Annotated in this window: 47 protein-coding genes (1 of these 47 running past the window's edge); 32 read left to right on the top strand and 15 right to left on the bottom strand. The window is 67.8% G+C overall.

The genetic code is table 11. From position 1 onward, the window contains the following. The 5 genes from MQH10_RS20465 to MQH10_RS20445 form a co-directional block, all read left to right on the top strand. Positions 1-1,052 carry the 3' portion of a methyl-accepting chemotaxis protein gene (locus tag MQH10_RS20465; protein ID WP_242565833.1) on the top strand. 853 nt of this gene lie to the left of the window's left edge, so 1,052 of the gene's 1,905 nt are visible here — the last part of the coding sequence; its start codon lies beyond the left edge, outside the window; it ends in the stop codon at positions 1,050-1,052. 298 nt (positions 1,053-1,350) lie between these two features. After that, positions 1,351-3,069, top strand: coding sequence for an MASE1 domain-containing protein (locus MQH10_RS20460; protein WP_242565832.1), 1,719 nt, complete (start codon positions 1,351-1,353; stop codon positions 3,067-3,069). Continuing rightward, a complete protein-coding gene (locus MQH10_RS20455) occupies positions 3,066-5,423 on the top strand; it encodes a PAS domain S-box protein (RefSeq protein WP_242565831.1) in 2,358 nt (785 codons plus the stop codon). The genes MQH10_RS20460 and MQH10_RS20455 overlap by 4 nt, the downstream gene beginning before the upstream one ends. After that, a complete protein-coding gene (locus MQH10_RS20450) occupies positions 5,407-5,844 on the top strand; it encodes a response regulator transcription factor (RefSeq protein ID WP_242565830.1) in 438 nt (145 codons plus the stop codon). The genes MQH10_RS20455 and MQH10_RS20450 overlap by 17 nt, the downstream gene beginning before the upstream one ends. Positions 5,845-6,021: 177 nt before the next feature. Next, positions 6,022-8,010: a methyl-accepting chemotaxis protein gene (locus MQH10_RS20445; protein WP_242565829.1), complete on the top strand. Its 1,989-nt coding sequence runs from the start codon at positions 6,022-6,024 to the stop codon at positions 8,008-8,010. Between the two features lie 289 nt (positions 8,011-8,299). On the opposite strand, the gene MQH10_RS20440 is transcribed toward MQH10_RS20445, so the two are convergent. Next, on the bottom strand, positions 8,300-8,707 hold the full coding sequence (locus MQH10_RS20440; RefSeq protein WP_242565828.1) for a type II toxin-antitoxin system HicB family antitoxin: 408 nt from the start codon (positions 8,705-8,707) through the stop codon (positions 8,300-8,302). Positions 8,708-8,773: 66 nt separating this feature from the next. After that, positions 8,774-8,962, bottom strand: coding sequence for a type II toxin-antitoxin system HicA family toxin (locus tag MQH10_RS27155; protein ID WP_419720797.1), 189 nt, complete (start codon positions 8,960-8,962; stop codon positions 8,774-8,776). A 310-nt stretch (positions 8,963-9,272) separates the two neighbouring features. Between MQH10_RS27155 and MQH10_RS26555 the strand changes: the two genes are divergently transcribed. Continuing rightward, entirely contained in the window at positions 9,273-9,767 is a 495-nt protein-coding gene (locus MQH10_RS26555) for an AbiEi antitoxin N-terminal domain-containing protein (protein WP_336605140.1), read from the top strand. Positions 9,768-10,185: 418 nt separating this feature from the next. On the opposite strand, the gene MQH10_RS20430 is transcribed toward MQH10_RS26555, so the two are convergent. Further along, positions 10,186-11,397, bottom strand: coding sequence for a type II toxin-antitoxin system HipA family toxin (locus MQH10_RS20430; RefSeq protein WP_242565826.1), 1,212 nt, complete (start codon positions 11,395-11,397; stop codon positions 10,186-10,188). Positions 11,398-11,435: 38 nt separating this feature from the next. Further along, on the bottom strand, positions 11,436-11,765 hold the full coding sequence (locus MQH10_RS20425) for a helix-turn-helix domain-containing protein (RefSeq protein ID WP_242565825.1): 330 nt from the start codon (positions 11,763-11,765) through the stop codon (positions 11,436-11,438). 727 nt (positions 11,766-12,492) lie between these two features. On the opposite strand from MQH10_RS20425, the gene MQH10_RS20420 reads away from it, so the two are divergent. Then, positions 12,493-13,671 carry an outer membrane beta-barrel protein gene (locus MQH10_RS20420; RefSeq protein ID WP_242565824.1) on the top strand — a complete coding sequence of 393 codons (1,179 nt, stop codon included), beginning with the start codon at positions 12,493-12,495 and terminating at the stop codon, positions 13,669-13,671. 691 nt (positions 13,672-14,362) lie between these two features. Then, on the top strand, positions 14,363-14,638 hold the full coding sequence (locus tag MQH10_RS20415; RefSeq protein WP_242565823.1) for a hypothetical protein: 276 nt from the start codon (positions 14,363-14,365) through the stop codon (positions 14,636-14,638). Here MQH10_RS20415 and MQH10_RS20410 read toward each other — a convergent pair. Beyond that, positions 14,628-14,855 carry a hypothetical protein gene (locus MQH10_RS20410; protein WP_242565822.1) on the bottom strand — a complete coding sequence of 76 codons (228 nt, stop codon included), beginning with the start codon at positions 14,853-14,855 and terminating at the stop codon, positions 14,628-14,630. The two genes, MQH10_RS20415 and MQH10_RS20410, sit on opposite strands and share 11 nt — an antisense overlap. 170 nt (positions 14,856-15,025) lie before the next feature. Between MQH10_RS20410 and MQH10_RS20405 the strand changes: the two genes are divergently transcribed. Together MQH10_RS20405 and MQH10_RS26935 are read left to right on the top strand one after the other, a co-directional pair. Continuing rightward, the gene (locus tag MQH10_RS20405) at positions 15,026-16,699 is read left to right on the top strand and encodes a TonB-dependent receptor (protein WP_336605139.1); all 1,674 of its coding nucleotides are present in this window, start codon (positions 15,026-15,028) and stop codon (positions 16,697-16,699) included. Next, positions 16,669-17,016 carry a hypothetical protein gene (locus MQH10_RS26935; RefSeq protein WP_336605138.1) on the top strand — a complete coding sequence of 116 codons (348 nt, stop codon included), beginning with the start codon at positions 16,669-16,671 and terminating at the stop codon, positions 17,014-17,016. The genes MQH10_RS20405 and MQH10_RS26935 overlap by 31 nt, the downstream gene beginning before the upstream one ends. Before the next feature lie 47 nt (positions 17,017-17,063). On the opposite strand, the gene MQH10_RS20400 is transcribed toward MQH10_RS26935, so the two are convergent. Together MQH10_RS20400 and MQH10_RS20395 are read right to left on the bottom strand one after the other, a co-directional pair. After that, the gene (locus MQH10_RS20400) at positions 17,064-18,278 is read right to left on the bottom strand and encodes an LLM class flavin-dependent oxidoreductase (protein ID WP_242565821.1); all 1,215 of its coding nucleotides are present in this window, start codon (positions 18,276-18,278) and stop codon (positions 17,064-17,066) included. Between the two features lie 72 nt (positions 18,279-18,350). Next, positions 18,351-19,388: a DNA topoisomerase IB gene (locus tag MQH10_RS20395; RefSeq protein WP_242565820.1), complete on the bottom strand. Its 1,038-nt coding sequence runs from the start codon at positions 19,386-19,388 to the stop codon at positions 18,351-18,353. A gap of 140 nt (positions 19,389-19,528) precedes the next feature. Between MQH10_RS20395 and rlmJ the strand changes: the two genes are divergently transcribed. The 3 genes from rlmJ to MQH10_RS20380 all read left to right on the top strand — a co-directional run bounded on the left by rlmJ (position 19,529) and on the right by MQH10_RS20380 (position 21,580). After that, positions 19,529-20,353, top strand: a complete 825-nt coding sequence (gene rlmJ, locus MQH10_RS20390) for a 23S rRNA (adenine(2030)-N(6))-methyltransferase RlmJ (protein WP_242565819.1) — start codon at positions 19,529-19,531, stop codon at positions 20,351-20,353. A 76-nt stretch (positions 20,354-20,429) separates the two neighbouring features. Beyond that, a complete protein-coding gene (locus MQH10_RS20385; protein WP_242565818.1) occupies positions 20,430-20,957 on the top strand; it encodes a hypothetical protein in 528 nt (175 codons plus the stop codon). Between the two features lie 59 nt (positions 20,958-21,016). Next, a complete protein-coding gene (locus MQH10_RS20380) occupies positions 21,017-21,580 on the top strand; it encodes a sugar transferase (RefSeq protein WP_473828315.1) in 564 nt (187 codons plus the stop codon). Positions 21,581-21,624: 44 nt separating this feature from the next. Here the strand turns inward: MQH10_RS20380 and MQH10_RS20375 are convergent, their stop codons facing one another. Continuing rightward, positions 21,625-22,431: a metallophosphoesterase family protein gene (locus MQH10_RS20375; protein WP_242565817.1), complete on the bottom strand. Its 807-nt coding sequence runs from the start codon at positions 22,429-22,431 to the stop codon at positions 21,625-21,627. Positions 22,432-22,762: 331 nt separating this feature from the next. Here MQH10_RS20375 and MQH10_RS20370 point away from each other — a divergent pair, with 331 nt between their 5' ends. The 4 genes from MQH10_RS20370 (at position 22,763) to MQH10_RS20355 (ending at position 26,895) form a co-directional block, all read left to right on the top strand. After that, complete coding sequence (locus MQH10_RS20370; RefSeq protein ID WP_242565816.1) at positions 22,763-24,766, top strand: AsmA family protein; 2,004 nt, start codon at positions 22,763-22,765, stop codon at positions 24,764-24,766. Positions 24,767-24,856: 90 nt separating this feature from the next. Beyond that, on the top strand, positions 24,857-25,342 hold the full coding sequence (locus MQH10_RS20365) for a c-type cytochrome (RefSeq protein ID WP_242565815.1): 486 nt from the start codon (positions 24,857-24,859) through the stop codon (positions 25,340-25,342). Positions 25,343-25,361: 19 nt separating this feature from the next. Next, complete coding sequence (locus tag MQH10_RS20360; protein WP_242565814.1) at positions 25,362-26,042, top strand: cytochrome b/b6 domain-containing protein; 681 nt, start codon at positions 25,362-25,364, stop codon at positions 26,040-26,042. Between the two features lie 73 nt (positions 26,043-26,115). Continuing rightward, positions 26,116-26,895: a glycosyltransferase family 2 protein gene (locus tag MQH10_RS20355; protein ID WP_242565813.1), complete on the top strand. Its 780-nt coding sequence runs from the start codon at positions 26,116-26,118 to the stop codon at positions 26,893-26,895. 34 nt (positions 26,896-26,929) lie between these two features. On the opposite strand, the gene MQH10_RS20350 is transcribed toward MQH10_RS20355, so the two are convergent. Then, on the bottom strand, positions 26,930-27,256 hold the full coding sequence (locus MQH10_RS20350; protein WP_242565812.1) for a hypothetical protein: 327 nt from the start codon (positions 27,254-27,256) through the stop codon (positions 26,930-26,932). 82 nt (positions 27,257-27,338) lie between these two features. After that, positions 27,339-28,076, bottom strand: a complete 738-nt coding sequence (locus MQH10_RS20345; protein ID WP_242565811.1) for an endonuclease III domain-containing protein — start codon at positions 28,074-28,076, stop codon at positions 27,339-27,341. Between the two features lie 81 nt (positions 28,077-28,157). Between MQH10_RS20345 and MQH10_RS20340 the strand changes: the two genes are divergently transcribed. The 3 genes from MQH10_RS20340 to MQH10_RS20330 all read left to right on the top strand — a co-directional run bounded on the left by MQH10_RS20340 (position 28,158) and on the right by MQH10_RS20330 (position 35,589). Beyond that, entirely contained in the window at positions 28,158-29,303 is a 1,146-nt protein-coding gene (locus tag MQH10_RS20340) for an L-lactate dehydrogenase (RefSeq protein ID WP_242565810.1), read from the top strand. A 163-nt stretch (positions 29,304-29,466) separates the two neighbouring features. Continuing rightward, a complete protein-coding gene (gene gltB / locus MQH10_RS20335) occupies positions 29,467-34,113 on the top strand; it encodes a glutamate synthase large subunit (RefSeq protein ID WP_272887052.1) in 4,647 nt (1,548 codons plus the stop codon). Between the two features lie 24 nt (positions 34,114-34,137). Beyond that, entirely contained in the window at positions 34,138-35,589 is a 1,452-nt protein-coding gene (locus MQH10_RS20330; RefSeq protein ID WP_242565808.1) for a glutamate synthase subunit beta, read from the top strand. Here the strand turns inward: MQH10_RS20330 and MQH10_RS20325 are convergent. Next, positions 35,556-37,241, bottom strand: a complete 1,686-nt coding sequence (locus MQH10_RS20325; RefSeq protein WP_242565807.1) for an ArnT family glycosyltransferase — start codon at positions 37,239-37,241, stop codon at positions 35,556-35,558. The genes MQH10_RS20330 and MQH10_RS20325 overlap by 34 nt on opposite strands. A gap of 128 nt (positions 37,242-37,369) precedes the next feature. Between MQH10_RS20325 and MQH10_RS20320 the strand changes: the two genes are divergently transcribed. Genes MQH10_RS20320 through MQH10_RS20310 form a run of 3 tightly spaced genes read left to right on the top strand, consistent with a single transcriptional unit; the run spans position 37,370 to position 40,063 of the window. Continuing rightward, complete coding sequence (locus MQH10_RS20320; RefSeq protein WP_242565806.1) at positions 37,370-37,744, top strand: HAD-IIIC family phosphatase; 375 nt, start codon at positions 37,370-37,372, stop codon at positions 37,742-37,744. A 4-nt stretch (positions 37,745-37,748) separates the two neighbouring features. Then, positions 37,749-39,347, top strand: coding sequence for a glycosyltransferase family protein (locus MQH10_RS20315; RefSeq protein WP_242565805.1), 1,599 nt, complete (start codon positions 37,749-37,751; stop codon positions 39,345-39,347). After that, entirely contained in the window at positions 39,344-40,063 is a 720-nt protein-coding gene (locus tag MQH10_RS20310) for a glycosyltransferase family protein (RefSeq protein ID WP_242565804.1), read from the top strand. Before MQH10_RS20315 ends, MQH10_RS20310 begins: the two co-directional genes overlap by 4 nt. 1 nt (position 40,064) lies before the next feature. Here MQH10_RS20310 and MQH10_RS26930 read toward each other — a convergent pair whose 3' ends face one another. Then, positions 40,065-41,237 (bottom strand): glycosyltransferase family protein, encoded by a 1,173-nt coding sequence (locus tag MQH10_RS26930; protein WP_242565803.1) that lies wholly within the window; start codon positions 41,235-41,237, stop codon positions 40,065-40,067. Between the two features lie 111 nt (positions 41,238-41,348). Between MQH10_RS26930 and MQH10_RS20300 the strand changes: the two genes are divergently transcribed. Together MQH10_RS20300 and MQH10_RS20295 are read left to right on the top strand one after the other, a co-directional pair. Then, positions 41,349-42,716, top strand: a complete 1,368-nt coding sequence (locus MQH10_RS20300; RefSeq protein WP_242565802.1) for an amidohydrolase family protein — start codon at positions 41,349-41,351, stop codon at positions 42,714-42,716. Next, positions 42,716-43,846, top strand: coding sequence for a dipeptidase (locus MQH10_RS20295; RefSeq protein WP_242565801.1), 1,131 nt, complete (start codon positions 42,716-42,718; stop codon positions 43,844-43,846). The genes MQH10_RS20300 and MQH10_RS20295 overlap by 1 nt, the downstream gene beginning before the upstream one ends. Here MQH10_RS20295 and MQH10_RS20290 read toward each other — a convergent pair. After that, positions 43,843-44,442, bottom strand: a complete 600-nt coding sequence (locus MQH10_RS20290) for a TetR/AcrR family transcriptional regulator (RefSeq protein WP_242565800.1) — start codon at positions 44,440-44,442, stop codon at positions 43,843-43,845. The genes MQH10_RS20295 and MQH10_RS20290 overlap by 4 nt on opposite strands. A gap of 194 nt (positions 44,443-44,636) precedes the next feature. Here MQH10_RS20290 and MQH10_RS20285 point away from each other — a divergent pair, with 194 nt between their 5' ends. Then, positions 44,637-46,292 (top strand): amidohydrolase, encoded by a 1,656-nt coding sequence (locus MQH10_RS20285; protein ID WP_242565799.1) that lies wholly within the window; start codon positions 44,637-44,639, stop codon positions 46,290-46,292. Here MQH10_RS20285 and MQH10_RS20280 read toward each other — a convergent pair. Further along, the gene (locus MQH10_RS20280; RefSeq protein ID WP_242565798.1) at positions 46,271-46,861 is read right to left on the bottom strand and encodes a TetR/AcrR family transcriptional regulator; all 591 of its coding nucleotides are present in this window, start codon (positions 46,859-46,861) and stop codon (positions 46,271-46,273) included. The two genes, MQH10_RS20285 and MQH10_RS20280, sit on opposite strands and share 22 nt — an antisense overlap. A gap of 82 nt (positions 46,862-46,943) precedes the next feature. Between MQH10_RS20280 and MQH10_RS20275 the strand changes: the two genes are divergently transcribed. Beyond that, entirely contained in the window at positions 46,944-48,197 is a 1,254-nt protein-coding gene (locus MQH10_RS20275; protein WP_242565797.1) for an MFS transporter, read from the top strand. Here the strand turns inward: MQH10_RS20275 and MQH10_RS20270 are convergent. Continuing rightward, on the bottom strand, positions 48,194-48,919 hold the full coding sequence (locus MQH10_RS20270; RefSeq protein ID WP_242565796.1) for a glutathione S-transferase N-terminal domain-containing protein: 726 nt from the start codon (positions 48,917-48,919) through the stop codon (positions 48,194-48,196). The genes MQH10_RS20275 and MQH10_RS20270 overlap by 4 nt on opposite strands. A gap of 112 nt (positions 48,920-49,031) precedes the next feature. On the opposite strand from MQH10_RS20270, the gene MQH10_RS20265 reads away from it, so the two are divergent. From MQH10_RS20265 to MQH10_RS20245, 5 genes are all read left to right on the top strand, one after another. Then, on the top strand, positions 49,032-49,640 hold the full coding sequence (locus MQH10_RS20265; RefSeq protein WP_242565795.1) for a glutathione S-transferase N-terminal domain-containing protein: 609 nt from the start codon (positions 49,032-49,034) through the stop codon (positions 49,638-49,640). A gap of 2 nt (positions 49,641-49,642) precedes the next feature. Continuing rightward, positions 49,643-50,422 carry a dienelactone hydrolase family protein gene (locus MQH10_RS20260; RefSeq protein ID WP_242565794.1) on the top strand — a complete coding sequence of 260 codons (780 nt, stop codon included), beginning with the start codon at positions 49,643-49,645 and terminating at the stop codon, positions 50,420-50,422. Between the two features lie 77 nt (positions 50,423-50,499). Further along, positions 50,500-51,945 carry a coniferyl aldehyde dehydrogenase gene (locus tag MQH10_RS20255; RefSeq protein ID WP_242565793.1) on the top strand — a complete coding sequence of 482 codons (1,446 nt, stop codon included), beginning with the start codon at positions 50,500-50,502 and terminating at the stop codon, positions 51,943-51,945. Between the two features lie 110 nt (positions 51,946-52,055). Then, positions 52,056-53,342, top strand: a complete 1,287-nt coding sequence (locus MQH10_RS20250; protein ID WP_419720796.1) for an MFS transporter — start codon at positions 52,056-52,058, stop codon at positions 53,340-53,342. 600 nt (positions 53,343-53,942) lie between these two features. Next, a partial coding sequence (locus MQH10_RS20245) for a beta strand repeat-containing protein (RefSeq protein WP_419720795.1) occupies positions 53,943-57,671 on the top strand: 3,729 nt, incomplete at its 3' end.

The following is a 57,671-nucleotide window of genomic DNA, read 5'->3' as shown; positions in this document are numbered from 1 at the left end:
AGCGCGCCGCCCTGGACGAACAGCGCGCCCAGGTGGTCGCCGCCCTGGCCGACGGTCTGTCGAACGTCGCCAAGGGCGAGCTGACCTGCCGGCTCCATTACGCCTTTCCGGCCGAGTACGAGGGGCTGCGCCACGACTTCAACGCTGCGGTGGCGGCGCTGGACGAGGTGCTGGCCCATATCGGCGGCGCCACCTCCGGCGTGCGCACCGGCTCGACCGAGATCGCCCACGCGGCCGACGACCTGTCGCGCCGCACCGAGCAGCAGGCCGCCAGCCTGGAGCAGACCGCCGCGGCGCTCGAGGAGCTGACCGCCACGGTCAAGGGCACCGCCGCCGGCGCCAAGGAGGCCCGCCAGTTCGTGGCCGAGGCCCGGGCCGGCGCCGAGCGCTCCGGCGACGTCGTCGAGCAGGCGGTGGCGGCCATGTCGCGGATCGCCGAATCCTCCGGCCAGATCGGCCAGATCATCGGGGTGATCGATGAGATCGCCTTCCAGACCAACCTGCTGGCGCTGAACGCGGGGGTCGAGGCGGCCCGGGCCGGCGAAGCCGGTCGCGGATTCGCGGTGGTGGCCGCCGAGGTGCGGGCGCTCGCCCAGCGTTCGGCGGAAGCCGCCAAGGAGATCAAGGGCCTGGTCGCGGCCTCCGGAAGCCACGTGCAGTCCGGCGTCGATCTGGTCAGCCAGACCGGCCAGGCGCTGGGCGCCATCGTCGCCCAGGTGGCGCGGATCGACGAGCTGATGGGCTCGATCTCGTCCTCGTCCCAGGAACAGTCCACCGGCCTGGCCGAGGTCAATATCGCGGTCAACCAGATGGACCAGATGACCCAGCAGAACGCCGCCATGGTTGAAGAGACCACGGCCGCGGCCCACGCCATGAGCGCCAGCGCCGTCGAGCTGGCCGAGCAGATCTCGCGGTTCAACACGAGCGGGGCGGCCGCAGTCGTGCGGCCTGCGTCGCACACGACCTCGCCACCCGTTCGTGTCGTCTCACTCAGGCATGCCGCGGTGGCTTTGGCGGTTCAGCCAAGTTCGGAAGGCTGGGAGGCGTTCTGACGCCGCGGACGCCCATTGCGTCGGCGTCGCCTAGGCCCCCCCGCAGTGGGGCGCCGCCGTTGAGGCTCACCGGAACTCAGCGCTGGGCGACTCTGGGGCCTGGGCCTCTCGGATGCTGGCCGCGGAGCCTGCGCTCCGCTCGATCAATGACCGTATTGGCCGCTAAGGCTCCCGAACGCGCCATCGTCCCCCCGTTGCGCGAACCTAGAACGTGGCACTGTAGGGGACCAAAGGCTGCGGCATCTTGCCCCCCATTTGGATTAACCAACGGGAGCGATTCTCGACATAGAACGCTGTTATGCTGAAATACGCTCCTGTCTCCGGTGGTCGCCCTGGGCAAGCCTCGGCACTTACATTGGCTGGAGTCAGCCTTTCGGTCTTTGTGCTCGCCTGGACGAGCATCAGCTTCACACGCGATATCGGACGGATCGCGGATGTCTGGCCGGTTAACGCCATCCTCGTCGCCCTGTTGCTGCAGACGTCGACCCGTACATGGCCTTGGTCCCTAACCCTGGCGCTGGCCAGCTTGTCTGCCGCGGGGCTCGCCATAGGCGACTCGCCTGTCGTTAGCGTGGGGCTGGCGGTGTGCAACGGCGTCGAAGTCCTAATCTGCGCCGCCGTGATGGGCCGGTTCGCCGGGTCAATGCTGAATCTCGGCCGGCAACGTCATTTGCTTCTGTTTCTGCTGGCGGGAGGCTGTCTTGCTCCGGCGACATCCTCGCTTTTGGCGGCGCTAGTCACCGAGGCGCTTGGCGGCGGTGTCATCCCCGAGAGCCTTGGCCGACGGTTCGCCGCCCATGCTCTTGGCTTGCTGACCGTAACGCCGGCCCTGCTGGCTCTAACGCCAGAGACCCTATCGGCTCTTCATAGAAAGCTGCGGAGCGGGCGCGGCGCAGCCTCGCTTTTCGTTCTGGCCGCGAGCCTGGCGATGGTGTTCGGCCAGAACAAATATCCGCTCTTCTTTCTGGTCCCGCCGGCCCTCATTTACGTCGCGTTCGAGTGGGAGCTGGCCGGCGCAGCTTTGGGGCTCCTGGCGACCGCCTTGGTGGCCCTAGTGATGACGCTCACAGGCCACGGGCCCACTGCGTTGATGCAAGGCCCGCTTCCAGACCGGTTGGCCATGCTGCAGATCTTCCTGGCGACGATGACCGTGTCTGTTCTTCCGGTCGCGGCGGCGCTGGCCAGGCGTGGTCGTCTGGAGATTGAGCTGCGGGCCTCGCTCTCCGAGGTCGAAGCGACCCGCTCCGCCGTGGTGGAAGCCCAACGCCAATCCAATCTCGCGGCGCAGATCGCTGGCATCGGCCATTGGAGGCGGGAGCGCGCCAGCGGCCAAAGCGTCTGGTCTGACCAAATGTTCGCAATCCATGGCGTGACCCGCGAGGCGTTTGGCGGGCGACTAGCCGATGCGATCGACATGTATGCGGTCGAGGATCGAGGCCTAGTCCAGGCCGAGGTTCAACGGGCCTTCGAGACTGGCGCACCGTTCGATCTGAAAGTCAGGCTGTTCCGCGCCGACGACGGTGCGGAGCGGGTCGTGGTGTTCAAGGGTGAGGGCGAGCGCACCTCCGGCGGCGAGGTCATCGCCATATTCGGTGTCATGCGCGATATCACTGAAGAGGAGACCGCCCGGGCGCGGATCGCCGAGAGTGAGGCGCGTTACCGCCTGTTGGCCGACTCCTCCACCGATCTTGTGGTGAAGGTTGGACGCGATCAGATCATCCAGTACGCCTCGCCATCGTTCAGTCGTTATGGTCATGCGCCCGAGGACCTGGTGGGATCGTCGATCCAGACGCTGCTTCATCCGGACGATCTGCCGAAGATGGCCGACATAGCCGCCGAGCTATTGGCCGGCGGCGAGATCGACCCCACCCGGGACCGCACCTATCGCATCCGAACCGCAGACGGCGCCTTCATCTGGATGGAAGGCTCTCCGGCCATCATTCGTGACGAAGATGGGGCCGCCGCGGCGTTCATCTCTCAATTGCGGGACATCTCGGAGCGGCGCGCGCGAATGTGAAGCTGGCCGAGAGCGAAGCGAGCTATCGACTTCTCGCCGACACCTGCACCGACATCGTGCTCACTGTCGGGCGGGATAACGTCATCCAGTACGTTTCTCCCTCGGTCCGCCGCTATGGCTATGAACCCGAGCAGCTAATTGGAATGACCAACGTCAGCCTGCTGCACCCGGATGACCTGCCAAAGCTGCAGGAGATCATGACCGAGCTGTTCACCCACGACACGGTCGACCCGGCGCGGGATAGGACCTATCGAGTCCGGACCGCTGACGGCTCTTATGTTTGGATGGAAGGCAATCCGAACACGGTGCGCGACGAGCATGGCGATATCGTCGCGGTGATTTCCCAGTTGCGGGACATTTCCGATCGTCAGGTCGCCTATGCGGCGCTCAGCGACAGCGAAGCACGCTATCGCCTGCTGACCGCCAATGCGACCGACGTCATCGCCTGCTATGGCCTCGACGCCAAGTTCACCTTCCTGTCGCCATCCCTGGTCACTGTCATGGGCTACGCGCCGGAGGAGCTGATGGGCAAACCCACCGTCAGCTTCATGCATCCGGATGACATCCGTCCAACCTTGCGCAAGTTCGCGGACTATGTCGCTGCGGGTCCCGGGTCTGAGCCCATCCGTTTTGAGTACCGCGCCTTTCGCAAGGACGGCGAGATGATCTGGCTCGAAGCCCAGGCCAAAGCGATCTTCGACCCTGAGACCGGGGCGATTATCGAATTCCAGGACGTCGTGCGAAACATCACCGAACGCAAAGTGATCGAGGCGGCCCTGGCTGAGAGCGAGACCCGCTATCGGCGTCTGGCCGAGGCCGCACCGGACATGATCAGCGAATGCGACGCCGAAGGTCGCATCACCTATGTCTCCCCCGCCAGTCGGCGGATCTTCGGCCTGGAGCCGGAGGCCCTCATTGGTCTGAATGCCTTCGCTCTGATGAACCGAGGTGACGACGCCAAGGCCCGCGAGATGTGTCAGGCGCTGATCGACACCCGCGGCCAGCAGGAATCCCCTCCACTGCAGTATCGCGGTCGCCACCGCGACGGCCAGACGATCTGGATCGAGTCAAAGCCTTCTCCGATGATCGAGCCGCTGAGCGGTGAGGTCACTGGCTTCATCGACGTGATCCGCGACATCACTGCGCATAAGGCGTTGGAAGAAGACCTTCAGCGGGCTCGGCATGACGCCGAGGTGGCCGCTGAGGTGAAGGGCGAATTCCTGGCCAATATGAGCCACGAGATACGTACGCCGCTGACGGCCATTCTGGGCTTCACCAGTCTGTTGGCCGGGCGCGACGATCTCGATCCGGAGGCTCAGAAATATGTCCAGCGCGTCACTGGCGCCGGCCAGGGTCTGCTCTCCATCGTCAACGACATTCTCGACTTCTCCAAGCTGGAAGCCGGGTTGGTGGAGATCATGCCCCGCCCAGTTAAGCCGACCGACATGCTGCGCGACACCTTGCTGATGTTCGAGCCCCTGGCGCAGGCCAAGGGGTTGGCTCTGGAGTTTGAGCCCGACAACGTGTTGCCGTCGGGCCTGCTGATCGATCCCGACAGGGTGCGCCAAGTGCTGCTCAATTTGATCGGCAATGCCATAAAGTTTACTGAGACTGGCGCCGTCCGGCTGGCGGTCGCCTATCACCCGAAGCGCCAAGCGCTAGAGGTCCGGGTTGAGGATACGGGCGTGGGCCTGAGCAAGGCGCAGCAGCAGAAGCTGTTCCAGCGCTTCTCCCAGGTCGACGCCTCGTCCACACGCCGCCATGGCGGCACCGGCCTGGGGCTGGCGATTTGCAAGGGACTTATCGAGGCGATGGGCGGGCAGATCGGCGTTCGCAGCCGAGCCGGTCATGGGTCGGTGTTCCACTTTACGATTGCCGCACCGGTGGCGGAGCTTCAAGTCGCAGAGACCTCGCCATCGACCGGGCTCGCCGCCCTGGAAGGCGCGCGCTTGCTTGTGGTCGATGACAACCCCGTCAATCGGGAACTGGTTCGCGCGATCCTGTCTCCGCTGGGCGTTGAAGTTACGGACGCCGTGGACGGCCTGGCGGGCGTGGAAACTGCTCTGGGGTGGCCCTTCGACCTTATCTTGATGGACATCCGGATGCCTGGGCTCACCGGCCCTCAAGCTTCGGAGCGCATCCGCAGCCAGCCCGGCCCCAATCAGACGATACCGATCCTGGCCTTCTCAGCAGACGCCGAGATGTCGATGTTCGAAGGAGAGGATTCGGACTTCAATGGAGTGGTTCGCAAACCGCTCGTCCCCGCTGAACTGCTGATGACCGTCGTGCAGTGCCTGGAATGGGAGGGCACGGAGTCCCAACCTCTGGACGCAGAGCATGTCGGCGACCGCTAGTTCCACACGCCGCCGGATCTTGGTCGTCGATGACGAGCCAATGGTGCTAGAGCTAATCACCACGCGGCTGGAGCTGGCGGGTTACGAAGCCTACTACGCCCGAAATGGGCGCGAGGGATTGGCGCGGCTAGCCGAACTGCGGCCCGCCGCCCTGATCCTCGACATCAATATGCCGGAGCTGGACGGGTTCGGAGTGATGCTGGAGATGGCGCAAAGCGGCATGATCCTATCCACCCCCACCATGGTGCTCACCGCCCGCAATCAGACTTCGGACATCCGGCACGCCATGACATTGGGCGCCCGAGACTTTCTTGCCAAGCCCTTCAGGGACGACCAACTGCTAGCCCGTGTCGCCCGGCTAATGCGGAGCCACCGCCCCCGACCGCCGCTACTCGGTACAGGCGCGGGGGGCAAGGTTTGAAGTCAAGGCTGCGGTCCGCAAAAATGCGGGCTGCGACCAAGTTGCCCCGTCAAATTTGATTAATCGTCCATTATCCCAAACGCGAATTGAAATAACGCGGGCATGCCATCTCAGGGTGGGCAGATCCAAGTGCGCCGACCCCAATTCCACTCTCACCTAGGACGAGATGAGAGCCCCATGATCGATTCCGCAGGAAAATCCTCCGCGCGCATCCAGCGCATTGCGACTTTTGCCCTTGGGGGCGTGATCGCCCTCTCAATGGGCGGCGCAGCACTCAACGCCGTCTTGAATTTGGAGATGATCAAATCAAGAGATCTTGAGAACGCCAGAGATGTCGAAATTGGCGGCGCCATGGAGACCCTCCACACCGCAAGGTCAGACATTAAGCTTGAGATCGTGCAGGTACAGCAATACCTAAGCGACGTCTCGGCAACTCAGGGGCGGGACGGACTTGGCGATGGATTTGCAAAGGCTGAAGAGCAGGTTGTCGCGCTTAATGCCAGCATTCAGGCTGCCAAGGCCGCCCTTGAGATCGTAAAGGCGCCGGAGATCGCGACGCGGTTCGACGCCGTCCTCGCGGCATTCGGGCCCTATCATTCTCAAGGCGTAGAGATGGCCCGAGCCTATGTTTCGGGTGGCCCGACAGCTGGCAATCCCATGATGCCAGCGTTCGACGCTTCAGCCGAAGCGCTCGAGGCCGAAATGACCAAAACTGAAGAGGCGTTGAAGCACCTCGACCAGGTGATGGAGGCGGTCGATCACGCACATGAAGCCCAATTCACCGCGACTCAGAAACTTGCGACGACGATCAGTCTTGCCAGCGGCCTGCTTGGTGGGGCCTCCCTTGTCGGGCTGATGCTGCTTCTGCGTGGCAAGCTGTTTGCGCCACTAGCCGCCGCTATTGCAGCTCTTCGAGCGCTAGCCGCTGGCGACTCTGATCGCACATTGGCTGGTGTGGACCGTAAAGATGAGATGGGCGACCTTGCGAGAGCTTTCGAGCAATTCCGCAAGACCGCTATCGCCAAGAGCGCGGCTGAAGATGAGGCTGAGCGCGAACGGGCCGCGAGTGACGCAACACGGCGAGACGTGGAGCATGAGCGCCAGCGTGTTGCGGCAGAACAAGGTCAGGTCGTTGCAGCCTTGGGCCAGGCCCTGGCGGCGCTGTCCTCGGGCGATCTGCAACAGCGGCTGGCGGCGGCGTTTCCCGGCGACTACGACGCGCTGCGCCAGGACTTCAACGCCGCGGTCGAGCGGCTGGAACAAACCCTGAGCGAGGTTCTCGGCGCGATCAACGGGATCGGATCCGGCGCCGACGAGATCGCTCAGGCCTCCGATGACCTTTCCCGCCGCACAGAAATGCAGGCGGCCAGTCTGGAAGAAACCGCGGCGGCCCTGACAGAAATCACCAGCAAGGTCAGGCTCACGGCGACGGGCGCGGCAGATGCCCGCAAGGCGGTCGCCTCGACGCGCCTGCAGGCGGAAGCCTCTGGCCAGGTGGTCTCCAGCGCCATCATGGCGATGAGCGAGATCGCCGAGTCGTCCGGTCAGATCAGCCAGATCATCGGGGTGATCGATGAGATCGCCTTCCAGACCAATCTGCTCGCCCTGAACGCCGGGGTCGAGGCCGCCCGGGCCGGGGACGCCGGCAAGGGGTTTGCGGTCGTCGCCTCCGAAGTCCGTGGGCTCGCCCAGCGGTCGGCCGAGGCGGCCAAGGAGATTAAGTCGCTCATCTCCAAGTCGGGGGATCAGGTGAGCCAGGGCGTGTCGATGGTCGGACAGACGGGCGAGGCCTTGCAGACCATCATCGCCGGCGTGGCGTCCATCGATCAGCTGGTCGCAGAGATCGCGTCCAGCGCGCGCGACCAGTCCGCCGGACTTGAAGAGGTGAACACCGCGGTCAATCAGATGGATCAAAGCGTCCAGCAGAACGCGGCCATGGTCGAGCAGGCGACCGCGGCCTCCCATGCTTTGAAGGTCGACGCCGGGGGATTGCGTGAGTTAGTCAGCCAGTTCCGGATTTCATCCCAGGGCGGCGCGATGAGGCGCCCGGCCGCCAAAGGCGCGCAGGCCCATCCGATTGCGTCCCCGGCAAGGACTTTACGCCGGCAGGTCGCGGGCAGAATTGGCTTGAAGCCGGCCGAGAATGGAGACTGGACGGAGTTCTAGGCGTGCTCCGACGCACGGTGGGAATTCATTGAGCGGCAACCCTCGTCGTCCATATGGCCTCACCCCTGCCTCCATCCCTGCGGAGCAAGCTCCAAGCTGAGTTCTCAAACCTTCGACAGTTCCGGCACGACAGCGACCCTCACTATGCGACGTCAGAAGGCTTCATTGACGACAGCTCAGCAACGGCCATCAGCCTTCCACTTTTGCTGCCGATTTCGCGCCGCGACGGACACGAGGTGCGGTAGGAACCGGTGGCCTGGCCCCCGGATTTCTCCGGGGGGTAGGGGCTTCAAGCGTATTCGGACAGTCGGTCCTTCGCCAATTTCTCCACCATCGCCGAGCGGGTGATCCCAAGTCGGTGGGCAGTGGAATCGATCGCTGCCAGGACCCCACTATCGAGTGAGAGGTTGGCCTTCACGGGGCGTCCGACGTCCTCAACAACAAGGATGCGGGCGAGTGTAGATCCCTCTGCAAGCGCCTCCCTCACTTCAGGATCGGCAAGAAGAGCTCCAAGCTCGCGTTGAGTAGGAACGTCAAACCCGCCAGCTTGGCGAGCTTCGATCCACTCGCGCAAACTCTCCTGAGCGTTTCTCAATGCCTCATCGCCGGTCGCGCCCATAGCGACGCATCCGTCAAGGTCGGGGACTGAAACGCCCCAGGCGCCATCGGCGCCTTCGAGTAGGGCAACTACATACATTTCATAAGCCCTTTCCTAAGTTACCCGGGAAGATGCTTGGCCTTAAGAACCGAAGCCTCGGGGTGGTTAAAGCCACCCCGCCGCCTTTCCAATCGACCGAGCCACGCCCGGAGTAAGTTCCCGGTGTCTTGGCACTATCGTCACACCCTTGGCCGGATGACGGTATAGGTCGTGCTTTGATCCACCTTCATTGGTCCACCCCTCGGCTTTAAGCCGGTCTGTGATGGATTTTCGGTTCGTTTCCGGCGTTGGCATGTTCCCTCGCTGTTTCTGATGCGCATATAAATGCGCCTATTCGGCGAAGAAGTCAAGGTTTTGCGCATAAAAGTGCGCCTGGATGGTGTGGCGGTTCCTCCGTCGGGAGGTAGCTCCGTGTCTGCTCTTGGCGCAGGCGTGGTCCAGGACGTGTGATGGGGGGTAACCTATTTGGCTCCGAGGGGACCTTGTTGCAGCCAGGGTAAGGGGGCGCCAATTTTGCCCGCGGGGAATTATATGTAGGCTGCTCATATGTTTGCGTAGAAGCCCAAACGGGCGTTTGGTTTGGATTTCTGCGATTTTATTTAGTGTGGCTATACGTTCTGACAGTAAATTAAACCGACCATTTCGCGAACTCTCTGTGGGACTAGCGGTCGACGCGGCTTGGCTTGAGCGCAATGGCTACTCTGGCGCTCTGCGCAAACAATACGTCGCCGCAGGATGGCTGGAACAGCCAGCGCGACGGGTCTACCGCCGCCCAAAAGGCGCACTGACCTGGCAAGGTGTGGTCGTCTCGCTGCAGAACCTACTGGGTCTTCCCCTGAGGGTTGGGGGCATGACCGCGTTACAAGTCCAGGGACTGCCCCCCTATCTCAGCGCCAATATCCGTATCGTCCACCTCCACGGCCCCGTCAGCCTCCCGACTTGGCTTCCTGACCTGCCGCTACAGGTCGCATTCAAACATCGCAATGTTGCAGCCCTCTTCTCAGAGGCGGCGGCGGGGCAAGGGCTTGCCAGGCTGGCCTGGGATCTTGAGCGCGATCGGGGCAGCAGCATCAACTCAATCTACGGGCGCCATGCCTGAGCGCCATCGGGAATTCCTGCTGTCGTTCCAGCAGGGCGAGCCTCAATGGGAGAGGCTCCCTCTTCCTGGTGTCTCCGAACTCCCGGCTGTCCTGTGGCGTCAGATGAACCTCGCCAAAACGCTGAACCTTGATGAGCAAAACACACGCCTTCGGCAGGTGTTGTTTCCGTAAGGGTCGGCATGGCCGATTTTTGAAACCTGAGTTCCGACAGCCGTTAAATCAATGAGGTCAGTTTTTTCCGAGGTTTTTCAGCTGCGACCTATGCGAATTCGAACGGCGCTTTTATGCGGCAGAGACGCTCCGAACGGATTGGCGATTAACTAGGAGCGTTTTCATGAAGCGGACATAAGAGCGCCTCCACGCGGCCCTCAGCCGGGCGCAAAGCAGATGATCGCGCACGTCTGTGAGGCAGGGGGCTCAGGTCGCGAAGTGGACGGCGACGGCTAGATGGGCGCTCTTGATCTCGGCGCGCGAGGCCTGCGTCACGCCCGCGTCATCGGCGAACCGCGGCCAATCCGCCACGGCGGCGCGAACCTCGTCGATGATGATGGCGATCAAGCGGGGGGACAGGCTGTGGCGACGACCCAGGGCATGAACTTGTTCGCGGGTGGGATTTCGGCCTTCGCCCTCGACGTCGAGATAGTGCTCGCCGCCGGGGCCTGCCGAATAGGTGAGGTCATAGGCGGGTGCGAGCCGCCATTGGCCTTGCGCATCCATCAGGTAGCTGTGCTGCCGGGTATGGTCGTCCCGGTTGCTGGCCAGCACGTTGAAGACCATGCGCCGGAACGCGGCCTGCAGATCCTCGGCATGCCGGGTGATGGCGACGGTGGCGCGTAGGAAGAGGTCATAGCTTGCGGGTGTTCGCCAGGGCGCTTCGACGGCGCCGCTCAGCGAGACCATGTGCAGTCGCTGGCCGGGACACGGCCGGTCGAACCGGCGGGTCGCGAAATAGCCGGGGCCGGTTTTGGACGGGAGCAGCCGGTAGGGCGCCATGTCGAGGCCGGCGGTCAGGGCCATGGCGGCATAGGCGGCCTCGATCGGCCCGATGTCGGGCGGATCGCCGGGGGCGGCGAACTTGACGATCCAGGCCTCGTGGCCCGCGGCGATCTCGCCTTCCGAGATCGAAATCCGACCCTCGGCGTCGAAGCCGACGTGGACCTTGGGCCGCGCGCCGCCCGAGCCGCCGGCCAGCGCCGCCAAGGTGTCGGAAAGCTCGCCGTCGTGACCGGTCAGGATCGCGGTGGAGGCTGCAGCCAGGGCGTCGAGGTCGAGGCTGGCCACCTCGGGCGGCGGCGCGGTCGCCGGCCGATAGGTCAGGGCGCCGCGACCCTGGTCGCCGACCAGCGCGAGGCGGTCGAGCGGGCTCAAGGTCTCGATGCTGACGCCGAGCTTGCTCAGGCGTCGCCGCATGACGAGGAAGCCCCAGCCTTCCGGCAAGCTGTCGGCGAGAAAGCCGTGCAAGCCCTCGAAGTCGCGTCCGCGTGCAGGGTGCAGGCCGGGTTCTGGCGGGTAGAGCAGCGGCGATACCGGCACAGGCGAGGCTATGAGTTCCGGGGACCATTCCAGTTGCGCCAAGCCGCCGGCCATGGCCAGGCGGCCGACGGGCAGGGGGGGCTGGTCGTCGTCCAAGACCAGACTGGCGGCTAGCGGAGTTCCCGGCGCAAGTCTCATGGGCTCGGCGGCCTGGCCGAGCGTGAGCGGGGCGCCCGCACCCGCGGCGTCGGGACGCGCGCGACCTGCTGCGCCAGGAGGGCGTCGAGGCTGCTGGCCGCGGGCAGGGGAAATAGAGCGCCCAGCGCCGCCTCGCAGCGCAGGGCGACAGCGGCCTTCACCATGTCCTCCAGCGAAGCCTGTCCCTCGGTCTCCAGCCGCCGCCAGGTCCGGTAGGCGACGCCGGCGCGTTTGGCGGCTTCGAGCTGAGGCCAGCCTAAGGCGACGCGGCGCGCCTTGATGCGGCCGGCGAGCTCCTGCAGAATCTCGGACGGAGTTTGTAACATTGTCCATATATGGCCAATTGGTCGAGTGAATTCAAGATAATTGGCCAAATATGGCTGGTATATGAGGGGTGGATCACCCGCCCGGTAGCGCCGTGCCCAACCTGGCACCTCCCTGAGCCCTTATGAGCCCTTATGAGCTCAAACCCGTCGTTCCCTTCCACCCCGCCAAACCGAACCTGCGCCAAGTCGACGAAATGATGCGTAGAACGCATCGGCGGCGAATGAATTCCTCGAGCTCCAATAGCGCCGGTCTTACTTAGGGTGCGCCAAGGAACAACGCTGGTGCGCGCCCGCACAGCACTGAGGCCGCCGACGCGCCTCGCCAGCGTTGAGAACGGCTGCCTTAGGGAAGCATGGAGGCGCAAGTCTCAACCGGTTGATCCAGTCGCTCAGCGTTCTGGCTCCAGCGCTCTGACGCCGCGCCGGCGGTGACCCAGCTGGGGACAATGGTGAGTAATACCCTCGGGAGCCGGCTGGCGTTGGAGGCCACCAAGCCCTCGGCCAAAAGCCGCAAGGGGCTTATGGCCGTTCGCGCCAAGCCTCGCAGCGTCCCGCCGGTCCCATCGCCCTGGTTCAACTCTTCCCTCGGAGCGACAGGGCCTTGCCCCATCCTGGGCTCCGCACCCCGGACCGGGGAGTCCCATGCTTTATCAATGGTGAAGCTTAGCTCACTGCTGCGCCCCACGAGGCGCCGAAGCGCGCCCTGACACCTAGGGGGGATCCCACAATGCGCGCCCATCTGTTCGCCGCCGCCATCAGCGTCGCGGCTACGCTTCCGCTGGCGGCCCACGCGGCCGGCCAGGACTGGACCGTCGGCATCTCGGCCACGGCCTCCGCCCAGACCAATGACAACATCTTCGCCGTCCACACCAAGCAGACGAGCGACACCGTGCTGGGCTTCGCGCCGCGGATCGATCTCACCCACGAGGCGGGCGCAGGCAAGTTCGCCGCCTTCGTCGATGGCAATCTGACGCGCTACTCCTCCAATTCCGGCGAGGACTCAGACGACTACGGCCTCGGCGCCTCCTATCGCGGCAAGGCCAATGGCATGTCCTTCGACCTGGCCGCCAGCCATGCGCTCAACACCGAGAGCCGTCGCGACAAGAACGCCCGCCGGGACTCGACCGAACGCACCCACGACAATGTCGACAACTATTCGGCCGGGCTGGGCGCGGATGTCGCCGGCGGCACGCTGTCGGGCGGGGTGAGCTACACCAAGCTCGACTATCAGAACGTCCGCTCCGCGAAGACCGGGGCCGTGATCCTGCAGGACGATCGCGATCACAACGTCACCGGCGAGCGCCTGGCCTATAGCTGGGGTTCGGGGACGAGCTATTCGTTGAGCGCCGATTTCACCCAGGTGAACTATGACCTGACCGCGCCGGTCGCGAAGAATAACCGCGATTCCAAGGGCTACACCCTGAGCGCTGGCGTTTCGCAGACCTTCTCCAAGACGGTGACCGGCTCGGCCAATATCGGCTACACGACCCGCAGCTTCAAAGACGTCAAGTTCTCGGACGTCAGCGACGTGGCGCTGTCGGCCAATCTGAACTGGACGCCGGACAGCTCGACCCAGGTCGCCCTGAGCGCCTCGCGCTCTCTGCAGGAAACCGTTGTTCCCAATTCTCCCGTCTACATCTCGTCGACCGTCGGGGCGAACCTGTCGCGCCAGGTCACGGAAAAGGTCGGGGTCACGGCCTATGTCAATTATGAGTGGGACGACCATCAGGGCGTCGATCGTTCCGACACCGTGACCGGCTTGGGTCTGGCCACCTCCGTGGCGGTGGCGAAGCATGTCTCGCTGTCGCTGGCCTACGACTTCTCTCGCGAGGATTCGTCCGGCGCGCTGCAGTCGGCCGGCTACGACAACAGTGTGTTCTCCGCCAGCATCTCGGCGAAGTTCTGATACGAAAACGCTTCCCGGCCGGTGGGCCGGGAAGCGCTGTTCGTCGCCGGTAGGGCGATGGACTCTTAGCGTTGCGCCAGGCGCATCGTCTCCAGCTCGGCCACCTGCGGATCGCCAGCTGGGCGACGGCGGCCTTCACGGTGCCGGCCATGCAGCGCGAATAGGCGTCGAGCATCAGGCTCTCGGTCGCGGTCGCCTTGTGGCAGACATTGCGGGCCGCCGACACGATGTCGGAATGGATCTGGGCGGGCGACTTGCCGGCCAGGGAGACCCGGACTTCTTGCGCGTTGGCGCTCGAGGCCAGGGCGAGGGCGGCGAGGGCCGCGAAGGTCACAGTACGCATCATAACTTCTACTCCCGGAAAGGGGTTGGGGTTCAACCACCTCCCGGCGTTCCTCCGGCGGCGGTGCGCATCGCCGTGCGTCCGCTTCGCCTGTCCTCGTTCTGGGGCATGAACCCGACGGGCTCAAGGCTGATGTTGCGGTGCGGGAGGAATGCGCCGCAATGCAACATTCGCGGGCGTCGAGGCGCTGCGGCGCCCATCAAGTGATCAGCGTTAAGTTAGCGCCGCGGCAGGCGGTCGCAGGCGGCATGGCGATTGCGGAGCCCTCTGTGAGGACGGCCGAAATGAAACACTTGCCTTCGGCCGATCTTTACCTTTGATTAACCTTCGTAAACGCTCCGAGGGCTCATGTCGCTTCTGGTTCTTGCACTCACCACCGCCTTTTCCGCCCCGAGCGCGCCCGCGCAGACGGCTCCGGCGGAGGTGGTTCCGGCCAGCGCCTTCGTCCTCGATTGCCAGATCTCCGGCCAGAACCTGACCGATTGCCGGGTGATGGACGCCGATCCGGGCACCGACGCCCGCGCCGCCAAGGCCCTGCGCCTGGCCGCCGATATTCAGGTGCCTCAGGCCCTGGCCGCGTCCAATCCCGGGCGCATCAAGATCAAGCTGAACGTCAATCCTTGAAGCTCTGAGGCTCGCCCGGAAGGTTCCGGGCGGCGTCGACCAGGGCCGCGTGCGCCAGCCTGAGGGCGCGCGCCGCCACTTCGCTGGCCGGCAGCTCGTGCAGGCCGCGGGGCCGGGGCAGGCTGACCTGCACCGTGACGCCGTGATCGGTCAGGACGGAGACCGCCAGGCTGGTCGGGCCGACGGTGACCGATGGCGGGAGCGAAAGATCCTGCATGGTGTCCTCTCTTAGGCCGTTCCCCCTGGGCCGATGTGCGTCCGGGGTCGCGCCGCGTCCAGCCACGGTTTTATGACGGGCTGGGCGGGAACCCCCTTCGACGTGACGATCGCCGAAGCTGGCGGCGAATAGGGTCGCCTCGCGGCCCGTTTCGCGGCAAATCTGCGGTCATGCCGATCCAAGCTCCGCCGCCGCCAGAAATCGAAGCCGTCATCGTTCACCCGCCGCGGCTGCCGCCGCTGGGCGGGGAGGCGGTCTTCGCCGTCCAGCAACTGGACGCCGAGACCCTGAAGACAGCGCCGCGCCTGGACGCCGCCCTGAAGCGGGCGCCCGGGGTGTCCCTGTTCCGGCGCACCGGCAGCGACGCCGCCAATCCGACCATCCAGGGCCTGTCGCTGCGTGGGATCGCGCCCTCCGGCGCCGGCCGCGCCCTGGTGACCCTCGACGGCGCGCCAGTCAATGATCCCTTCGGGGGCTGGGTGATCTGGTCGGCCCTGCCGCCGGAAGGCCTGGCGAGCGCCACCATCGTCCGCGGCGCCGGGGCCGGTCCCTATGGCGCAGGCGCCCTGACGGGCGTCGTTGCGCTTGAGGAGCGCCCGACCCGCGAGGGCCTGCAGGCGCTCGATGTCGCCCTGGGACAAAGGGGGGAAGGCCGGGCCGCCGCAGCGTTCGGGACCGAAGGTCTGCTGATCACCGCGGCCGCAGAGACGAGCGACGGCTTCACCCCGGTGCGCGGCGCCGCCCGCGGCGCGGCCGATCAGCCGGCGGATCTGGAGAGCGTATCGGCCGCGGCGCGGCTGCAGGGGACCTTCGCCGGCGCCGAGGCGGCCCTGCGGCTTGGCGGGTTCCAGGAACGACGCGGCGCGGGCCTGGCCGGCGCGCGATCGACCGCCAGCGGCGGCTCGGCCACCCTGTCGCTCGCCAAGATCCTCGACGGCGGCGGCTGGCGGGCCCAGGCTTGGCTGCGCTCCAGCGACCTGGCCAATTCCTCCGTGGCGGTGGCGGCGGGGCGTGCGGCCACCACACCGGCCAGCCAGCAATATGCGACGCCCGCCGTCGGCTGGGGGCTCAACGCCGCCTGGCAGGGCCGGGGCGACCTGTGGTCCTGGGAGCTGGGCGCCGACGCCCGGTTCGCGCAGGGCAAGGCGCAGGAACGCTTCCGCTACCAGGGGGGCGTCTTCACCCGCGGCCGGGAGTCCGGCGGCCGAACCTCGGTGGCCGGGCTCTATGCCGAGGTGGTGCGCGACAGCGGCGACCTGTTGCTCACCGGCGGCGCGCGCGTCGATTCCTGGGGGCAGACCGACGCCATCCGGCGGGAGCGGGATCTTGCGACCGGGGCCCGCACCTTGAACTCAGCCGCCCCGGACCGATCCGGCGTGCTGCCCACCGCCCGCTTCGGCGCCCGCTGGCGGTTCAGCGACGCGGTTTGGCTGCGGGGCGCGGCCTATGCCGGGTTCCGGGCGCCGACCCTCAATGAACTTCACCGGCCGTTCCGGGTGGGCAATGACGTGACCGAGGCCAATCCCGGCCTCAAGCCCGAGACCCTCTATGGCGTCGAGACCGGGGTCGGCGGCGAGGCCGGCGTGCGCTGGACCGCGACCCTGTTCTTCAACCGGTTGGTCGATCCGATCACCAATGTCACCGTGGGGGTCGGACCGGGAACCTTCCCGGTGGCCGGCTTCGTCCCGGCGGGCGGCACGCTTCGCCAACGGCGCAACGCCGGCCAGATCGACGCCTGGGGGCTGGAGGCCGATGTCTCCCGTGACTTCGACCAGGTCTCCCTCCATGCGGCCGCTCGGCCACCCATGCGCGTGTGGACGGCGGAACGGCGGCGGCCCAGCTGACGGGCAAGCGCCCAGCCCAGACTCCTGAGCTGGCGGTGACTGCGGGCGGGGACTGGCGGGTTGGCGAGCGGCTGACTCTGTCGGCCGAGGCCCGATATGAGAGCGCCCGGTTCGAGGACGACCTGAACAGCCGCAGGCTGAAGCCGGGGGCGAGCCTCGATGCGCGGGCGGCCTGGCGGGTGGGCGAGGGGGCGGAGATCTATCTGGCCGCCGAGAACCTGACCAACGCCAGGATCGTCACGGGCCAGACGGGAGACGGCGTCGACAGCCTTGCCGCGCCCCAGACCTTCCGGCTGGGCTTCTCCCTGCGGCGCTAGGGGGCGGCCGCCCATCCCGTTGGGAGATGGGCGGCGGCGCCTGATCCTTAGTCCTTGGCCGGCGGGGCCTGGCCGGTGATCATCTGGACGAGTTCGGGGCGGATGTTCTCCGAGCCCTTCTCGACCATGTGCTGGACGATGCGGGCGCCGACGGCGGCCTGCATCTGGCCGGTGAACTCGGCCTTGTTGGTGCGCACCCAATCCATGGACGCGACCCGGTTCTCGTTCAGGCCCTGGAAGCGGGGCGCCACATAGCGGGCGAACAGCTCGTAGGACTTCTTGGTGGTCGCGAAGTCCGCCCAGTTATGGGCCATGAACAGGAAGGCGCCGAAGCCGCCGCTCTCGTCGAGCAGCTGCTGGATCCGGGCCGCGGCGTCGTCGGGCGTGCCGATGACGGCCATGCCGGAATCGATCATCCGGTCGATGGGATCGCCGTCGCCCACCGGGATCACCGGCAGGTTGGCGATTTCGCTGAAATAATAGGCCCACTTCTCAAGACCGAAGCGCACGTCGGCGCGGGCCTGTTCGCGGGTCTCGGCGATGTGCATGGGGCCGACAAGGCGCCAGCCGCTGCGGTCCATGGTCTTGCCGTACTGCGCGGCCTGTTCCTCGGCGATCGCCCAGTTGGAGGCCAGAGCATTGAAGCCGGCGGTCGAGGTGGCGCCCAGCGAGAGCAGGCTCGCCCCGTGCTTGCCCGCCGCCCGCGCGCCGGTCGGCGAGACCTGGCTGGCCACCGCGATCTCGACGCTCGGCCGCGAGAAGGGCGTCATCTGCAGGCGGGCGTTGGAGAGCTCGTACCACTCGGTCTTCTCGGTCACGACCTCGCCATTCAGCAGCTTGACCAGGGCGTCGAGCGCCTCGTCCATGCGGTCGCGCTGCTTGGCGGCAGGAATGCCCATCATGAAGGCGTCGGAGACCAGCGCGCCGGGGCCCACCCCGAACATCACCCGGCCGCGGGTCATGTGATCCAGCTGGTTGATACGGTCGGCCAGCATCAGCGGGTGGTGATAAGGCAGGGAGGAGACCCCGGTGCCCAGGCGGATGTGCTTGGTGCGCTCGGCCGCCGCGGCGATGAACAGCTCTGGGCTGGCGATCAGCTCATAGGCGCCGGAATGGTGCTCGCCGATCCAGGCCTCTTCATAGCCGAGCTTGTCCATCCACTCGACCAGCTCCATGTCGCGATGGAGCGCGAGGGTCGGGTTTTCGTCGATGGGATGGAAGGGCGCGATGAAGGCGCCAAACCGCAATTTCGTTCCGGGCACGCTGGCCTCCCCTGATCTTGTTGCGCTCAACTTAGCGCTGATCACCCCAGATTGGCTAGCCCTGCGTACCCATTATTCTAAAACTGACGGGGCGGAAACCCTTGCCCGTTCAAGGAATCTGAGCACTGAGAGCTCGAATGCGCGCGCAGTCCCTTTGGGACGCAACGGAAGGTCGCCCCGCACATAGGCCTCGAGCACCAGGGGGTGGATATAGGATCCGCGGCAGACGGCGGCCGTATTGCCGAGCAGGGCGGCGACGGCCTTGACGCAGGCGTTGACCTGCCGCCGCGCATCGGCCGGGTCGCGGGGCGAGGTCTGGCGGACCAGCCCCTCGGCGGCGGCCAGGGTGGCGGCCCAGGTCCGGAAGTCCTTGGCGGAGAACTCGCCGCCCGTCCGGTCGCGGATATAGCGGTTCACGTCCGAGGACTCGACCTGACGCCGCTCGCCGTCGGCGTCCAGGTACTGGAACAGCCTCTGGCCGGGCAGGTCCTGGCACGCCTTGATGATCCGGGCGAGGCGGCGGTCGCGAAAGCCGGTCCTGTGGGTCTTGCCGCTCTTGCCGCGGAATTCGAAGACCGCCTCCGCCCCACCGATCCGCGCGTGACGGTTGCGCAGGGTGGTCAGGCCGAAGGTGCGGTTCAGCCGGGCGTATTCCTCATTGCCGACCCGGATCATGGTCAGCTCCATCACCCGCACGACGGCGGCGAGCACCTTGTCGCGGGGCAGGCCGCGGCGCGCAAGGTCGGCCTCCACCGCACGCCTCAAGCGGGGCAGGGCGCGACCAAAGGCGAGCATGCGCTCGAACTTGGCGGCGTCGCGGCTGCGCCGAAATCCTTCGTGGTAGCGGTACTGCTTGCGACCGCGGCGATCTCGGCCGATCGCCTGGATATGGCCGCGCGGTGAGGGGCTGATCCAGACCTCGGTCCAGGCGGGGGGAATGGCCAGGGCCCGGATGCGCTCCAGCATCGCCGGGGCGACGACCGGCGCGCCCTGGGCATCGGCATAGGCGAAGCCCTCGCCCTGCTTCAGCCGGGTCAGGCCTGGGTCGTCGTCATTGACATAGATGAGGCCGGCGGCCCGCAGCTCATCGTCCCCAGCGTCCCAAGCCATATGCGTCAGCCTTTGGAAATCGGACGTTCCATGCCAGGAACATGCTTCGCCCGACGCTGAACGGACGGCTCCTGCGCGAAGTTCCTCGGGGCGCGGGCCGCCCTCGCGCCGAGCCCGACCGGCAGCAGGAAGACCCGCCCTTGAACTACCGACACGCCTTTCACGCCGGGAATTTCGCCGACCTCGTCAAGCATGCGGCGCTTCTCGACCTGCTGGCGCGGATGAGCGCCCTGGGCGGGCCGCTGACCGTCATCGACACCCATGCAGGCCGCGGGCTCTATGACCTGGGCGGCGAAGAGGCTCAGCGCTCGGGCGAGGCGGCGGCCGGGATCGGGCGGCTGGTGCAGGCCAAGGACCTTCCGACCGAATTCGCCCCCCTGCGCGCGGCGGTCGAGCGGCTGAACGGTGGAAAGGCCGCCAGGCGCTATCCGGGTTCGCCCTGGCTGATCGCCGAGGCTCTGCGTCCGGGCGACAGTTACCTCGCCTGTGAACTGCGCGACGAGGAGCATCGCGCCCTCCAGGCCGCGCTCAAGGGCAGGGCGGGCGTGCGCGCCCTCTGCGCCGACGGCTACGCGACGGCCGCCGAACAGGTTCCAGCCCGCGGGCAAACCCTGGTCCTGATCGATCCGCCCTTCGAGCGGGCGGACGACTATGACCGTATCGTTGAGACCCTCGCGGCGGTCGCCCGGCGCAATCGCGACGCCGTGGTGCTGGTCTGGCTGCCGCTCAAGGATCTGGAGACCTTCGATCGCTTCCTGTTGGAGGCCGAGGACGCCGGAGCCGGTCTCCTGGTGGTGGCCGAGACGCGGATGCGCCCCCTGACCGACCCGCTGAAGATGAACGGTTGCGCCCTTGTCCTGGCCCGGGCGCCCATCGGCGCCGCCGAGGCCCTGGCGGCGATCTGCGACTGGACGACCGCCACCTTGGGTGAAAACGGTCAGGCGAGGGTCTGGACGGCGGGGTAACGTCTTTTTGCAGTTGCGAAGGTCTGGCTTGTGCTATGTTGCATCGCACAAATTCCCCTGACCGGAGGCGTCTGAGATGACCAGTCCGTTTGCCAAGTCCCTCGAACCCGCCGACGCCGCCAAGGCCCTGCGGGTGCCGATCGGCGCAGCGTCCCCCCTGTGGCTGATGTTCGCCGGCGCGGCCTCGGCCGGCGTCGCCTATTGGTGGTTCAGCCGCTGGCGGACCGCCACCAATCTGGAGGCCGTCCTGGAGGCGCCCTCCGCGCCCGAGCCCGCGGCCCTGGCGGCCCCAGAACCTGTCGTGGAGAAGGCGGTGGAGCCCGTCGTCGAGGCCGCAGCGGAGCCGGTCGTCGAGACCGTGACCGAGGCGGTCGTGGACGCGGCGCCCGAAGCCCAGCCCGAGCCCGCAACCGAGGTGGCCGCCGTTGCCGAAGTGACGCCGGTCGTCCAGCCGATCGCCGCGCCCCTGGCTGTGGAGGCGCCCGTCGCGCCGGCGCCCAAGGCCAAGCCGAAGGCCGCCACCGCCAAGGCTGCGCCCGCGCCCCGCACGGCGGCCCCCGCCAAGTCTGGCCAGGCCAAGTCCTCGAAGCCCGCCAAGGCATAGCCTCCGACGCGCAGGTGCTTTAGGCCTCGTATGGTGGCGGCCTGCGCCGGGAGAGGTCTGTGCTGAAGCGTTGGGTGGACATTGTGGGCGCCGGGCTCGGGCTGGTGGTGCTGTCACCGGTGCTGCTGGGCCTGGCGCTCGCCGTCCGCCTGGAGTCGCCTGGACCGGCCCTGCATTGGTCGCAGCGGGTGGGGCGGGACAATGTGCTCTTCCGCATGCCCAAGTTCCGCAGCATGCGGGTCGGCGCGCCCAATGTGGCGACCCACCTCCTGTCCGACGCCGAGGCCTGGATTACGCCCCTGGGCCGGTTTCTGCGCCGCTCCAGCCTGGATGAGCTGCCGCAGCTCTGGAGCGTGCTGGTCGGCGACATGAGCCTGGTCGGCCCAAGGCCCGCCCTGTTCAATCAGGATGATCTGGTAAGTCTGCGGACCGAGGCCGGGGTTCACCGGTTGCGGCCGGGTCTGACGGGGTGGGCCCAGGTCAATGGTCGTGACGAGCTGCCGATCCCGGACAAGGTGCGGCTGGACGCCGACTATATGCGCAGGCAGTCCCTGCTCATGGATCTGGGCGTCATGCTGAAGACCGTGTCGATCGCCCTGAACGGCCGCGGGGTCAGCCACTAGGCGGCTGGGATCTGGAAGGCCGCGCGCAGACGGCGAGCGCGCGCCTAGGCGGCTTTGGTCGAGGCGGCGACCTGGCGAGCCGCGAAGCCGACCTTGCCTTGAAGGAAGCTCGCGCCCTTGTCGTCGAGCCGCACCGCCGTGAGAATCCCAGTCGCATAAACGCCCGTATCGACGCCAATGCGCGACTTGGTCATTTGAGGGGCCTCCATCGGCGTATGCCCATGCACGATGATCTTTTCGAACCGGCCCGGCGCAGACAGGAATTCCTGCCGGATCCACATCAGATCATGGGCCGACTGGTTGGCCAACGAGACGCCGGGACGAACGCCGGCGTGCACGAAGGCATAGCCGCCAACCTCCACCATCAGCTCCAGCTCGCCGTAGAAGTCCAAATGCTCGCGCGGCATCGCCTTGGCCAAGGCCTGGGACGCAGCCACCCAAGCTTCGGTATCCGTGCGGCCCACCGGCGGGGTCACGCCGTAGGACGCCAGGGTGGCGATGCCCCCATAGTCAGCCCAGGTGGCGCCGAATTCGGGCTCGTCCAGAAACTGGAGCAGAGCCTCCTCATGATTGCCCTTCAGCACCCGCACCTCGAACGCGGGATCCTGGCGCAAGGCGATGATCAGGCTCACCACGTCCTTTGAGGCCGGGCCGCGGTCAACGTAATCGCCGAGGAAGATCAACAGGGGACGGGACTTCGGCGCGGTGTCGCGAATGTCCTGCGCGATGACCTTCAAAAGCGCCTCAAGCGCGTCCAGTCGCCCATGCACATCGCCGATCGCATAGACGAGCCGCCCCTCGGTCGTGGGCACTGCCGACTTCGCCTTCGAGCGCTTAAACAGCGAGAACAAGGTCCACCTCAAGTGTGCAATGCAGCATAGCTGCGCGCATTCCAATCAACAATGGCGGAACATCCCTTATAGCTCGTTTTATAGGCGATCGGAATTTGGTGTCTGCGGAACGCCCTGACCCTGCTCTGCGTTGCATCACCTAGGTCGTCCCAATCCGAGAAGCGACGGGGCGCGTTGCAAGCGCTTGGCCAGCTGAGCAGGGCGACAAGGGCCTTGCAGCGGCTCTGACGGTCGACCCGCGCCATCCCGCCCATCCGCGTCATCCCCCGGAGTCCGCCGCTTGCCGTCAGACCCTCAAACGCCCCGTGTCCCCGCGAGACTGGGCGCCGCCTTGCGCCAAACCGCGAGCGGGGTCGCCCAGGGATGGCGAGGACTGTCTGGACCCGAACGCGCCCTGGCCTGGACGGCCGGCGGGCTCGCCTGTCTCATCGCCCTCGTGGTCCTTGTTCTGTCCTTGCTCGACTGGAACATGGCGCGGGGCCCGATCGGCCGCATGGCGTCGGCGCGCCTTCACCGCCCGGTGACCCTGGAGGGGCCGCTCAAGGTCCGCCTCTGGTCGCTCAAGCCCTCGGCGACCATCGACCAACTCAGGGTGGGCGATCCGGCCTGGGCCGGGCCCGGCGCCATGGCGACGATCCGGCGCCTTACCGTCCAGATCAAGCTGCTGCCGCTGCTGCGGGGCCAGGTCGTGCTGCTCAAGCTCGAGGCCGATCGACCGGATGTCCGCCTGCTGCGCGACGCCAAGGGGCGCGCGACGTGGGACCTTACGGACGGCGCCCGACCCGCAACCCCGTTCCACATGCCGCCGGTAGCCCACTTCCAGATCACCGAAGGGCGGCTGTCGATCACCGATGCGGTTCGCAAGCTGGCCTTCAGCGGCGCCGTTTCGGCCAACGAGCGGCTAGACGACGCCAACCGGGGCTTTCAGCTGACGGGCGACGGGCGGCTGAACAACAATCCCTTCCAACTCAGGATCACCGGCGGGCCGCTGTTGAACGTGCGGGCAGACCGACCCTATCCCTTCCATGCGGATGTGCGCGCCGGGCCGACCCGCCTCGCCGCCGACGGCGAGGTCGCCAAGCCATTCGATTTCGCGCGGTTCAGCATGGCGCTGAAGGCTCGCGGCGCCGATCTGTCCGATCTCTATGACCTGACGGGCGTCGCCCTGCCCAATACGCCGCCCTACGCCCTGAGCGGGCGCCTGGAACGCCAGGGCAAGCTGATCTCCATCACCGGCTTGAACGGAAGGGTGGGGGACAGCGATCTGGCCGGCGCCCTGTCCGTGCAGGTCGGCGGCGCCCGCCCCATGCTGAAAGCCGACCTGTCCTCGCGCAGCCTCGATTTCGACGATCTGGCGACCCTGTTCGGCGGCGCGCCGGCGCGCGGCCGCGGCGAGACGGTGTCGGCCGCCCAGCAGGCGATCGGGCGCAAGATGGCGGCCGAACGCCGTCTGCTGCCGGACACAACCCTGAATGTCGGCAAGATCCGCTCCATCGACGCCGATGTCAGCTTCCGCGCGGCCTCGATCCACGCCCCCAAGCTGCCGCTGCAAAGCGGGGCGGTTCGTGTCCGGCTGGATCGCGGACGGCTGACCGCCGACCCCCTGACCCTGCAGATGACCCAGGGCAAGGTCTCCGGCAGCGCCACCCTGGATGCGCGTGGCGCGACGCCGATCACCACGGTCGACCTGCGGCTCACCGGCGCCCGGCTCGAGCAATTGATCCCCATTCCCGGCGGCGGCCAGCCCCTGACCGGCGCCCTGGTCAGCCGGATCCGCCTGCGCGGGGCAGGGGACTCCGTCCACCGGGCGGCCGCGCACGCCGACGGCGAGGTCGTGGTGGTCAGTCCGGGCGGCGAGATCCGGGAATCCTTCGCCGAGTTGCTGGGTGTGGACGTGACCAAGGGGCTCGGCCTTCTGTGGTCCAAGGACAAGGGCGTAGTGCCGGTCCGCTGCGCCGTGGCCGACTTCAAGGCGGTGAACGGCCGGCTGACGGCCAATGCGATCGTGTTCGACACCGGGCCGGTGCTGGCCACGGGCAAGGGCTGGATCGACCTGGACCGCGAGCGAATGAGTTTCCGCGTCGAGGGCCGGCCGAAGGAATTCCGCCTGGTCCGGGCGCTCATCCCGATCACGGTCGAAGGCCCGATCCTGGGGCCGAAGGTGAAGCTCGACACCGGCCACGCCGTGGCCCAGGGCGGCGTCGGCCTGCTGCTGGCCTCGGTCGTCTCGCCCCTGGCGGCCATTCTGCCCTTCGTCGATCCGGGCCTCGCCAAGGACGCGGCCTGCGGCGCCTTGATCAGCGACGCCCGCGGACAAGGCGCGCCGCGCCGATAGGTGTTTCTCGCATCGGCGATGATTGACGCCCGGGCGAGGCCCGCGCCAATGTCGCCGCGCGACCTCGCCAGATTCCCATGGAGCCCGATCATGACCCTATCCGCCCGCAAGCGTCCCATCGGCCTCGTGGTCGGGGTGGTCCTGGCTGTCGCGGCCAGCAGCGGCGCGGCCCTGGCCGCCGTGGACGCGGGCAAGGTCATCGCCAGCCGCATCGACGGCTTCAAGAAGATGGGCTCGGCCTTCAAGGGCATGAATGACGGCCTGAAATCCGACGCGCCGGACGCCAAGGCCCTGGCCGACCAGGCAAGGACCGTGAACCAGGTCGCCCATCAGGTCGGCAAGTGGTTCCCGGCCGGCTCCGGTCCGGAAAGCGGCCAGAAGACCCGGGCCAAGGCCGAGATCTGGTCCGACAGCGCCGGCTTCGCCACCGCGGTGAAGAACCTGGAAATCGAGTCCGCCAAGCTCGAGACCGTCGCCAAGGGCGGCGACATCGAGGCCCTGAAGGCCCAGGTCAAGGCGACGGGTGGCGCCTGCGGCGGCTGCCACACCAAGTACCGCGCGCCTGAACAACACTGATCCGGCAGAGACCCCGGCCATGAGCGCGACCGATCAGCCGGCGCCTACCCGCCTCTGGGACGGGCCGACCCGGCTCGTTCACTGGTCGATGGCGATCCTGATCGTCGTCTCCTGGCTGACCGCCGGCAAGCAGATGGATGTCCACCGGCTGTCCGGCTACGCGGTCATCGGACTTCTGGTGTTCCGGCTCTGGTGGGGCGTGGCCGGCGGGTCGACCGCGCGGTTCGCGAGCTTCATCAAGGGGCCTGGGGCCACGCTCGCCTATGCGAAGACCTTGGGCTCGCGGGAGGCCGGCGAGACGCCCGGCCATAATCCGCTGGGCGCCTGGAGCGTCGTGGCCATGCTGCTGGTGCTCATCGTTCAGGTCAGCCTGGGCCTGTTCGCCGTGGACATCGACGGCATCGAGTCCGGGCCCCTGTCCGACAAGGTCGATTTCGACACCGGCCGCGCCTTCGCCGAGGGACATGAACTGAGCTTCCGGGTGTTGCAGGGCCTGATCGGCCTGCATCTCGTGGCGATCGCCTATTATCGGTTCTGGAAGCGCGAGAACCTGGTGGCGGCCATGGTCACCGGCCGGCGGGTGTTCGCCCACGCGGTGACGCCGCTCAAGACGGCGCCGGTCTGGCGTCTGGCGCTGGGCGTGATCGTCGCGGCGGCCTTCGCCTATGCGGTGGCCAAGGGATTCCGCATCAAGTTCTAGGGGCCGCCCGCCGCAGCGGGAACCGTGGCCGGGGCATGGGTGTTGGCGACCTGTACCAACTCCATGGCCGCCCATGCCCACCATTTCCTGCGTGATCTGCGCCTATAACGAAGCCGACCGGCTCGGCGATCTCCTGCGGGTCGTCGCCGTCCATCCCGCCCTGGACCAGGTGATCGTGGTGGACGACGGCTCGACCGACGCCACGGCCCAGATCCTGGCCCGGTTCCCGTCCGTCGAGGCCGTGTCTCTGCCCCAGAACCGCGGCAAGACCTTCGCCATGGGGATCGGCGCGGCCCGCAGCTTCGGTGACCATGTGTTGTTTCTGGACGCCGACCTGGCGGGATTGTCGGCGGGCGACATCCACCGGCTGGTGGCGCCGGTGCTCTCCGGCGCCTGTGCGGTCACTCTGGGCATGCGGGGCAACAGCCTGGGGCTCTATCGCGCCCTGGGCCTCGACTTCATCACCGGCGAGCGCGTCGTGCCGGGCTGGCTGGCGCGCGGCCAGCCGGAGATCTGGGAGCGCCTGCCGCGCTGGGGCGCCGAGGTGTTCCTGAACAGCCTGGTGGTGTCGGCCGAATTGCCGGTGGCGGTGGTCGACTGTCCGAACGTGCGCAATGTCCGCAAGGCCGAAAAGGTCGGGGCGCTCGCGGGGCTGTGGGCCGAACTGAAGATGATCCGCGACATCGCCGAGGTTCTGACCCCGGCCGGCTTGGTGATGCAGGTCGCGCGCCTGCGGACCCTGTCGCGGGGGCGCCGCCCCGGATGGGACCTGGCCTGGCCGTCATGGAATTTCGGCGGCGACCGCCCAGGTCGCCCCGTGCCGCTCCTGGCCGGAAACCGGCGCAGGTCCTAGGTCGATTGGGGTGTTCGGCCCTTGAGGCCGGGCGTCAGCCCGCCGCGCCGCGCAGGCAGTTGAGCCAGGCGTCCTCGCGGGCCTTTTCCGCATCGCGCAGGGCGGCTTCGGCGTCGCGCACGGCGGCGTCATGCTTGCGCCATTCCAGCACGGCGCCTTCACGGGCGGCGCGGGCGGCCTCCAGGGTCTCAAAGCGGGCGAGGATGGCGCGCACCGAATAGTTCACGGGCGGGCCGACGGTCTCGCGGTCGGGATAGACGCCGGTGATGGAGTCCGCAGATTCCTTCTCGATCAGGAAAACGTCAGCCCAGCCAGCGTGGTGGCGCATCAGGGCCCAGGGGCGTGCAATCCCGTCGGTCATAGAAAGCTCCTCGAATCCGCATCAGCGGCAGCGACGCGAACCTAGCGCGGGACGCGTCAGGCTCCAACGGTCGCCGCGCGATTCAGCGCGCCGATCTGACCGGGGCGAAGGGGGTGACGCTGCGTTCCTGGTCCGCCGCGACGCCCACGCGGGGGCAGGCGTCGCGCAGGGCGCACAGGTCGCAGGCCGGATCGAAGTGGGTGCAGATCGACTGGCCGTGCGGCTTCATCAGCCAGTGCAGCTCGAACAGGTCCTCATGGGTCCAGTCGTCGGGAACCATGGCGCTCAGGCTGACATAGGCGTCGCGGGCGTCGCCATGGCGGGCGGTCAGGCCCAGACGGCGCGCCACCCGATGGGTGTGGGTGTCGACCACCAGGGCCCGTCCCGCCAGGGTGGAGAAGTTCAGCACCGCCGCCGCCACCTTGACGCCCACGCCCGGCAGGCGGGTCAGCCAGGCCATGGCTTCGTCCGCCGGCATCTCGGCCAGGAAGTCGAGGTTCATCTCGCCGGCCTGGATCAGGATCACCCGCACCAGCGTGGGAAGCTGGCGCGCCTTCTGCTCGGAGAAAGTGACCGGATCGATCATCGGCTCAATCTGCCAGGGCTCGGCGCAGGCCAGGGCCTTCCAGTCCGGATAGGCCGCCCGCAGCCTCACGAACGCCGCCCAGGTCACCTCGTCATAGGTGCGCACCGAGAGCATGGCCTTGATCAGTTCCGACACCGGATCCAGGCGCTGCCCCGGTTTCTGGGGGCCGAACACCTCGCGCAGGCGCTCGCGCAGCGGAGGCAGGTCAGAGGGGAAGGCCAATCGAGTCTGCATGCGGCTACGCTAGAACAAAGATAGAACATTTGTAAATCCCCCCGGCCTGCCTTACCCAGGGCGAAGCAGGGGAGGGATGTCATGCCGCCGGTGTCGGTTTCGGACTATCGAGAGCTGGCGCGTCGGCGACTGCCGCCCATGTTCTTCGAGTACATCGATGGCGGCTCCTATGCCGAGGTGACGCTCAAGCGGAACGTCGAGGACCTCGAGGCCATCGCCCTGCGCCAGCGGGTCATGCGCGACATGACCACCATCAACACCTCCGTTCAGGCGGTGGGCCAGACGCTCGCCATGCCGCTCGGCCTGTCGCCGGTGGGCATGGCCGGCATGTACGGCCGCCGCGGTGAGACCCAGGCGGCGCGGGCCGCAGCCCAGGCGGGGGTCCCGTTCTGCTTGTCGACCGTCGGCGTCTGCTCGGTGGAGGAGGTGGCGGCGACCGGAACCGCGCCCTGGTTCCAGCTCTATATGCTGAAGGACCGCGGTTATATGCGGTCCCTGCTCGAGCGGGCGAAGGCGGCCGGCTGTCCGGTCCTGGTCTTCACGGTGGACCTGCCCCTGCCGGGATCACGTTATCGCGATGTCCGCTCGGGCTTCACCGGCGCGACCGGCCTGTCGGGCCTGCTGAACACCGGCTGGCAAGGGGCGACCCACCTGGAGTGGTTCTGGGACGTCTATGTGAACGGCAAGCCGCATACGCTCGGCAATGTGCAGGACGCGGTTGAAGGCGGGCGGCGGGTCAATGACTTCCTGAGCTGGATCGCCCGCAACTTCGATCGGTCGGTCACCTGGGCCGATCTCGATTTCGTCCGCGAGATCTGGGACGGGCCGATCATCATCAAGGGCGTGCTCGATCCGGACGACGCCCGCGACGCTGTCAAGGCCGGGGCCCAAGGGCTGATCGTCTCGAACCACGGCGGCCGCCAGCTCGACGGGGTGAAGTCCTCGATCGCGGCCCTGCCCAGGATCGCCGATGCGGTGGGCGACGATCTGGAAGTGTTCCTGGACGGCGGGGTGCGTTCGGGCCTGGACGTGTTGAAAGCCCTGGCGCTCGGCGCGCGCGCCTGCTTCGTCGGTCGGCCTTGGGCCTACGCCCTGGGCGCCGGGGGCGAGAAAATGATCTCCAAGATGCTGGGCACACTTAAGAGTGAGCTGGTCACGGCCATGATCCTGACCGGCTGCGACGACGTGCGGCGGGCCGACAAATCCCTTCTGGACGTCGGGTCTTAGAAAAACTTTTCAATTCCGCAGTTTCGAACCCATCGACAAGGGTCGATCTTGCCGCTAATGGCGCGCTCCGACGGGCTTATGACGGCCGGGTTTTCGGCCGCCTTTCGGCGTGCCTGATTTCCGCGCCGGGGCCATAGTGAACGAGACGAAGCGAGGGACGTGGATGGGTGCTCCGGAACGGCAAGGTCTGTACGACCCGCGCAACGAGCATGACGCGTGCGGTGTGGGGTTTGTGGCCAATATCAAGGGCCGCAAATCGCATGAGGTCGTGGCCTGTGGTCTGGAGATTCTGATCAATCTCGACCACCGCGGCGCGGTCGGCGCGGACCCCCTGGTGGGCGACGGGGCCGGGATTCTGATTCAGATTCCGGACGCCCTGCTGCGCGACTGGGCCGGCAAGACCGGCGTCGATCTGCCCGAGCCCGGCCACTACGCTGTGGCCATGTGCTTCCTGCCGCAGGACGAGGCCACCCGCGCCGTCGCCATCCAGCAGTTCGAGCATTTCCTGAAGGTCGAGGGCCAGCGCTTCATCGCCTGGCGCGACGTGCCGGTGAACACCCAAGGGCTCGGCGCCGCCGTGCTCGCCGAGATGCCCGTGATCCGCCAGGCCATCGTCGGCCGCGGCCCGGGGATCAAGGATCAGGACCATTTCGAGCGCAAGCTGCTGACGATCCGCAAGCAGCTGCAGAACCCGCTGGCCGAGCTGGCGGTGAAGAAGAACCTGCCGGGCCTGACCCAGCTCTATCTGCCGTCCTTCTCGACCCGGACGGTGGTCTATAAGGGCCTGCTGCTCGCCGACCAGGTGGGGACCTTCTACGAGGACCTGCTGAACCCGATCACGGAATCGGCCCTGGCGCTGGTCCACCAGCGGTTCTCGACCAACACCTTCCCGTCCTGGAAGCTGGCCCACCCCTACCGGTTCATCGCCCACAACGGCGAGATCAACACCGTCCGCGGCAATGTGAACTGGATGAACGCTCGCCGGCGCACCCTGGAGAGCGATCTCCTGGGGCCGGACCTCAACAAGATGTGGCCGCTGATCCCGCACGGTCAGTCGGACACCGCCTGCCTGGACAACGCGCTCGAGCTGCTGCTCGCCGGCGGCTATCCGCTGGCCCATGCGGTGATGATGCTGATCCCGGAGGCCTGGGCCGGCAATCCGCTGATGGATCCCAAGCGCAAGGCTTTCTACGAATATCACGCCGCCCTGATGGAGCCGTGGGACGGCCCCGCCGCCGTGGCCTTCACCGACGGTCGCCAGATCGGCGCGACCCTGGACCGCAACGGCCTGCGTCCGGCCCGCTTCATCGTCACCGACCAGGACCATGTGATCATGGCCTCGGAAGTGGGCGTCCTGACCGTTCCGGAGGAGCGGGTGGTGCGCAAGTGGCGCCTGCAGCCCGGCAAGATGCTGCTCATCGACATGGAAGAGGGCCGCATCATCGAGGACGAGGAGATCAAGCGCTCCTTGTCCGAGGCCGAGCCCTATGAGGAGTGGCTGGCCAACACCCAGTTCAAGCTGGAGGACCTGGCCAATGTGACCGGCGATGTCCCGCCGGCCTCCAATGATCCGGCGGTCCTGCTCGATCGCCAGCAGGCCTTTGGCTACACCCAGGAGGATCTGCAGTTCTTCCTGGAGCCCATGGGCCAGCAGGGCGAGGACCCGATCGGCTCGATGGGCGGCGACGTGCCGATCGCCGTGCTCTCCAAGCGGCCCAAGCTGCTCTACGACTATTTCAAGCAGAACTTCGCCCAGGTCACCAACCCGCCGATCGACCCGATCCGCGAGGAGCTGGTCATGAGCCTGGTCTCGATGATCGGCCCGCGGCCGAACCTGCTGGGCCGTCAGGCCGGCGCCCACAAGCGTCTGGAAGTCTCCCAGCCGATCCTCACCAACGAGGACCTGGCCAAGATCCGCTCGATCAACGAGCTCCTGGACGGCGCCTTCCGCACCGCCACCCTCGACGCCACCTGGGCCGCGGCCGAAGGGCCGGGCGGCCTGGAATGGGCGCTGGACCACCTCTGCCGCCAGGCCACCGACGCCGTCCTGGCCGACATGAACATCCTGATCCTGTCGGACCGGGAAGCCTCGCCGGACCGCATTCCGATCCCGGCGGCGCTGGCCACCGCGGCCGTGCACCATCACCTCATCCGCCAGGGCTTGCGCATGCAGACCGGCCTGGTGATCGAGACCGGCGAAGCGCGCGAAGTGCACCACTTCTGCGTCCTGGCCGGCTATGGCGCGGAAGCCGTGAACCCCTATCTGGCCTTCGAAACCCTGGAGCAGCTGCGCACGAACAACGGCTGGACCCAGTCGGCCTATGACGTGCGCAAGAACTACATCAAGGCGATCGGCAAGGGCGTGCTGAAGGTCATGTCCAAGATGGGCATCTCGACCTACCAGTCCTATTGCGGCGCCCAGATCTTCGACGGCGTCGGCCTGTCGTCGGAATTCATCGAGCAGTACTTCACCGGCACCGCGACCACGATCGAGGGCATCGGCCTGCATCAGGTGGCCGAGGAGTGCGTGCGCCGCCACCGCGACGCCTATGGCGACAATCCGATCTACGCCAATATGCTGGACGTCGGCGGCTCCTACGCCTTCCGCCTGCGCGGCGAGGCCCACGCCTGGACCCCGGAGACGGTGGGCCGCCTGCAGCACGCCGTGCGCGGCAATCTGCCGGACGAGTACAAGGCCTTCGCCGACGGCATCAACGAACAGTCGGAACGGCTGCTGACCATCCGCGGTCTGATGCGCTTCAAGCCGGCCGAGACGCCGGTCCCGCTGAGCGAGGTCGAGCCGGCCAGCGAGATCGTCAAACGCTTCGCCACTGGCGCCATGAGCTTCGGCTCGATCAGCCGCGAGGCCCATACGAACCTGGCCATCGCCATGAACCGGATCGGCGGCAAGTCGAACACCGGGGAGGGCGGGGAAGAGTCCGACCGCTTCAAGCCCATGGCCAACGGCGACTCCATGCGCTCGGCCATCAAGCAGGTGGCCTCGGGCCGCTTCGGGGTGACGGCTGAGTACCTGGTCAACGCCGACGACATCCAGATCAAGATGGCCCAGGGCGCCAAGCCCGGCGAGGGCGGCCAGCTGCCCGGCCACAAGGTCGACGCCAATATCGCCCGCGTCCGTCACTCGACGCCGGGCGTGGGCCTGATCAGCCCGCCGCCGCACCACGACATCTATTCGATCGAGGATCTGGCCCAGCTGATCCACGACCTTAAGAACGTCAATTCCCGCGCCCGCATCTCCGTGAAGCTGGTGTCGGAGGTGGGCGTGGGCACGGTCGCCGCCGGCGTCGCCAAGGCGCGCGCCGACCATGTGACCATCTCGGGCTTCGAGGGCGGCACCGGCGCCTCGCCTCTGACCTCGCTGACCCATGCGGGCTCGCCCTGGGAAATCGGCCTGGCCGAGACCCAGCAGACCCTGCTGCTCAACGGCCTGCGCACCCGCATCGCGGTCCAGGCCGACGGCGGCCTGCGCACCGGTCGTGACGTCGCCGTCGCCGCGCTCTTGGGCGCCGACGAGTTCGGCTTCGCCACCGCGCCGCTGATCGCCTCGGGCTGCATCATGATGCGCAAGTGTCACCTGAACACCTGTCCGGTGGGCGTGGCGACCCAGGATCCGGTGCTGCGCGCGCGCTTCACCGGCCAGCCCGAGCATGTGATCAACTACTTCTTCTTCGTCGCCGAAGAGCTGCGCGAGATCATGGCCCAGCTCGGCTTCCGCACCGTGTCGGAAATGACCGGCCGGGTGGACCGTCTCGACATGCAGCCGGCCATCGACCACTGGAAGGCGGGCGGCGTCGATCTGTCCAAGATCCTCTACGCCGTGCCGGTCAATGATCCGGACGCCCTGCGCAACCACGAGACCCAGAACCACGGGCTCGACAAGGCGCTCGACAACCAGCTGATCGCCGACGCCAAGGACGCCATCGCCGGCAAGGGTCCGGTGCGGCGCGAATACGCGATCAAGAACGTCAACCGCACGGTCGGCGCCATGCTGTCGGGTGAAGTGGCCCGCGCCCATGGGCACGCCGGTCTGCCGGAAGACACCATCTCGCTCACCTTCAAGGGCCAGGCGGGCCAGAGCTTCGGCGCCTTCGCCGCGCGCGGGGTCTCGCTCGAACTGATCGGCGACGGCAACGACTATGTGGGCAAGGGCCTGTCCGGCGGCCGCGTCGTCGTGCGCCAGCCGTCCGAGGCCAACCGCGATCCGACCGAGAACATCATCGTCGGCAATACGGTCCTCTACGGCGCCATAGCCGGCGAGGCCTATTTCGAGGGCGTGGCCGGCGAGCGCTTCGCCGTCCGCAACTCCGGCGCCGTCACGGTGGTCGAGGGCACGGGCGACCACGGCTGCGAATATATGACCGGCGGCGTGGTGGTGGTGCTGGGCGACACGGGCCGCAACTTCGCGGCCGGCATGTCCGGCGGCGTGGCCTATGTCTATGACCCCAAAGGCAAATTCGCCCAGCTCTGCAACACCGCCATGGTCGACCTGGAGAAGATCCAGCCGGCCGAGGCGGCCAATGCGGAGGACGACGGCGCGCGGCCGCTTCAGCGCTCGCCTTCGGTGGACAACGCCGGCATGGGCGATCCCCTGCGGTTCGACGCCGAGCGGCTGAAGATCTTGGTGGAGCGCCACCTGCTGCATACCGGCAGCGCGCGGGCCAAGATGATCTTGGATGCGTGGGACGCCTCGCTCGGCCAGTTCGTGAAGGTGATGCCGAAGGACTATCGGCGCGCCCTCATGGACATGGCCGCCGCCCGCAAGGCGGCCGCCGCCGTCGCCGCCGAATAGACCTTTCAGGAACGGAGTATCGTCATGGGCAAGCCCACCGGCTTCCTGGAAATCGAACGTCAGGATCGCGGCTACGACAAGCCTGCGGAACGGCTGAAGACGTGGAAGGAATTCGTCCATCCGCTGCCGGCCGACGCCATCAACAAGCAGGCGTCGCGCTGCATGGATTGCGGGATTCCGTTCTGCCACAACGGCTGTCCGGTCAATAACCAGATCCCCGACTTCAACAATCTGGTCTATCGCGAGCAGTGGAAGACGGCGCTGGACAATCTCCAGTCGACCAACAACTTCCCGGAGTTCACGGGCCGCATCTGCCCCGCGCCCTGCGAGGCGTCCTGCACCCTGAACATCATCGACACCCCGGTGACCATCAAGACGATCGAATGCCAGATCGTCGACAAGGGCTGGGAAGAGGGCTGGATCACGCCCCAGATGTCGCCGCGCGGCACCGGCAAGCGGATCGCGGTGGTGGGCTCGGGCCCCGCCGGCCTCGCCTGCGCCCAGCAGTTGGCCCGCGCCGGTCACGCCCCCTCCGTGTTCGAGAAGAACGACCGGATCGGCGGGCTGATGCGCTACGGCATTCCGGACTTCAAGATGGAGAAGCATCTGATCGACCGCCGCGTCGCCCAGATGGAGGCCGAAGGCGTGATCTTCCGCACCAATATGGAGATCGGCGTCACGGTCTCGGTGCAGCGCCTTCTTGACGACTATGACGTGCTGGTGATGGCCGGCGGCGCCGAAAATCCCCGCGACCTGGAGATCCCCGGCCGCGAGCTGGACGGCATCCATTTCGCCATGGATTTCCTGACCCAGCAGAACAAGCGCAACGCCGGCGACGACGAGGCCAAGGCCGCGCCCCAGGGCACGCTGTCGGCCAAGGGCAAGCACGTGGTGGTCATCGGCGGCGGCGACACGGGCTCCGACTGCATCGGCACCTCCAACCGCCACGGCGCCCTGTCGGTGACCCAGCTGGAGATTATGCCCCAGCCCCCGGCCATCGAGAACAAGTCGATGACCTGGCCGGACTGGCCGCTGCGCCTGCGCACCTCGTCCAGCCACGAAGAAGGCTGCGAGCGCGATTTCGCCGTCGCCACCAAGCGGGCAATCGGCAAGGACGGCAAGATCGAGGCGCTGGAATGCGTGCGCCTGGAATGGGTCAAGGGCCCCGACGGCCGTCAGACCATGCAGGAGATCGCCGGCAGCGAGTTCATCCTCAAGGCCGACATGGTCCTGCTGGCCATGGGCTTCGTCGGCCCGCGCCACAACGCCTTCACCGAGCAGGCCGGGGTCGAGTTCGATCCCCGCGGCGCGGTCAAGGCGCCGGTCACCGACTACAGGACCTCGACGCCAAACATCTTCGCCTGTGGCGACATGCGGCGCGGCCAGTCCCTGGTGGTCTGGGCGATCCGCGAGGGCCGCCAGTGCGCCCAGGCGGTGGACGCCTATCTGATGGGCGTGTCCAAGCTGCCGCGCTGATAGACGGTCAGCTGTTTCCCGGCCTGGACGATGCGCCAGGTCGGGGCCGGCGCGCCGACACCCTTTTCGACCACCAGGGTCTGATAGGGCTTGAGGTTGGTGGAGGACGGGCTCGCGCCCGGCGCCATCATCACGATATGGGTTCGCCCCCTCAGCCTGAGGAACACGTTGGACGCCGCATTGGGGTCGTCCACGAAGGTGGCGGTTTCGCCGCCTGAGCCCGTCATCGCGCGGCCCACCATCTTGAGATCCGCCTGCAGAATGTCGCGCTCAGGGGAGATCTGGCTCCACCAGGCCTGGTCCAGGCCGAAGGACAGACAGGCCAGAACCGCGAAATAGCCCTGCCAGACCTGGAGAGCCGGCGCCTTGCGCAGGGTGAGGATGATCACGCCCAGGGTCGCGGCGCAGGCCAGGGCGAAGCCGGGAAAGGTCGTGAACAGCGGCCAGCGCGGGTCGCCTGGAATGTAGAAGGCCGACAGGGCCGTCGCGTCCCAGGGCAGCAGGGATACGCCCGATTTCAGCGCGACGACCAGGCCGATCAGCCCGGCCAGCACGACCCCGGCCGCCAGGATTTGGCGGTCCGGCCGATGCTCTGACGCCCGCACATAGGGCCACGCGGTCAGCCAGATCAGCGGCACGAAGAACTCGAAATAGCGTCCCCACAGCCGGTAGGACTCCATGGGCGCGATATCGGCGACCTTTGCGGCGAAGATGGCGACCATGGCCACCGTCGCCCCGTACCCCATCAGGGTCAGGAGGAAGGCGAGGTCCGCCGCCTCGAGGCGGAACCGGCCCCGCTCTGCGCGCCAGCGGGCGGCCAGGTCGTCGAGGCCCAGGGCGACGGGCGCCCCTGCCAGCAACAGGCTCCCCGTCGCCATGCCGAACAGTGCGACCACGCCGATATGGATGGCGTGCGCGCTCGGCGTGACCTTCAGGATCGCCCCATAGAAGCCCGACCCGACGAACCAGAGGCCCGTGGGCGGGCCGTGGCCGTCGATCATCTGCACCGCGTGACCCGCGAGCAGGAAGGTCGTGGCGAACAGGGCCAGGCGTCCCGCGCTGGCCAGCAGCTTGCGATGCGCGTCCAGGGCCGTGTCGATCACCACGAGCGCGACAAATCCCGCCGCCAGGGCGACGCCGTGCGGCTTGATCAGCACCAGGCAGGCGGTGAGGGCGCCCAGGCCGGCCGCGTGCGCCCAGGGGCGCGTCCGGTAGAAGCGGGCGGTCAGATAGATGATCAGGCCCAGCAGGCCCACGTACCAGCCCTCCGGCAGGGCGGTGAAGACGAACCTGTAATAGGGGAAGGCCAGGCCCAGCAGCAGCACGCCTGCGGCGTCGCGGCCGGCGAGCTGGGGCCGCACGCCGCGCCAGACGAGGACCAGACCCCCGACATAGGCCGCCCCGCCGAGCAGCCTGAGAGCGTCGAGCGGGTCGCCGGGCAGGGCGTCGACCAGCCGCACGATCCAGAAGAACGCCGTGTTGTCGACGTCGGGCAGGGCGGGATAGAGGCCGGGATCGGTCTTAAGCAGGCCGCCGAACAGGGCATGGATCAGATAGGCGCCCTCGTCGCCCGCATAGAGCGGCAGGGTCAGGAAGGCCCGCGGCAGGTGCAGGCCAATGATGATCGCGACCAGCAGCAGGCCTGCCGCCACGCCCGGCTCCCGCCAAGGCGACGCGCCCTGATTCTCCGAATTCCGCGACATGCGCCATTCTGGGCTCTGCGACCTGGAGTGACCAGAGCCGGGGCGGGCCGTGCGCGGAATCGTTTTAGCATCGCCCCATGAAGCGGCTGGTCTTCGACCTCGACGGCACGATCGCGCTCGACGACCCCGACCGGTCCTATGCCGAGCGGGCGCCGAACCTCGCCCTGATCGACCAGTTGCGGGCCTATCGCGACCAGGGCTTCGAGATCGTCATCTGTTCAGCCCGCAACATGCGCACCTATGGCGGCCAGATCGGCAAGATCAACGCCAACACCCTGCCGGTCATCCTCGACTGGCTGGCGCGCCATGACGTACCCTATGACGAAATCCATGTGGGCAAGCCTTGGTGCGGGACCGAGGGCTTCTATGTCGACGACAAGGCGATCCGGCCGAGCGAATTCGTCGCCCTGAGCCTGGACGAGATCCGCGCCCTGCTCGCCCGGGAGGCCTGAGCCCATGGGCGCGGTGCGGCTGATCATGTCCGGCGCGGTGGTGGGCCAGGAACTGGCCGCCGAGTTCGGCCCCCTGCCGCCCAGCCTTCTGCCGGTCGGCGTGCAGCGGCTCTATGAACTGCAGCTTCAGGCCTTGGCGGGAGCGGGCCCGGTGCATCTGGTCCTGCCGGAGACCTATGAGCTCTCCGACCATGATCTGGCCCGCCTTGCCGAACTGAACGTCGAGATCGTGCCCGCGCCCGAGGGGCTGAAGCTCGGGGAGGCGGTGGTCTACGCCCTCAACTCCATCGGGGCCGGCGACGGACCCGTCCACATCCTGCACGGCGACACCCTGATCGCCGCGCCGCCCCTGGACCGAGCGGACCTGATCGCCGGCGGCGCGCGCTCCAACGAATACGCCTGGGCCGAGATGGAGATGACTCCCGATGGTCGGGTCCGCCGCCTGGTCAACACCCCGGCCGGCGAAGACGGGCATGAGGGCTGGCCGGTCGCGGCCGGCTACTTCGCCTTCGCCTCCTCGCTCGATCTGCTCCGCTCGCTCACCCGCATGCGGGGCGACTTCATCGAGGGCGTGAACCACTATCTGGAGGGCCACGAGGTCGGCCTTGTCCCGGCCAAGGGCTGGCTCGACTTTGGCCACCTGCAAACCTTCTTCCAGTCCCGCCTGGCGGTGACCACGGCGCGCGCCTTCAACACCGTGCGCATCGACGGACTGACCGCACGCAAGTCCAGCGCCGACAGCGCCAAGATCTGGGCCGAGACCCACTGGCTGCAGGAAGCGCCGCCGGAGGTGCAGGTCTATTGCGGCCGGCTGCTCGGCTTCGGCGGGGAGGGCGGCCAAGTCTACTACGAGACCGAGTACGAGTTCCTGCCGGTGCTGTCGGAGCTGTTTGTGCACGGCGCGGTCGGCCGAAAGCCCTGGCTGCGCATCCTGGCCTCCTGCGAGGACTTCCTCAGGACCTGCGCCGCCGTGCGCGGAACGGCCGGAGGTGATGCGGCGCTCAAGGCCCTGGCCGCGGACAAGACCCTGGCGCGCCTGGAGCGCTTCGCCCGCGAGACCGGCTTTCCGATCGACGAGCCGCTCAGCCTGGACGGCGCGGCCCAGCCTTCGCTCGCGCAGATCGCCGAGCGCCTGGTCCCGGCCTACGACCTCGCCACGGGCCGTCCCGACAGCGTCATGCACGGCGACTTCTGCTTCTCCAACATCCTCTATGATTCACGGGTCCGGCGGATCAAGGCGATCGATCCGCGCGGACTGGTGGGCGAGAAGCCGACCATCTATGGCGACCTGCGCTACGACCTCGCCAAGCTCGCCCATTCGGCGGTGGGCCGTTACGACCAGATCATCGCCGGCCGCTACGACTGCCGCGTCGAGGGCCGCGACTATCGTCTCGAATTCGAACCCATCGCCTGCCAGCCCTGGCTGGAGGCGGCGCTGGGCGACCTGACCGTCGATGGCGTGGGCGGCCTGTCCGCGCCGGTGCGGGCGCTCATGATCGGCCTTTTCCTCTCCATGCTGCCCCTGCACGCCGATCGCCCGGACCGGCAGCAGGCCTTCATCGCCAATGCGCTCAGACTCTGGGCGGAGCTGGACCGCGCATGATCGTCATCCCCATGGCCGGCCGCTCCCAGCGGTTCTACGACGCCGGCTTCACCGTGCCGAAGTTCATGCTGCCGCTTGGCGGCGAGAGCGTGTTCGCCCACGCGGTGGGGAGTTTCGCGTCCGAGTTCAGCCGCCAGCCCTTCCTGTTCATCGTCGCCCCCGGCGCCGCCAATGTCGCCTTCGTCGAGGCTGAGTGCGCCCGGCTCGGCGTGGCGAAGGCCCAGGTGGTCGAGCTCGACGCCATCACGGCGGGACAGGCCGAGACCGTGGCGATCGGGCTGCATCAGGCCGGTGTCAGCGACGACGAACCGATCACCATTTTCAACATCGACACCTTCCGACCCGGCTTTGAATTCCCGGGCGATTGGTTCGCCGGGCTCGACGGCTGGCTGGAGGTGTTCGAGGGCGAGGGGGCCAACTGGTCCTATGTGAAGCCAGCGGAGGGCGACCTGCCGCTCGCCAGCGAGACCGCCGAAAAGCGCCCGATTTCAAACCTCTGCTGCACCGGGCTCTATCACTTCGCTCGCGCTGGCGACTTCCGTGCGGCGCTGGCCGCCGAACGGGCCGCCCCCCAGGCCGCTGAGCTCTATGTGGCGCCGCTCTACAACCACCTGATCGGCAGCGGCGGGAAGGTCGGCTACAGCCTGATCGATCCCGCCGACGTGATCTTCTGCGGAACCCCCCAGGAATATCAGGCGCTTCTCACGCCGGCCTGAGTCAGGCCTGCTTGAGGGTCTTGACCAGCTTGGCGGCCCGCGCGGTCCAGGTGTGTTCGGCCTGGGCGCGTTTGGCGCCGGCCCGCGCCATGGCGGCCAACCCGGCCGGATCGGCCAGCAGGTCGGCGATCTGGCCCGGAACCGCCTCGACCCGGTTCCAGCTATAGGTCGCCATCTCGCGGCCCGGCTTGAAGGCCTCGGCGTAGTACTTGCTCTCGTCGGAGATCACGGCCGCCCCGCCGCACAGGGCGGTGAACACCCGCTCGTGGCCGCCGGCGACGAAGCCGTTGTTGATGTTCAGCACCAGCTGCGCCCGGCGCAGCAGGTGCAGGGTCTCCTCAAAGCTGCCCAGGCCGCCATGGCTGAAGCTGGGATAGAGGCCCAGCAGGGGCTCCCAGCCCGCGCCATAGATGGTCAGCGGCGCGCCGCCCCGGCCAAGTTCGTGCAGCAGCCGGTCGCGGTGATAGGCCTCGGCGAAGGCCTGAGGGGCCTGCAGCAAGGGCATGAAATCCTTGAACAGCTCCGCCGTCAGCTCGGCCTGGAACTCATCGGCCAGGGCCTGCTTGAGGGCGTCGAGCAGGGGCAGGCGCGCGTCGGCGGCCATCCGATGGGCCACCGCCTCGATCGCCGTGCGGGCGGGAGAGTCCGGATCCTGGCGCCAGGGCATGGCCGGCGCGCCGCGATAGGTGCCGGTGAACAGCACCGGGATGTCGCGCCGCGCGAAGGCCTCGTCGGACAGGTCGAGCGGTTCATCCAGTTCATTGGCGCCCGGCGGCAGGAAGCCCAGCTGGCTGAAGCCGCGGCCCTTGGTCCAGGCGGTCATGAACTGGACGTGGCTGCGGTCGAGGAACAGGGCGGCGTTGCGCCGGATCGGCGTCGAAAGCCTGGGGATGTGGTGGATCGGGTGGTCCACATAGAGCGAGGCGTAGACCACGCCGAGCGCGTCATAGACGCTGGTGTCGCCGGACTTCAGGTCCGATCCTACCCCGCCGATACCGAAATAGGCGTCGGGCTTGTCCTGGAAACTGGCGTTCAGCTGGGCGATGGCGTCGGGCGAGGTCAGGTCGATGATCGCCGCCACGTGGCCCAGCCCCGTCAAGGCGGCGGCGAGCTGGTCGATGTGCAGCCGCAGCGAGCCGTACTGTGACTGTCCCTTGAACAGAATGATCCGCACGCCTGACCCCTTCCTGAGCCCCACGCCCTTGTCGGCCGATTCCCGCCGCGCGGGCGCGTCCAGCGGTTGCGTGCGACTATCGGCACGTGCGCGGCCGCGCTAAGCCAGGGCATGACGAAATGGATTCCCGCGGTCCTGGCCGCCTGTATCGCCCTGGCCGCGCCTCCGACCGTCCAGGCCGCTGTGGCGGCGGAGGACGCCTATGTCCTCTACAAGGACGCCATTCTGATCGACGGAACGGGGGCGAGGCCCCAAGGCCCCGCGACCCTGCTGGTCAAGGGCGAGCGCATCGAGAAGGTCTGGATGGGGAACGCCATCGCCTTCAAGCTGCCGCCGGGATCGCAGGTGATCGACGCCTCCGGCCTTTATGTCCTGCCCGGCCTGATCAACAGCCACGAGCATCTGGCGACGCCGCCCAACCGGCCTTTCGCCGAGGCCCAGATGAGGCGCGACCTCTATGGCGGGGTCACCACCGTGCGCGACATGGCTGACGACCTGCGCCAGCTGGCCGATCTGGCCCGCGCCGCGCGGGTGGGTGAGCTGGCGGGGCCGGACATCCGCTACGCCGCCCTGATGGCGGGGCCGGAATTCTTCGAGGATCCGCGCACCCATGCGGTCTCCGCCGGCGCCGTCGCCGGCCATACGCCCTGGATGCAGGCGATCGACGCCAAGACCGACTTCAAGCTGGCCGTGGCCCTGGCCCGGGGGACGGGCGCCTCGGCGATCAAGATCTATGCGGACCTGCCGGCCGAGCGGGTGAAGGCCATCACCGCCGAGGCTCATCGCCAGGGAATTCCGGTCTGGGCCCATGCCGCCGTCTTTCCGGCCCGCCCCTCCGACGTCATCGCCGCCAAGGCCGACGCGGTCAGCCACGTCTGCATGCTGGCCTACGAGGTCTCCGATCCCATCCCCAAGGCCTATCACCACCGTGCGGCCGTCGACGCCGCGCGGCTGGGGCAGGGGGACAATCCCGTCGTCGGCAAGCTGCTCGCCCGCATGAAGGCCCAGGGGACCGTGCTCGACGCCACCCTGTTCGTCTATGCCGGCCTGGACGCCAGCCACGCCGCCAATCCCAAGGGGCCAACCCCCTATTGCACCACCGAGATCGCCGCCCGCCTGACCGACCAGGCCCGCCGGGCGGGGGTGACGATCAGCGCCGGCACCGACGGCTTCAGCGACGCGGCCGACCCCTATCCGGCGATCTATCAGGAGCTTGAGCTGCTGGTCGCCAAGGCCGGCTTCACGCCGCTGGAGGCGATCCGGGCGGGCACGGAGGCCGGCGCGCTTGCAATCGAGGCCCATCCGGACTTCGGGATCATCGCGCCCGGCAAGCTCGCCAATCTGATGTTCACCGCCAGGGACCCCTCGACCGATATCGGAGCCCTGCGCAGCGTGGTCATGACCGTGAAGCGCGGGGTGATCTATCGCCGCGCCGACTACAATCCGCAGACCGACGCCGCCCAGCGAAAGGACGACTGATGATTTCCCGCCGCCAGACCCTCGCACTCGGGGCCGCCAGCCTCGCCGCCGGCGCCGCCCCCGCTTTCGCCGCGGCCAAGAAGCCGATCATCGTCAACGCCCTGGGCGGGATCATGAATCCCAATATCCGCCTCGGCCAGAAGACCCAGCTGCTGACCGGCGGCGCCGACCTGGACATCGACACCCGCGCCATCGCCGACGCCCGCGCCTCCGGCGTCACGGCCGTCAATTGCACCTTGGGCTATGTGTCCGGCCCCGACGATCCCCACCAGGTCTCGATCGACGACCTCGATCAGTGGGACGCCCTGGTGAACGCCAATCCCGCCGACCTCATGGTGGTCCGCAAGGCCAGCGACCTCCTGAAGGCGCGCGACGAGAACAAGATCGGCCTGATCTACGGCTTCCAGAACGCCCTGCAGGTCGGCGAGCACCTGGAGCGGGTGGACGAATACGCCGCCCGCGGCGTGCGGGTGATCCAGATCACCTACAATCCGGCCAACACCCTGGGTGACGGCTCCATGGCCCCGGCGAACCGCGGCCTGACCCCGCTCGGTCATAAGGTGGTGGAAAAGCTCAACGCCGCCAGGCTGATGGTCGATCTGTCTCACAGCGGCGAGCAGACCTGTCTGGACGCCATCGCCGCGTCGAAGGCGCCCATCTCGATCAATCATACCGGCTGTCGCGCGCTGACCGACCTGCCCCGCAACAAGACCGACGCCGAGCTGCGCGGCGTAGCGGAGAAGGGCGGCTTCGTCGGGATCTATTTCATGCCCTTCCTGACCCTCGACGGCCACCCGCACGCCACCGACGTCGTCGCTCACATCGAGCACGCGCTGCAGGTCTGCGGCGAGGATCATGTGGGGATCGGCACCGACGGCTCGATCACCGCGATCGACGACCTGAAGGTCTATCAGGGGGCGCTGGAGAAGGAGATCGCCGACCGGGTGGCCGCCGGCATCGGCGCCAAGGGCGAGCGGCCCGACACCTATCCCTTTGTGGTGGATCTGCGCGGGGTCGATCAGTTCCGCACCCTGGCCGGCATGCTGTCGGCCAAGGGCCATCCGGCGCGGGTCATCGACAAGATTCTCGGGCTGAACTTCCTGTCCTACGCCCGCGAGATCTGGGGCTAGGCCTTGCGGTCCTTCGGGATCGCGTCCCGACCATAGCGCGCCGAGACCGCCGCCCAGCCGGCGGTGGAGAAGGTGGTCCAGAATTCGGCCGCCTGCTCGCTGGTGAGCCCCATCCGATGGACCGCATCACCCGTGCCGGTCATGGCGTTCAGCATTAGAAAGGCGCCCAGAGCGGCCAGCTCCGGCGGCAGGCCATAGGTCTGGGCGGCGTGGGCGGCGTAGGCGCGGTGCACCTGCTGGGGGTCCGGCAGGCTATTGGCGCCTAGAAGTCGGGCGACGCCGGGATCACTGAGCAGCATGCGGACGATTGTGCGGTTTTCGTCGCAATGCGCGAACAGACGCTCGGCGCCGAGGCGGACCCGCTCGGCGAATCCGGCGGCGTCGTCCGCGGCGAGGTCTTGCCGCGGCGGGTGATACTCCCGGCTCAGCAAGGCGCGCAGCAGGTCTTCGACGGCCGAGAAGTGTCTGTAGATCAAAGCCTTGGATATGCCGGCTTCGATGGCCACGGCCTCAAGCGTGCAGCGGGACAGGCCGTCCTTGAGGATCAAGGCCTTGGCGCTGTCGAGAATCTGCTCCCGCCGACCTTCACGCGACAACCGCGACGCCCGCGTCCTGTCCATCGACTCACCCTACACCACGTCTCAACTCAGAGTAGGAGGCTTACCCACGTCCGGTAAACAAACGCTACTCAAGATGGGGAGTAAACCGTTTGATCCCGCGGTTTCAATCCGGGCGCGTCTGGGCGATGGTCGCGGCTCTGCTGGCTGAGCTTACGGGAACCATGCCGACCATGACCAAGACCCTTCGTGCCCTGGCCCTGGCTGGGGTCTTGACCCTTGGCGGGATCGCACCGGCCCTCGCGGGCGACATGATCCTGCACGGCGGGCCGATCTATACCGGCGAGACCCGGGTCGAGGCTCTGGTGGTCAAGGACGGCAAGGTGGCCTTCGCCGGTCCGCTGGCCGACGCCCGCAAGGTGGTCGCCCACGCCCAGGATATCGACCTGAAGGGCGCAGCCGCCTTTCCGGGCCTGGTCGACGCCCACGCCCACCTGATGGGGATCGGCTTCCGGGAGATGACCCTCAACCTGGAAGGCTCGGCCTCGATCGTCGAGCTCCAGGCGCAGCTCAAGGCCTGGAACGCCGCCCATCCCGGCGCCGAACCGCTCAGCGGGCGCGGCTGGATCGAAACCCACTGGCCCGAGAAGCGCTTCCCCACTCGCGCCGACCTCGACGCGGTGGTTCCGGACCGGCCCGTGGTGCTGACCCGCGCGGACGGCCACGCCCTGGTGGCCAATTCCAAGATGCTGGCCCTGGCCGGCGTCACCCGCGACACCGTCGCCCCGGCCGGCGGCCAGATCCTGAAGGACGTGGCGGGCGAGCCGACGGGCATGCTGGTGGACAACGCCAAGTCCCTGGTCAGCGCCAAGATCCCGCCGCCGACCGACGCCCAGATGCGCGAGGCCGCCCGCCTGGCCGTGAACCTCTACGCGTCGCGCGGCTGGACCGGGATGCACAGCGTCAGCGTCGCCGCCAAGGACGTGGCGATCCTGAACGACATGGCCGCGGCCGGAACCCTGCCGATCCGGGTCGACAACTTCATGGACCTGAGGGACGCGGGCGACCTGCTCGCCAAGGGCCCCTACGCCGACCCCACCGGCATGGTCCGGGTGGACGGGATCAAGCTCTATATGGACGGCGCCCTGGGCTCCCGCGGCGCGGCCCTGCTGGCGCCCTATAACGACGCCGAGGGGACCGGCCTCATCCTGACCCCGCCTGACGTGATCGCCGGCGCCCTGGACAAAGCCCGGGCGGCCCACGCCCAGATCGCCATCCACGCCATCGGCGACCGCGGCAACCGCCTGGTGCTCGACGCCTATGAGAAGGCCTTCAACGACAATCCGGCGGGCCTCGCCGCCGCCCGCTGGCGCATCGAACACGCCCAGATCATTTCGCCCGAGGACAAGCCGCGCTTCGCCAAGCTGGGGGTGATCGCCTCGATGCAGCCCTCGCACGCCATCGGCGACCTGTTCTTCGCCCCGGCGCGCCTGGGCGAGGCCCGGCTGAAGGAAGCCTATGCCTGGCACGACCTGTGGGATTCCGGCGCGCACATGGCGGCCGGCACCGATGCGCCGGTGGAGAAGGGCGATCCCCTGATCGAGTTCTACGCGGCCACCTATCGCCACGATCTCAAGGGCTATGCCGGGGCCGACTGGGGGCTGGACGAGACCCTGACCCGGCCGGAGGCCCTGTCCATGCTGACCAGGGGCTCGGCCTATGCGGTGTTCCGCGAGAAGGACCTGGGTGATCTGACCCCCGGCAAGGCGGCGGACATCTCGGTGTTCTCGGCTGACCTGATGACGGTTCCCTTCGCCCAGATCCCGACCGCCCATGCGGTCATGACCATTGTCGGCGGAAAGATTGTCTACGACGCGCGGGGTAAATAGGCGTCGATGAGGGCGGCGGCGGCGACGCCGACCGCCCCGGACGGTCCGCCCGGACCGAACAGCTGGCTGGACACATAGACGCCCTCGACCAGCAGGGTCAGGGCGTCGCCAAGCGCCGCGGGATCGACCGCGCCCATCTCGGCCGCCTTGCCGCGCAGCCGCTCGCGGAGGTCGCGCTTGTGGGCTTCGGAGACGATGCGGGCCGGATGGTCCCGGTCGGGATATTCCACCGCGGCGTTGGTCAGGGCGCAGCCGCGATAGTCTTCCTTGGTCGAGCGCTCCGCCAGGCCGGCGAAGAAGGCCAGCAGCTGGGCGCGCGGGTCGCCGGGGTGCTCGGCGACGCTGGCGTCGAAGCGGGCCCAGAAACCCGCCTCGCTCTGGCGCAGCACCGCCACGGTCAGCTCATCCTTGGAGCCGAAGCTGCGATAGAGGGTGGGCTTGGTGACGCCGGCCTGAGCGACGATCTCATCGACGCCGACGGCGCGGATGCCGTCGCGGTAGAAAAGCTCACGCGCGGTGTCGCGCAGCTTGTCGATGGCGCGACGGGGCGGGGAGGCGGACTCGGACATCTGTTAGAAATTGTCGCCTTGACCATGTGACTGACCGGTACGTATCAAAAGACACTTACCGGTCAGTTGCATGAAGATAGTCATGAAGCGCCCCTTTGGCCAGAACTACGCCTTCGTCGTCGCCGCCGCGACCTTCCTGGCCCTGCTCGCCGCGGCCGGCCTCAGGTCGGCGCCGGGCGTGCTCATGCTGCCGCTTGAGAAGGCGTTCGGCTGGAACCGGGGCGTGGTCTCGGCCGCGGCGGCGGTGGGCATCTTCCTCTACGGTCTGACCGGGCCCTTCGCCGCCTCGCTGATGCAGACCTTCGGCGTTCGCCGCGTCGTGCCGTTAGCCCTAATCTTGATGGCGGTCTCGACCGGCCTGTCGTCGATGATGACCGCGCCTTGGCAGTATGTGGCCACCTGGGGCGTGATGTCGGGCGTGGCCTCGGGGGCGGTGGCCTCGGTGCTGGGCGCGACGGTGGTGAACCGCTGGTTCGTGCAGCGCCGCGGCCTGATGATGGGGATTCTGACCGCCTCCACCGCCACCGGCACCCTGATCTTCCTGCCGGCCATGGCGGCGCTCGCCGAACACTCGGGTTGGCGGCCGGTGGTGCTGACCATCGCCACCGTCACCGCCGTCCTGGCGCCCCTGATGTGGCTCCTGCTGCCGGAACGGCCCGAGGACATCGGGCTCAAGCCCTATGGCGCCCCGGCCGACTATGTCGCCCCCGCGACCCAGACCGGCGGGGCGCTCGCCTACGCCTTCCAGGCCTTGGGGCGGGCGGCCAGGACCCGCACCTTCTGGCTGCTGTTCACCGGCTTCTTCGTCTGCGGCCTGACCACCAACGGCCTGGTCGGCACCCACATGATCGCGCTCTGCGGCGACCATGGCCTCGGCGAGACCCAGGCGGCGGGGCTGCTGGCCATGATGGGCCTGTTCGACCTGATCGGCACCACGGCCTCGGGTTGGCTCACCGACCGCTATGATCCGCGCAAGCTCCTGTTCGCCTATTACGGCCTGCGCGGCCTGTCCCTGATCGTCCTGCCCTTCACCGACTTCTCGATGGTGTCGCTGGGGATCTTCGCGGTGTTCTACGGCCTGGACTGGATCGCCACCGTGCCGCCGACCGTGCGGCTGGCGTCGGACGCCTTCGGGGACCGCGATGGCCCGATCGTGTTCGGCTGGATCGCCGCCGGCCATCAGGTCGGCGCGGCGACGGCCGCGATCACCGCCGGCGTCCTGCGCGCCGCCGAGGGCCGCTATCTGGAGGCCTTCGTCCTGGCCGGCTTCACGGCCTTCATCGCGGCCGGCGCCTCGCTGATGATCCGCAGAGGCGCGCGGCTCGCCATGGTCTAGGCGTCCGGCGCGGGCCGGGCGCGCTGATTGTACAGGAGCTTGATGCGGCGCTCCCGCTCCTCGGGGCTGAGCGTCGCCGGATCCTCGACCGGCCCCGCGGTCACCGCCATGCCGCGCTGGACGGCCGGCCGCGCCGCCATCTCGTCGAACCAGCGCTTGAAGTGCTTGAACTCGTTGAGGTCGATGCCCTGCAGCTCCCAGCTGGCGGTCCAGGGATAGCTGATCATGTCGGCGATCGAATAGTCGTCGCCGGCGATATAGCGGCGGTCATAGAGGCGGTTGTTCAGCACCCCGTACATGCGGTGCACCTCGTCATTGAACCGCCGCTGGGCGTAGGACTGGTCGCCGTGCTTGGGGTCGACCCGGCTGAAATGGCCGCGCTCGCCGGTCTTCGGGCCCTGATTGGCCATCTGCCAGATCACCCACTGGGTGACCTCGTACTTGCCGCGCACATCCTGTGGCCAGAAGCGGCCTTCCTTCTCGGCGATGTACATCATGATCGCGCCGGACTCGAAGACGCTGATCGGGGCGCCGCCGTCCTTGGGCGCGTGGTCGACCAGGGCCGGCATGCGGTTGTTCGGATTGATCTTCAGGAAGTCGTCGGTGAACTGGTCACCCTTGCCGATGTTCACCGGGACCACGTTGTAGGGAACGCCCAGCTCCTCGAGCAGGATCGTGACCTTCTTGCCGTTGGGGGTCGGCCAATAGTGGATGTCGTACATGCGCGCCTCGGGGCAGGGTGTGGGTCCGCGATAGAACCTAGGAACGAAGCCCTGGGCCTCAACCCCACAAATTCTGAAAGGACAGCCCAGACGGCCGCGCTAAGGTGCCGGCATGAAGCTCTATTATTCGAACGCCTCGCCCTTCGCCCGCAAGGTACTGGTCGCCGCCCATGAGTTGGGGCTCGCCGACCGGATCGAACTGGTCACTGTCACCGTCACCCCCACGGCGGCCAGCGCGGAGGTCGTCGCGGCCAATCCCCTGAGCAAGATCCCGACCTTGGTCACCGACGACGGTCAGGCGATCTATGACAGCCGGGTGATCGTCGACTATCTCGACACCCTGACCCCGCGGGCCCTGGCGCCCCGGTCCGGGGCCGAGCGCTTCGCGATCCTGACCGAGCTCGCCGCCGCCGACGGTCTCTTGGATGCGGCCCTGCTGGCCCGATACGAGCAGATGTTCCGGCCCGAGCCGTTGCGCTGGACCGACTGGGCCGAGGGCCAGCTCGACAAGGTCCGCCGCACCCTGGACCACTTCGAGGGCCTGACCCTGAAGGCCGAGGGCGAGGTCGGTATCCTGGAGATCGCGGTGGCCTGCGGCCTCGGCTATCTCGACTTCCGCTTCGCGAGCGAGGACTGGCGGACGAGCCGGCCGAAGCTGGCTGCCTTCTACGCCGCCTTCTCCCAGCGCCCCGCCTGGCCGATCACCGATCCGGCCCGCTGATCATGAGCGTGCGCACCGCCTATGTGGCCTTCGCGACCGCCGCCGACCCGGCCCTGATCGTCGCCGGCAAGCTGTCGATCCCCGCCGCGGAGGGCAAGGTCCCCGTGGTCGTCATCTGCCACGGCTCGGACGGGGTGGATGGGCGTGGCGAGTACTACCGCCCGGCGCTCAATGCCGCCGGGATCGCCACCCTGGAGATCGACATGTGGGCGGCCCGCGGCAGCGCCAGGGGCGCGGCCGCCCGGCCGCGGTCGCCGATCGAGACGCTGCCGGACGCCTTCGCCGCCAGGCGGTTCCTGGCCGACCAGCCGGAGATCGACGCCGAGCGCATCGGCATCATGGGCTTTTCCTGGGGCGCGGTGGTGACCCTGATGTCGGCTACGCCCGGGGCGCTCGCCCGGTTCGGCGGAGGGCAGCGGGGCTTCAAGGCGCACATGGCCAATTATCCCGTCGTCTGGGCCTATGAGACCGTGCCCGGCCTGACCCTGGTCGAGCTGACCGGGGCCCCGATCCTGATCCAGTGCGGCGACGCCGACGCCTATGATGACCCGGACGGCCTGGATCAGCTGCTGGCCCGCCTGCCCGAGACCTCACGCCGCCATATCGCCGGCGTCACCTATCCCGGCGCGACCCATGGCTTCGACCGCGACCTGCCGGCCCAGACCATCAACGACCCCTTCGCCCACAAGGGGAAGGGCGGGCCGGTGCTGATGGAATTCAACCCGGGCGCCGCTACGGCATCCCGTGACGCCTGCGTCACTTTTTTCAGCCAGAGCCTCTGAAGCCCTTGCGGGCCGGGCCTTTGCGGCCGAAAGATCGCGCCAGAGAACGCAACCGAAGCGTTCCTGGAGGATAGATCATGGACGCGAAACTGGGTCACGACGCCGCTTCGATGAACGCCGTGCTGGCGGCGCAGAAGGCGGCGCACCTGCGCGACGGCGCGCCCTCGGCGGAGCTGCGGATCGATCGGATCGACCGCTGCATCGCGCTTCTGATCGACCACCGCAAGGCGATCGAGGATGCGCTGAACGAGGACTTCGGATCGCGCTCCCGCGAGGCCACCACCTTCACTGATGTCGCTGGCTCCATCGGCCCGCTCAAACACGCCCGCGACCATCTGAAGAAGTGGATGCGGCCGGAGAAGCGCAAGACCACCCCGGCGATCCTGGGCCTGCTCGGCGCCAAGGCGGAGATCCAGTTCCAGCCCAAGGGCGTGGTCGGCGTGATCAGCCCCTGGAACTTCCCGATCAACCTGACCTTCGCGCCGCTCGCCGGCCTGCTGGCCGCGGGCAACCGCGCCATGATCAAGCCGTCGGAATTCACCCCCGCCACCTCGGCCCTGATGGCCCAGATGTTCGGCAGCGTCTTCTCGCCCGAGGAGATCGCCGTGATCACCGGCGGCCCCGAGGTCGGCCAGGCCTTCAGCGAGCTGGCCTTCGACCACCTGATCTTCACCGGCGCGACCAGCATCGCGCGCCATGTCATGCGCGCCGCGGCCCAGAACCTGGTGCCGCTCACCCTCGAGCTGGGCGGCAAGAGCCCGGTGATCATCGGGGAGTCGGCCGACATGGGCGTGGCCGCCGCCCGGGTGATGTTCGGCAAGACCCTGAACGCCGGCCAGATCTGCCTGGCGCCGGACTATGTCCTGACCCCGCGCGACAAGCTCGACGGCTTCGTCGCCGAGGCGCAAGGCGCGGTGAAGAAGATGTTCCCCACCATCAAGGACAACCCCGACTACACCGCCATCGTCGCCCAGCGCCACTATGACCGGATCACCGGCTATGTGGAGGACGCCCGGGCCAAGGGCGCCCGGATCATCGAGCTGAAGCCGGATGACGAGGACCTGTCGCAACAGGAGCATCGCAAGATCGCGCCGACCCTGATCATCGACCCGACCGACGACATGAAGGTCATGCAGGAAGAGATCTTCGGCCCCGTCCTGCCGGTGAAGACCTACGGCAAGCTGGATGAGGCGCTCGCCTATATCAACAGCCACGACCGTCCCCTGGGCCTCTACTATTTCGGCGCCGATCAGGCCGAGCAGGACAAGGTGCTGACCGGCACCACCTCGGGCGGGGTCACCGTCAATGACGTGATCATGCACGTCGCCCAGGAAGACCTGCCGTTCGGCGGGGTCGGCCCGGCCGGCATGGGCAGCTATCACGGGGTCGACGGCTTCCGGGAGTTCAGCCACAGGAAGTCGGTCTTCACCCAGATCAAGAAGGACATCGGTCCGCTGCAAATGCTGCGCCCGCCCTATGGCGCCGGCATACGCAAATATCTCGACAGCCAGATGAAGCGCTGAGCGGGCAGGGCGGCTTGAACGCCGCCCTGTAGCCCTCGGAAAAGGGCTTGCAACAAGGGGCGCCACCGGTGTCTTTTTCCTCCCGCCGAGGCGCCGGACCGGGCGGGGGGATGATCATGACCAATGCGCCCGCCGCACCGCCTGCCGCGGGTTGGCGCCGATGGGTGGTGGTGGCGCTGCTGTTCTGCGCCATCGTGATCAATTACGTCGATCGCCAGACCTACGGCCTCCTGAAGGCGCCGATCTCCCACGACCTCGGCTGGACCAACACCGACTTCGCCAACGTCCATCTCTGTTTCCAGGCGGCCTATGCGGTCTCCTACCTGGCCTGGGGCCGGCTCGCCGACCGGCTGGGCGCGCGTATGGGCCTGGCGATCGCCTTCGGAATCTGGTCCGTCGCCCAGTTCGCCACCTCGGGCGCGCGCCAGATCGGCCAGTTCATGTTGGGGCGGGCGGCCCTGGGGGCCGGGGAGGCGGGCGCCTTTCCCGGCGCGGTCAAGGCGGTGGTCGAGTGGTTCCCCCAGAAGGAACGGGCTCTCGCCAACGGCGTGTTCAACGCCGGCGCCAATGTAGGCGCGATCGTCACCCCGCTGGCCGTACCGGCCATCACCCTGGCCTGGGGCTGGCCCGCCGCCTTCATGGCGACGGGGCTGATCGGCCTCGTGTGGCTGCCGATCTGGCTGTGGCTGTACCGCCGTCCCCGCGACCAGGCGGGGCTATCCCCCGCCGAACTGGCCTATATCGAGCAGGATCCGCCCGACCGGGCCGTCCGCCTGGGCTGGGGGGCCGTGCTTCGCCGACGCCAGACCTGGGTCTATGCGCTGGGCAAGCTGATCACCGACCCGATCTTCGGCATGTACCTGGTCTGGCTGCCCGACTTCCTGGGCAAGCGCTATGGCCTGGACCTCAAGACCTTCGGCCCGCCGCTGATCGCCATCTATCTGTTGTCGGACCTGGGCAGCGTGGGCGGGGGCTGGCTCTCCTCGCACTTCCTCAAGCGCGGCTGGACGGTGAATCGGGCCCGCAAGCTGACCATGCTGGTCTGCGCCCTGTGCGCCACGCCGGTGGCCCTGGCCCCTTCGGTGGGAAATCTCTGGGGAGCGGTGGCGATCATCGGCCTGGCGGCCGCTGCGCATCAGGGCTTCTCGGCGACCCTCTACGCTTTGCCGGGCGACCTCCTGCCGCGCGCCGGGGTCGGCGCGGTGTTGGGGATTGGCGGCATGCTCGGGGCGATCGGCGGCATGGCCATGTCCCGTTACACCGGCTGGACCCTGGACCACGCCCGCGGATACGGCCCGGTCTTCCTCCTGGCCAGCAGCGCCTATCTCCTCGCCCTGGCGGTCATCCATCTGCTGTCGCCCCGCCTAACCCCCGCCGCCGCCGAGGCGAGTGGTTAACGCCGGGCCCTCCGAATCGGGCCGGCTCAACCCATGCCCGAAGCGCGGGGCGACCCTCCGATTCGGGCGGTCCACGGAATTGGGCGATCCTGTGGCGTGTTTGTGTCGCGCGGTCGCCTATGTCGCACCCCCTCTGTCGGGGCGTTGCACAGGCTCAAACCCAAGTCCCCGTTTTGAGGAAAATTCCCGGCCGCCCGGCGGCTGAGGCGCAGGCTCGGGGATCTGAATTCCCCTGGGCGCCTTCAGGCGGCACCAGCTCCTGGCGTCAAATAACCCTATAAAAAGAATATATTGCGCCAAAGGTCGGACGGGGCAGGACTCAGACTAGCCTTGGCCTAAGACCCGCGGCGGCGCCGCGCCGGATCTGGCGATATGTCGCAGGCCAGGGCAGGGCGCACCCTAGAATTCCGCCCCTTTTATGTTCGCCGACGCAGCGAGAATCCCCCTATGCCAAGGCGAGGCTTCGCAACTCGGTAACCAGTTGGAAACCGTGATGCGATTTAGGTTAACGGGCCGGGAAAGCGCGTTCAGGTAGAGCGCCCGGCTTGGGTCGCTTTAGATTCTTTTGCTGTCGCTCCAGACACACGACGGGATGGGTACATGGGGATTTCGGCCCTTTCGGCGGCGCAGATCAGCGCACTGTCGGTCAGCACGATCCAGAACCTGTCCACGACGGATATCGCATCCCTGAGCAGCACTCAGGTCGGCGCGATCAACACCTCGGGGATCGCGGCGCTCGACGCCACCCAGATCGGAGTGCTCAGCGCCTCCCAGGTCCGGGGGCTCACGACCACCCAGATCTCCTATCTGTCGGACACCGTCTCCTTCAACTCCGGCCAGCTGCAGGTGCTCAACGGCCCGCAGCTGAACGCGCTCTCCACCACCCAGATCGCCGGCATCGACGCCACCGAGATCGGGGTCCTGTCCTCCACCCAGCTGTCCGGCCTGTCGGCCACCCACGTCTCTGACCTGACCGCGACCCAGGTCGGAGCCCTGTCGACCACCCAGATCCGGGGCCTGACCGCGACCCAGATGGGCGGTCTGTCGACCACGGACATCGGCGAACTGTCCTCCACCCAGGTCAGCTCCCTGTCTGTGACCCAGCTCGGCGCCCTGACCACCACCAATATCGGCGCGCTCTCCACCACCCAGATCGGCGGCCTGAGCTCGACCCAGATCGGCAGCCTGGCGCCCTCCAAGTTCTCGGCGCTGGACGCCACCCAGGTCGGCTCGCTCTCGACCACCCAGGTCAGCGGCCTGACCTCGACCCAGCTCAACGGCCTGTCGACCACCGACTTCGGCGAACTGACCACCACCCAGCTCGGGGCCCTGTCCTCGACTCAGATCGGCGCGCTGTCGGCCACCAACTTCTCGGCCCTCGACTCCACGACCGTGGGCGCCCTGTCGGCGACCCAGATCCGGGGCGTCACCGCGACCCAGATGCGCGGCCTGTCGACCACCGACATCGGCGAACTGAACTCCACCCAGGTCGCGGCCCTGTCCACGACCCAGGTCTCGTCTCTGTCGGCGACCAACTTCTCGGCGCTGGACGCCACTCAGGTCGGTTCGCTTTCGACCACCCAGCTGCGCGGGGTCACCACCGACCAGATCCGCGGCCTGTCGACGACCGATATCGGCGAGCTGAACGCGACCCAGGTCGGCGGCCTCGCCACCACCCAGCTGGCGGCCCTGTCGGCCACCAACGTCTCGGCCCTTGACGGCACCCAGGTCGGCGCGCTGTCGACGACCCAGGTCAAGGCGCTCACCACCACCCAGCTCGGCGGCCTGTCGACCACGGATATCGGCGAGCTGTCGTCCACCCAGATCGGCAGCCTGGCCACCACCCAGCTTTCGGCCCTGACCTCGACCAATCTGGGGGCGCTCTCGACCACCCAGCTCGGGGCCCTGTCCTCGACCCAGCTCGGCGGCCTGGCCGCGACGGTGGTCGGCGCCCTCGACGCGACTCAGGTCGGTTCGCTCTCGACCACCCAGGTGCAAGGCCTGTCCGGCACCCAGCTGCGGTCGCTCACCACCACCGATTTCGGCAAGCTCAGCACCACCCAGCTCGGCGCCTTGACCGCGACCCAGCTCAGCTCGCTGTCGGCCACCAACGTCTCGGCGCTCGACGCCACGACGGTCGGCGCGCTCACCACCACCCAGATCAAGGGCCTGACCACCACCCAACTCGGCGGCCTGACGACCACCGACATCGGCGAACTGTCGTCGACCCAGGTCGGGGCGCTCGCCTCGACCCAGCTGGCGGCGCTCAGCGCCACCAATGTGTCCGCGCTTGACGCGACCCAGACCGGCGCGCTCTCGACCACCCAGCTGCGCGGCCTGACCGCCGATCAGGTGCGGGGCCTGTCGACCACCGACATCGGTGAACTCAGCACCACCCAGATCAGCAGCCTGGCCACGACCCAGGTCGCGGCGCTCAGCGCCACCAATGTGTCCGCGCTCGACGCGACCCAGACCGGCTCGCTGACAGCGACTCAGGTGAAGGCGCTGACCTCGACCCAACTGGGCGGACTCTCGACCACCGACATCGGCGAACTGTCCTCGACCCAGGTCGGGGCCCTGGCGGCGACCCAGATCGGCGCCCTGGGCGCGACCAATATCGGCGCGCTCTCCACCACCCAGCTGACCGGCCTGTCCTCGACCCAGCTGGGCGGGCTCACGACCACGGCCCTCTCCACCCTGGACGCCACCCAGGTCGGCTCGCTGTCGACCACCCAGGTGGCCGGGCTGAACAGCACCCAGCTGCGCACCCTGTCGACCACCGACTTCGGTGAGCTGACCACCACCCAGATCACCTCGCTCAGCGCGACCCAGCTCGGCGCGCTCAGCTCGACCAACCTCTCGTCCCTCGACGCGACCCAGGTCGGCGGCCTGTCCAACACCCAGCTGGCCGGCCTCACCGCCGACCAGATCCGCGGCCTGAGCACGACGGACGTCGGCGAACTCAGCTCCACCCAGGTCGGGGCGCTCAGCGCGACCCAGCTGGGGGCGCTCACCGCCACTGCCTTCTCGGCGCTGAACGCGACCCAGGTCGGCGCGCTGTCGACGACCCAGCTGCGCGGCCTGACCACGACCCAGGCCAGCGGCCTGTCGACCACCGATATCGGTGAGCTCTCCTCGACCCAGGTCGGCGCGCTGTCGGGCACCCAACTCGCGGCCCTGTCGTCCACCAACGTCTCGGCCCTCGACGCGACCCAGACCGGCGCCCTGTCGGCGACCCAGCTGCGGGCGCTCACCGCGACCCAGCTCGGCGGGCTTTCGACCACCGATGTCGGCGAACTGTCCTCGACCCAGGTCGGGGCCCTGGCGGCCACCCAGATCGGCGCGCTCGGCGCGACCAATGTCGGGGCGCTCTCGACCACCCAGCTGACCGGGCTCTCCTCGACCCAGCTCGGGGCGCTCACCACCACGACCCTGTCCACCCTGGACGCGACCCAGGTCGGCTCGCTCTCGACCACCCAGGTCAGCGGCCTGACCACCACCCAGCTGCGCTCGCTGTCGACCACCGACTTCGGCGAACTGACCACGACCCAGCTGGACTCGCTGTCGGCGACCCAGCTCGGCGCCCTGTCGGCCACCAATGTCTCGGCTCTGGACGCCACCCAGGTCGGCGCGCTCTCGACCACCCAGATCAAGGGCCTCAGCACCGACCAGCTGCGCGGCCTGACCACCACTGATATCGGCGAGCTCAGCTCGACCCAGATCGGCGCCCTCAGCTCCACCCAGCTGGGCGCTCTGACCGCCACCGCGCTCTCGGCGCTTGACGCGACCCAGACCGGCGCCCTGTCGACGACCCAGCTCAAGGGCCTGACCACGACCCAGGTCGGCGGCCTCACGACCACCGACATCGGCGAACTCAGCACCACCCAGATCAGCAGCCTGGCGACCACCCAGGTCGCCGCGCTCAGCGCCACCAACGTGTCGGCCCTCGACGCGACCCAGACCGGTTCGCTGTCCTCGACCCAGCTCCGGGCCCTGACCTCGACCCAGCTCGGTGGGCTCTCGACCACCGACGTCGGCGAACTGTCCTCGACCCAGGTCGGCGCCCTGACGGCGTCGCAGATCGCGGCGCTCAGCTCGACCAATGTCGGCGCGCTCTCGACCACCCAGCTGACCGGCCTGACCTCGACCCAGCTCGGGGCCCTGTCGAACACCACGCTCTCGACCCTCGACGCGACCCAGGTCGGGTCGCTGTCCACGACCCAGATCCAAGGCCTGACCGGCACCCAGCTGCGCAGCCTGACGACCACGGACTTCGCGGACCTGACGACGACCCAGATCGGCTCGCTCACCGCGACTCAGCTGAGCGCT

Source organism: Phenylobacterium aquaticum (assembly GCF_022695515.1).
GTDB classification, from domain to species: domain Bacteria; phylum Pseudomonadota; class Alphaproteobacteria; order Caulobacterales; family Caulobacteraceae; genus Phenylobacterium; species Phenylobacterium aquaticum.
The sequence above is the reverse complement of the archived record's forward strand: the minus strand, read 5'-3'. Positions and strand labels throughout refer to the sequence as shown.

Bases quoted from the DNA above. Each gene is read 5' to 3' on its own strand.
- MQH10_RS20460 (WP_242565832.1), top strand. From the start codon at position 1,351: ATGCTGAAATACGCTCCTGTCTCCGGTGGTCGCCCTGGGCAAGCCTCG.
- MQH10_RS20450 (WP_242565830.1), top strand. From the start codon at position 5,407: ATGTCGGCGACCGCTAGTTCCACACGCCGCCGGATCTTGGTCGTCGAT.
- MQH10_RS20445 (WP_242565829.1), top strand. From the start codon at position 6,022: ATGATCGATTCCGCAGGAAAATCCTCCGCGCGCATCCAGCGCATTGCG.
- MQH10_RS20440 (WP_242565828.1), bottom strand. From the start codon at position 8,707: ATGTATGTAGTTGCCCTACTCGAAGGCGCCGATGGCGCCTGGGGCGTT.
- MQH10_RS27155 (WP_419720797.1), bottom strand. From the start codon at position 8,962: ATGCCAACGCCGGAAACGAACCGAAAATCCATCACAGACCGGCTTAAA.
- MQH10_RS20425 (WP_242565825.1), bottom strand. From the start codon at position 11,765: ATGTTACAAACTCCGTCCGAGATTCTGCAGGAGCTCGCCGGCCGCATC.
- MQH10_RS20420 (WP_242565824.1), top strand. From the start codon at position 12,493: ATGCGCGCCCATCTGTTCGCCGCCGCCATCAGCGTCGCGGCTACGCTT.
- MQH10_RS20415 (WP_242565823.1), top strand. From the start codon at position 14,363: ATGTCGCTTCTGGTTCTTGCACTCACCACCGCCTTTTCCGCCCCGAGC.
- MQH10_RS20410 (WP_242565822.1), bottom strand. From the start codon at position 14,855: ATGCAGGATCTTTCGCTCCCGCCATCGGTCACCGTCGGCCCGACCAGC.
- MQH10_RS20405 (WP_336605139.1), top strand. From the start codon at position 15,026: ATGCCGATCCAAGCTCCGCCGCCGCCAGAAATCGAAGCCGTCATCGTT.
- MQH10_RS20395 (WP_242565820.1), bottom strand. From the start codon at position 19,388: ATGGCTTGGGACGCTGGGGACGATGAGCTGCGGGCCGCCGGCCTCATC.
- MQH10_RS20385 (WP_242565818.1), top strand. From the start codon at position 20,430: ATGACCAGTCCGTTTGCCAAGTCCCTCGAACCCGCCGACGCCGCCAAG.
- MQH10_RS20365 (WP_242565815.1), top strand. From the start codon at position 24,857: ATGACCCTATCCGCCCGCAAGCGTCCCATCGGCCTCGTGGTCGGGGTG.
- MQH10_RS20360 (WP_242565814.1), top strand. From the start codon at position 25,362: ATGAGCGCGACCGATCAGCCGGCGCCTACCCGCCTCTGGGACGGGCCG.
- MQH10_RS20355 (WP_242565813.1), top strand. From the start codon at position 26,116: ATGCCCACCATTTCCTGCGTGATCTGCGCCTATAACGAAGCCGACCGG.
- MQH10_RS20350 (WP_242565812.1), bottom strand. From the start codon at position 27,256: ATGACCGACGGGATTGCACGCCCCTGGGCCCTGATGCGCCACCACGCT.
- MQH10_RS20345 (WP_242565811.1), bottom strand. From the start codon at position 28,076: ATGCAGACTCGATTGGCCTTCCCCTCTGACCTGCCTCCGCTGCGCGAG.
- MQH10_RS20340 (WP_242565810.1), top strand. From the start codon at position 28,158: ATGCCGCCGGTGTCGGTTTCGGACTATCGAGAGCTGGCGCGTCGGCGA.
- gltB (WP_272887052.1), top strand. From the start codon at position 29,467: ATGGGTGCTCCGGAACGGCAAGGTCTGTACGACCCGCGCAACGAGCAT.
- MQH10_RS20330 (WP_242565808.1), top strand. From the start codon at position 34,138: ATGGGCAAGCCCACCGGCTTCCTGGAAATCGAACGTCAGGATCGCGGC.
- MQH10_RS20320 (WP_242565806.1), top strand. From the start codon at position 37,370: ATGAAGCGGCTGGTCTTCGACCTCGACGGCACGATCGCGCTCGACGAC.
- MQH10_RS20315 (WP_242565805.1), top strand. From the start codon at position 37,749: ATGGGCGCGGTGCGGCTGATCATGTCCGGCGCGGTGGTGGGCCAGGAA.
- MQH10_RS20310 (WP_242565804.1), top strand. From the start codon at position 39,344: ATGATCGTCATCCCCATGGCCGGCCGCTCCCAGCGGTTCTACGACGCC.
- MQH10_RS20300 (WP_242565802.1), top strand. From the start codon at position 41,349: ATGACGAAATGGATTCCCGCGGTCCTGGCCGCCTGTATCGCCCTGGCC.
- MQH10_RS20295 (WP_242565801.1), top strand. From the start codon at position 42,716: ATGATTTCCCGCCGCCAGACCCTCGCACTCGGGGCCGCCAGCCTCGCC.
- MQH10_RS20285 (WP_242565799.1), top strand. From the start codon at position 44,637: ATGACCAAGACCCTTCGTGCCCTGGCCCTGGCTGGGGTCTTGACCCTT.
- MQH10_RS20280 (WP_242565798.1), bottom strand. From the start codon at position 46,861: ATGTCCGAGTCCGCCTCCCCGCCCCGTCGCGCCATCGACAAGCTGCGC.
- MQH10_RS20275 (WP_242565797.1), top strand. From the start codon at position 46,944: ATGAAGCGCCCCTTTGGCCAGAACTACGCCTTCGTCGTCGCCGCCGCG.
- MQH10_RS20270 (WP_242565796.1), bottom strand. From the start codon at position 48,919: ATGTACGACATCCACTATTGGCCGACCCCCAACGGCAAGAAGGTCACG.
- MQH10_RS20265 (WP_242565795.1), top strand. From the start codon at position 49,032: ATGAAGCTCTATTATTCGAACGCCTCGCCCTTCGCCCGCAAGGTACTG.
- MQH10_RS20260 (WP_242565794.1), top strand. From the start codon at position 49,643: ATGAGCGTGCGCACCGCCTATGTGGCCTTCGCGACCGCCGCCGACCCG.
- MQH10_RS20255 (WP_242565793.1), top strand. From the start codon at position 50,500: ATGGACGCGAAACTGGGTCACGACGCCGCTTCGATGAACGCCGTGCTG.
- MQH10_RS20250 (WP_419720796.1), top strand. From the start codon at position 52,056: ATGATCATGACCAATGCGCCCGCCGCACCGCCTGCCGCGGGTTGGCGC.